Raw genomic sequence first — 57,671 nt, forward strand, 5'->3', positions numbered from 1 at the left:
GTAGTCAATCTACCAATGACGAAGGCACCAAAGCCACTGGCTTTGGGTGGGTAAGCCGGATGAGAGAAGTCATGCCCCCTGCGGCATGACGACGCATCATTATTGGTAATAGTAAGTTAAATTATCGCTATCAAAAACATAATAATATGTCTCAATTTACAATATTTAAGCCACGACTGAGTATTCTAATCCATAAACCGATCTGATTTAAATAAAAAAAAGGTCAGATTCCATTTCAGATTCTGACCTTTTATATATGTTGTGATTATTACGAAATACATTTTATTATGACGGAAAAGATTCCCGTTAATTATAAATGTATTCCGTATAAGAAGTCTGATTACATCATACCTCCCATTCCACCTGGCATTCCACCTGGCATTCCTCCTGGAGCACCACCTTCGTTTTTCTCAGGTTTGTCACTTACTACACACTCTGTAGTTAAGATCATACCAGAGATAGAAGCTGCATTTTCCAAGGCAATTCTAGTTACTTTAGTCGGATCGATAACACCAGCTTTCTTCAAGTCTACATACTCGTCTGTACGGGCATTGTAACCATTAGAACCAGTTGATTCCAATACTTTCTGAAGAACGACTGATCCCTCTACACCTGCATTGTTGGCAATAGCTCTCAAAGGTGCTTCCAATGATTTTCTAACGATTTGGATACCGATGTTTTGGTCTTCGTTGTCACCTACTACATCTTTCAATGCAGAGATGGCTCTTACCAATGCTACACCACCACCAGCAACGATACCTTCTTCTACTGCTGCTCGAGTAGCGTGAAGTGCATCATCCACACGGTCTTTTTTCTCCTTCATTTCCACTTCAGTGGCTGCACCTACATACAATACAGCTACACCACCTGCCAATTTGGCCAATCTTTCTTGAAGTTTTTCTCTATCGTAGTCAGAAGTAGTGGTTTCGATTTGTTGTTTGATCTGGTTGATTCTAGATTGAATCTGATCTGCATCACCTTTACCATTGACAATGATGGTAGTATCTTTGTCTACTTCAATTTTTTCTGCGTTACCTAGGTGTTCCAATTCGGTGTTCTCCAATTTGTACCCTTTTTCTTCGCTGATTACTGTTCCTCCAGTCAATACGGCGATGTCTTCCAACATTGCTTTTCTTCTGTCACCAAAACCAGGAGCTTTAACAGCAACTACTTTCAATTGAGCACGCAATCTGTTTACTACCAATACACCCAATGCTTGGCTATCGATATCTTCAGCAATGATCAACAATGGTCTACCTGCACCAACAGCTTTTTCCAAGATCGGAAGGATCTCTTGCATGTTGGAGATTTTTTTGTCGTGGATCAAGATCAATGGATTCTCGTATCCAGCAATCATGCTCTCAGTGTCGGTTACAAAGTATGGAGACAAATATCCTCTGTCAAACTGCATACCGATAACTTCGTCCACATAAGTCTCTGTTCCTTTAGACTCTTCAACAGTGATTACACCGTCTTTGGTTACTCTTTTCATGGCATCAGCGATCAATTCACCGATTTGGTTGTCGTTGTTGGCAGAGATTGCCGCAACTTGACGTACTTTTTCGAAATCGTTGTCGATGATTTCAGATTGTCCTTTAAGATCTTCGATAATAGCAGCAACTGCTTTGTCGATTCCTCTTTTAAGGTCCATTGGGTTAGCACCAGCCGTTACGTTTTTCATTCCAGCTTGGATCATAGCTTGAGCCAATACGGTAGCTGTAGTCGTACCATCACCAGCAATATCAGCGGTTTTGGAAGCTACTTCTTTTACCATTTGTGCTCCCATGTTCTCTACTGCATCTTCCAATTCAATCTCTCTAGCTACTGTAACACCATCCTTAGTGATGGCAGGTGCGCCAAATGATTTTTGAATTACTACATTTCGACCTTTTGGTCCTAGGGTTACTTTAACTGCATTAGCCAAAGCATCTACTCCAGCCTTAAGTTTATTTCTAGCATCAATATTAAAGCTAATTTCTTTAGCCATTTTTTTAGAATTTTAAGATTTTACAAATTGTATTTAATACTTCTAAATGTTTGGATGTTAATCTTCTAAGATCACGAGAACATCATCTTCTCTCATGATTAGATAGTCAGATCCACCCCAAGAGATCTCCTGTCCAGCGTATTTGCCATACAGAACAATATCTCCTTCTTTAACAGTCATTAAATTACCATCCTTTCCAGGACCTACAGCCACTATCTCACCACGTTGTGGTTTTTCTTTGGCAGTATCGGGAATTATGATTCCTCCTTTGGTTTTTTCATCAGCGGGAGCAGGTTTTACAACTACTCTGTCGTTGATTGGCTTCATCATGTTAGCTATATTTTTTTTGTTAAAAAATAATTTAAATTCAATGATGGTTATTGCACGTTTGATGCCAATTGAGACATATATGTCATTCTGTCAATAGAACGGAAATTTATGCAGGTATCATCAAAAAAAAATGCCTTTACCCAGAGAGCAAAGACATTTTGACATTTATTTTCTATTATCGCCTTCCTTATTCCGAAAGCAATTGGATTCCGGTATCTCCTGTTGTATTACTGATGACAATCGTCGTAAGGATACATAGTACCACCAATACGATGGCCAATCCCCAAGTAGCCTTCTCTACCAAATTGGTACTCTTTGAAGCTCCAAACAATTGGTTGGCTCCTTGACCTCCTAATGTAGAATCAACTCCACCGCCTTTGGGGTTTTGTATCAAGATGACCAACATGAGTAGTACGCTTATGATGGCGATTAGTATTGTTAGTGCAGTTACCATATCTTTAACTTTTTTTGTCTGCTAATTCTTTTAATTTCGCTGCAAAGTAAATACTTTTTTCTGGATATTTCAAACTTAACTTTTCGTACATGGCTTGAGCACGGTCGATAAGTCCCTGCTTAACATATAATTTGGCCAATGTTTCACTCACAACTTCATCGTTGACCTGTACACTTTCCGCTGCAAGTTTCTCCGCTTTAGACAATTTTTTTCTGCTAATCTTGGATTTTTTGACCTTTTTCTTTTTGACCTTCCACTCTTTGGCCGTTTCGGGATTTTCAGATAAAGTCGACAACCAGGTTTTAAAATCGACTACCATATCTTGGTTTGTTTTATCTATTTCTTTTCTTCTCTTTGCTGCAATTTTTTCAAATCTAGTTTTTTTCCTTTTTTCAGGATCCTCTGTATCCTCTGTATCTCCTGTATCTTCTGCATCCTCTGTATCGACCTTGGAATGAAGACTGATTACATTGTCGACCACTGGATTGATTTCAGATTCTTCGGCGTATCCATCTTCGATGTCATCTTCACTACCATCGCTATCCTCATTATCCTCAATTTCTTCAAAATCTCTTGCGCCAATCATCAATGGATTTTCTAAATTTATGTCCTCCTCTGCCATTTTGGATACTTCGCTGTACTGGTCGTCCATTGATTCCGATGATTCATATTGACTCTCGGAGCTTACAGATTCGTCCTCCACAGTTACACTTTCTTCTGGATCGATGTGGTAGTCAAATCCCTCTATGTCATCGGATATTGCGTATTCCCCTGCATATTCGCTGGTGTCTATACTTTCTTTTTCAACCCCATTTCTGTCCTCATTGCTATATAGGTCTGGTTCCGTATCCATATTCCCTTCCTCCGTTAATTCGTTATTCGCTTTAGCCATATATTCAATTCTCAAATCAGGGGCAGTGATTTCATCGCCTTCATTTTCAAATTTTTCCATGTCGTCGGTTTTTTCTATCCCCATATCCTCTATTATATTCCCTGTCAATTCAATGGTGCCAGGTATTAAATGCGCTAAATCATCGATATAAACGGCTTCATCGCTCTCTTCAATGTCAGTCTCATTACGGTCAAATACTGACAATGAAGCAGATTCATCCACGACTGTTGTGTCAGCGGGAACTTCGCTATCGTCGTCGGTTTTGTCCTCAGTCTCGTCTTCAAAACCTGTCCATGTCTCAACTTCGGAAGCCATTATTTCAGGATCAGAAGATTCGGGAAAACCATCTTGATCTTCCATCCCCAAATAATTATTAATGTCTTCTTCCGGATAATGATCAAAATCTTCGCTATTGATCTCATTACTATCTATTGTCGAGTCATCGGTATGGTCTATATTATAATAAGGGGATTCTTCTTCTTCCATTTCTGATGTATTCCCCTCAGTATCTACATTCCCCGCAGTATCCACATTTTCCCCAGTATCCAATTTATCTTCCCCAACCTCGGACATATGATCGTCGACAAAGATGGTCTTATCGGACTCGGTTTCCATTTTATCGGCAATGAATTCTTCAGTGTCATCAATATCTGTGGAGGAGTGATCTGCCGTTTCATTTACCTCTTCGATTCTTTCCACCAGGTTGTCGTCTACGCTGACTTCAGTGACATCAGACATGGATTCTAAATCGAGGGATATGGTTTTGGCATCAGATTCCATAGAGGATTCAGGCTTTGATGGAAAGCTTTCTATAATGGCCAAATATCTATTGAGAATGTTTTTATCATTGGTAGTGCTGATCAAGTGGTGAATCAATTCTTGATCGATATTGCCATAGGTATATTTCTGTTTTAATGCAGCCAGTAACTTTATTTCCGACCATGCAGGACGATCTTCCATGTAGAGCAATAGGTCTTCATAGTCTATCTCTTTTATGCGATCTGGTCGTTCCAAATAATAATAATAAGGTTGAATCATAGCTACCAGTTAGAAAAAGTTTGATTAAAAATATCCTCGCCAATTTGTTCAAAAATTTGATCTACTAACCCATCTTGAACATCTAAAAAGTTTTCACTTCTGTCAAAATTTCTAAAATCGGAAAAAGTTTTTTCCCAATCGTTTTCTTCGTCTCGATGATCCTTATAATTGACTTTAATGGAAATATCCAGTCGACTAAAAGCCGTAGTTTCATCGGGCTGGGGCGCTACGGATACAATGGCAAATCGATTGATTTCACCAGAAAACTCAATATCGGGATTTTCTTCGGAAAATGCCAATCTCGACTCGCGTAATATTTGTTGTTTCAATTGATCGGCAAACTGAACCCCCAATTCTCGAGGAGCTTTTAGGGCGCGATTGCTAATTTTGAAATCGGGAATATAAAATGTATTTACTTCTTGGGGGATACTGACACCCTTGAAAGAATAACAACTGATGAGACAACTATTGAAGACGAAGACCATCATCACAGCAATGAAAGGTAGTGATCTCAATAATTTATTGAGATTTATATTCCCCACAGTATTCGGACGAATAGTCGTCTTGTTTTGGTCTTTGCTTTTATTCCAATTCATATTGTTTGATTTTACGATACAAGGTTCGCTCCGAAATACCGAGTTCTTCTGAAGCATCCTTGCGTTTGCCTTGGTGCTTCTTTAAGGCCTTGCGAATCAATTCTTTCTCCATATGTTCCAACGATAAATTTTCTTCTACAGTTTCTGCAGAATCAAAATAATCGTGATCTTCTTTATGTATGATTATCGGATTTTTGGATTCCCGAGGCGGATATATATCGGCCACTTTGTGTTCGTGTTTCGAAGACAGGGTTTCCCATTGTTCGGTTTTATTTTCATTATGGCCGGCAGGTAATTGCAATATTTTATTTCCTTCGGGAATGTCTAATTTATTTTCCTTGATCAATCCAAATACCAATGATTTCAATTCATTGAGGTCGGATTTCATGTCAAACAACAACTTGTAAAGGATTTCTCTTTCTTGAAATTGATCTCCACCCGATTTTTGAGTAGTTGTCGCCGGAAGAAAACGTTCGTTGAGTTGAGGTAATACCTTCAATAGATCTTCACCATCAACCGTGCGTCGTTCAGACATGATGGATAATTGTTCGGCAATATTTTTGAGTTCTCGAATATTGCCCGGCCATTGATATCTCATCAACAGAGTTCGAGCTTCTGGAGTCAAGGATATCGGGTCTATTCTATACTTCTCGGCAATGTCGAGACTAAATTTTCTAAACAGCATCCAAGTGTCGTCCTTGCGTTCTCTCAAGGCAGGTACCTTGATGGGCACAGTATTGAGACGATAGTAGAGATCTCTCCTAAATTTTCCAGATTCTACATTGGTCAATAAGTCTACATTGGTGGCGGCAATGACCCTGACATCGGTGTGTAGTACTTTTGAAGATCCCACCCTTAAAAATTCACCAGATTCCAACACTCTAAGCAAATAGGATTGTGTGTCAGATGGCATCTCTCCAATTTCATCCAGAAAGATTGTCCCCCCATTGACGGTCTCAAAATACCCCTTTCTATCCGCTGTGGCTCCAGTAAATGAGCCCTTATCATGACCAAATAATTCAGAATTAATTGTTCCTTCGGGAATGGCCCCGCAGTTGATGGCTATGAAAGGATTGTGTTTTCTGGGACTTTGTTGATGAATGATTTTGGATATTACTTCCTTTCCCACACCACTTTCTCCAGTGATGAGTACAGTGAGGTCGGTGTTGGCTACACGCATAGCTTTTTCGAGGGCATCGTTTAATCCCTCGGAATTGCCTATAATACCGTACCTACTTTTTATACCTTGTAATGTGCTCATACTTATGATACTATCTTTCCTATGAGGGTAGCACTTGTGGCTTCTTCTACGAAGACATTGACATAGTCCCCGACTTCAATTCCTTCCATTTTGGGAAAAACTATCATTGTGTTTTGAGAATTTCTTCCTTTGTAATCATCAGCCGATTTTTTGGAAATGCCTTCAATCAATACTCGATAGGTCTTGCCTATATCTTGTTGATTTCGATCGTATGAAATACTGTGTTGTTTGTCAATGATTTCGCTGAGCCTTCTTTTCTTGGCCTCAAGAGGGATGTCATCAGCATACTTTTTGGCGGCTAATGTTCCCGGTCTTTCTGAGTAATAAAACATATAGGATAAGCAGTATTGTGCATAATCCATCATGGTCAAGGTATCTTGATGCTCTTCCTCGGTCTCTGAGCAAAATCCTGTGATCATATCAGAACTGATGGCACAATCCGGAATTATCTCATAGATGCGATCAATCTTATTTTGATACCATTCTCTGTCATATGTTCGATTCATCAATTCCAATATTCGACTGTTGCCCGATTGCAACGGAAGGTGGATATAGTTGCATATGTTTTCGTAATCCCTAATGGCATATAATACTTCATCAGTGATGTCCTTAGGGTGAGACGTACTAAATCGGACCCGTAAATCGGGATGAATGTCGGCTACCATGGTCATCAATTTGGCAAAGGAAACTTCGAATTCTTTATCCGGACTTTCCCATCGGTAACTGTCTACATTTTGTCCCAATAAAGTAACTTCCTTGTATCCGTTTTCAAACAAGTCCCTCGCTTCAGCCACGACGCTGAAAGGATCTCTACTGCGCTCTCGTCCTCTAGTATAGGGCACTACACAGAATGAACACATATTGTTGCAGCCCCTCATGATGGAGATCAATGCAGTGACTCCGTTGGAATTCAGTCGAATTGGTGCGATGTCGGCATAGGTTTCCTCTCTCGATAAAAACACATTGACTCCCTTGTCCCCATCGTCGGCTTGAGCTATTAATGCGGGTAGATCCCTGTAAGCATCTGGTCCGACAACCATATCTACCAATCGCTCTTCTTCCAAGAATTTGGCTTTTAAACGCTCTGCCATACAACCCAATACTCCGACTAAAGTGCCTGGGCGTTGGCGTTTGTGTTTATCAAATATTCTCAGTCTTTTGCGAACCGTATCCTCCGCTTTTTCGCGAATAGAACAGGTGTTGATCAAAAGTAAATCTGCTTCTGATATTTCTTTTGTCGGCCCGTATCCTTGGCCTTGTAATATAGAGGCGACTATTTCGCTGTCGCTAAAATTCATTTGACAGCCATAACTCTCAATATAAAATGATTTCTTAAAATTCTTGTCTGTTCCTATTTCTGGAAAGACCTCACCCTGTCTATCATCCGATAACATTACTCTGGAATTCAATTCTTTTACTTGTTCAGTCATATGAAATGTATACTTTTACAGTCCTAACAATGGTTGTGTTTTGGCCGTACAAAGATAAAATATATTTGTGACATTTTGTCAGATGTAGCCAAAATAAGGATATATCCAAGGGTTATTTCTACCCTGGGCTAATTCTTATAACAATGATTAAAATTATTTTTTTCAACAAAAAACGGTATTGACGATTTTGTGCAATGTTGATTATAGTTAATTATAAATAGATTATGAAAAATTTAGTTCTTTTAGGCAAAAAGTTGGGACATACTTTTTCACCTAGTTATTTCCAGAATAAATTTGAGACAGAAGGTATTCAAGGTTTTGATTATTCCACATTGGAGTTAGATGATATTAAAAAATTACCTCAGGCCTTAGCTGACAATCCCAGTATAATAGGATTTAATGTCACTATCCCCTATAAACAAGCGGTGATTCCATTTTTAGATGAATTGGATGTAACCTCAGAAGCTATTGGCGCTGTCAATACCGTTCAGCGATTCGATGGCAAATTAAAAGGTTACAACACCGACGTCATTGGGTTCGAGCAAACCCTGATGGCGTGGAAACCAACCTGTGTCCAATCCAAAGCCTTGGTACTGGGCACAGGGGGCGCGAGTAAAGCGGTGAAGTACGTGCTAGAAAAACACCAAATTCCCTATTACATGGTCAGTAGTAGCGGGCAAGCTGGAGCTCTATCCTATGAAGAATTGACAGCTGAAGTATTGCGAGATCATCTGTTAATCGTCAATACTACGCCCTTGGGTATGTACCCCAAAGTGGAAACAGCACCTAATTTGAATTATGACTTGTTGACCGAGGACCACTGTCTCTACGATTTGGTATACAATCCAGCAGAGACTACATTTATGATTAAAGGCAGAGAACAAGGTGCTTCTGTCAAGAATGGATACGACATGTTGGTCGCCCAAGCCGAGGCCTCATGGCAAATATGGAATGAAGTTTTGTAAAACACTTTTCAATTAAAAGCATTGTACAATTAGTGTTTTATAGAATGAAATTTTAAAATTAGTTAAAATGAAATTGCAAATTTCTACTGAAAATTTTCCAATAAATAAGAATTACAGATACCTAGCTCATTGTGGTATTTCTCCCCTCTATGCCCCAGCGAAAGACAGAATGGTGGAATTGATGGAAACTCATAGCCAATTTGGGGACCGACTATTTATCGATCATTATACCCAAGAGCTCGACCTGTTTAAGGAATTGTTCTCCAATTTTATCGGTGCTCCATCCGATACCGTGGCTGCTGTTCGCAATACTACTGAAGCCATGTCTATAATTGCCAATGGTTTCCCTTTTGAACCGGGTGATGAAATCATTACTTATGAACACGAATATCCAGCCAATTTCTATCCGTGGAAAAGACTGGAACAAGATGGTGTGGTGGTCAAGCAAGTGAAGAATGTTCAGAATTTTTCCTCAATACCTGATACCATGCCAGGCAGTTGGTCGTGGGATGAGGTGGAGTCTCTGGTGGGGAAAAAAACCAAATTTATTTGTTTAAGCCATGTACAATTTGTCAGTGGCTACAGAGCGGACTTGATGAAGTTGGGAGAATTTTGCAAGGAAAGAAATATCTTTCTTGTGGTTGATGCCGCTCAAAGTTTAGGTGCCCTGCCCTTAGATGTAGAAAAGTACAACATCTCTGCTATGGCGGGATCGGGGTGGAAATGGATGATGGGACCAGTGGGATCAGCCTTTTTCTATATCAGTAAAAAACTAATGCAATACGTTGAACCCAGTGTTGTAGGCGCTGAATCGATGAGACAATCCTTTGATTATTTGGACCATAGTTGGAGCCTCCAACCCACGGCCAAAAAATTTGAATACTCCACATCTTCAATTTATTCAATTGCAGGGCTCAATGTGATTTTAAAAGATATTTATTCGAAATTGGACATGAATGATGTCGCCAAACACAATGAAGAACTACAGAAAATCTTTTTAGATCAACTTAATCATAGAGATTTTAAGCCTTTGATTTGGCCGAATAGGGATTTTTCTTCTATATTGTCGATCTATCACCCCAAACCCGAAGCAGTTGTAGAAGAATTGCGCCAAAAGAATATTATGATTACCACAAGAGGGGGATACATTAGAATAGCACCCCATTTATATAATACTGTAGAAGATATGGAAGCATTGGCCGAGGCCATCAATCAATATAGTGCAACAGTATATTAATTTTAAACAGGCCAATGATTAGAAAGTCAATGTTGAAATATATTAAGGTATCCCTCTGGGGATTAATTTTTCCTTGGATTATGGTGACTTCATGTGCGCCCCAGCCATTTCTGTTGAGCGATCATCAACAGTTTTTGGTTTTTGGTGATGGAGGAGGATTTACTGGACAAATTCGCCAGTATTATATGCTGCCTAGTGGACAAGTGTATTATTCCAACAATATTCATCAGCCACCAGAATATATTAAGAAAGTCTCAAAGGATGTTTTTGCTCAAATAGTATCCAATATCCATGCGTTGAATATGATTAACCATCAGGTAGCTCAACCGGGAAATGTGTTTAAATTGATAGAGTATCATACCGCCCAAGCCACTTATAAATGGTTGTGGCAGAGTAAGGAAGATGCGCCCAATGCGCAGTTGATTTATAATAATTTTAAGCAATTAATCAATGAATAAGATATTTTTACTATTGAGTTTTTTTCTAATAGGCAGCATTAATTTCTCCTATGGGCAATGGAAAACTGTCCTTGAAAATAGACCTGATGCCGATACTGCGCAAGTCGTAGAATTAAAAGTTGATTTTGAGAAATTGCCAGCCTATGTCGAAAACCCAGGACGCCAAGTGGTCAGTCGACAGACAGTGGCTCCAGTATTTCAAGTAAGGAATATGGATAGCGACGATTATATTGTGAAAAAAGTAGGACGGTATGGTCTACCACAATGGACGGAATGGCCAAATTCGATAGAGCTGCGTTCCCAAAATGATATAAATTCACTATGGCAAAGTCTAACGCAAAAAAGTGAGCCCAACCATACATTAGTTGGGGTTGAAGAATCCGGTGTAGAATTGAGGCAGGATGAATCTCATCAAACTTACACACAGTCTTATGCAGGTTACCCCATATACGATTCTCCCGTAAAAATACATAGACTAAAAGATAAGATCTTGGTCAATAGTACAATGTTTCCCGAAATTGAAGTGGATCTTTCAAAGCTCAAAGTGATGGCTATTGAAGAATTGACCTCTAGAATGACCTCCGTTCTGGGGTTAAAAGTATATAAGGATAACGGTGACATGGGATTGTCCACTGGACTTCAATCGGCAGATCTGCAATGGTATTACGATGAAGCTGGACACATTCACTTAGCTTATGTAGTAGATTATATCAAAGACTTACATCATCGATACCACGTCATCGCCGATGCTGAAACAGGTGAGGTTTTAGAGAAAAACAATATTGTATGTCATATCCACAACGATTTCCATGAGATCTCTGCTCACGATAAAGCAGTCGCCAAATCTCAAGTTTCCAAGACTGAAAGTTCGGTTTCTATTCTAGCCAATGAGATCGGATTGGGGACGGACCTCAACGGTGTAACTTATAATTTGCCGGTATGGGAAGAAGATGGTACATATTACTTATTGGATGCCAGTGAATATATGTTCGATGCAGAAAATTCAGATATGCCATCATCCCCTCGAGGTGCTATTATCTCAGTTGATGGAAGAAATAAGAGTTTCGATGATGATGACTTCGGATTGTATTTCTTTTCGAGTAATACCAATACGTTTAATGAACCAGCAGGTGTTTCCGCTCAGGTCAATGCTATACTGAGTTACCGTTATTTTTTGGAAACATTTGGATTTAATTCTATTGATGGCAGTGGAGGAAATATTATTTCCATTGTAGATATTAGAGATGAAGACAATTTGGAAATGGATAATGCATTCTGGAATGGATCATCCATATACTACGGCAATGGCAATACCGATTTTCATTCTCCATTGGCCCGATCATTGGACGTAGGGGCTCATGAATTGACCCATGGAGTAATTCAATCTACAGCTAATTTGAGATATGTAGGAGAATCCGGAGCCTTAAACGAGTCTTTTGCTGATGTATTTGCCGTGTTGATCGATCGAGATGATTATACCTTAGGGGAAGATGTGGTGAATACCTCTTTGTTTAAAACTCAAGCCTTGAGGGATTTGAGTGATCCCAACAATGGGGGAAGTAGATTGGGTGATGGTGGTTGGCAACCCAAGCACGTCAATGAGCAGTATTTCGGAGATTTAGATGAAGGAGGAGTTCACATCAATAGCGGTATTCCCAATCACGCCTTTTATCTTATTGCGGAAAACATAGGGAAAGAGAAAGCAGAGAAAATTTATTTTGAAGTTTTGATCAATTATATGACACCTCGATCGGACTTTAAAGATTTAAGAATTAGTGTCCTTGCCGAGGCAGAAAAGCAATATGGTATTTCGTCATCAGAATACAATGCATGCGTAAATGCTTTTGATGCCGTGGGGATTGTGGTGGAAACCGATCCGGGAAGTGAAACAATAGTAGAGGTTTTAACAGAAAATCCTGGAATCAGTCGAATGCTGGCAGTGGGAGATGCGAAAACAAGCATGATTCTTGCCGATTTAAGTGAGGGAAATGTTTCTCCAATTCAAGGAATAGAGAGTGTGTTTTCGAGACCATCGATTACTGATGATGGAAGTTTTGCCGTTTATGTGGATAATAGTAATCGGATTAAAATAATGGATGTGGATTGGGACAATTTGACCATCTCAATCGATTTCTTGGAATCCAATCCACAAACTATTTGGCGCAACGCCGTAGTGTCTAGGGATGGGAGATTAATTGCCATAACCACTCAGAGTGTGATCGATGCCAATATTTATATATTAGATCGAAAAACAGGGGAGGTAAAGGTTGTTGAATTATACAATCCTACAACTTCTTCAGATTTCTTTACCACCGACAACGTTCAATATGCCGATGCCATGGAGTTTGATCATTCCGGTGAATATCTATTATATGATGCTTTCAATGAAGTAAGCGGTGTCTTTAGTATTGAGAACGCCACTTATTGGGATATTGGATTGATTCAAGTTTTTGATCGAGCATCTGATCAATTAATAGAAGATGGTCGAGTGGAGAAAGTTTTTCAAAATTTGGATCAAGATCTCAGCGTAGGTAATCCCACTTTTGCCAAAAATCATGTCAATGTGATCGCCTTCGATTATGTAGATTTCGAAAACGATGAATATTATATCGGTACGGCCAATATCTCAACTGGTCTGGCCCAGCTTATTTACAAGGGCAATACCATTATGTATCCCACCTACACAAAGGATGATCGATATATTCTGTTTAATGAAATCCAATCTGGTTCTACTACGAAGCTAGATGTACATGGATTTAGAATGTCCGATGACGCCATGAGCCAGACGGTAGCGGATTTCGTACTTTTGGAAGAACATCAATGGGCTGTACCCTTTGCCAATGGAAGTAGATCTCTGATATTGACCAACAATAGTGACTTGCCATGGGGCGACGCAGATGTTGCATTTGAATTGTACCCCAATCCGGCGATAGAGTATATAAATTTGCAATCAAAATTGCCCAGTTTAGAGATCCAATCGGTTGAAATCAGAGATGTGCAAGGACGAATAGTTTATCAACGAGAATGGGAAGTATCGGTGACCAATGCACGATTGAACCTTCCTTCCTTGTCACCGGGGATATATGCCGTACAAATAGTGGATAATAAACAAGTGCAATACCTTAAAAAACTGGTTTTTCACTAAAAAGTTGACGCAATTTGCGGTCGTATTTAAACCATAATTTCGGATATATTGGGATACGGAGGCTCTGAATAATGGTTTTTTGAGGAATGTCATCAATATCAAACCTGTATTCTTTTGAGGTATGATGACCGTATAATTCCAGTGTGATTAAAGATCGAATGAGAATAATCCTTATTCTTGCGAGGTAGGGATTGCCGTCTTCCTCTTTGAATAGCCACCACAGATGGTTGACATCACGGATTTTTTCCCAAAATAGATCGGTAATTTTGGAGAGACTTAAATCCGATGTCATCAGGGTACTGCTGTGGTTTAACCTGTCCTTGAGGGCGTCGTTGATGTCGTTCGTCATTTGCATTAGGCCACCTAAAGCATAGAGGAAATCATGTTCTACAGGGTGGCAGACAGGTAAGATGGCAGATCGGTAAAATAACATGGCATAGCCTCCTTTTTCATAAGTGATTGATAAAATTTCTTCTAATCCAAGGGAGGACTGATTTTGAAGCTTACTTCTTTCTTGTGCGAGAATTAATAGAGGAGTTATTTTTTGTAATAGATCGGGATTGGCCGCTTTACATTGGATGTTGTGAAATAAATATCGACAATACTGAGCCAGCGCGATCTCATCTTTTACAAGGGGAGAAGAATGAAATAGGATTCGATTTATATCTTCAATATTGTAATGGTAATCATCGATTAAGTCATCATATACTCCAGTAATCAGGGCTTGTAGGGTAGCTGTTTCCCGAATAGATGGCAATGGTATGCGGTGAATTGTCGCCAGGCAATGGTGTAAAACATTGGGCACTAGACAACCATAGAAAAGACTGTGTTTTTTGCGGTATAATACCTTTCGGTCTGATGGAGAAGCAATGTTTAAGGTTGCATTTGCTTGCCTTATAGTCGATAATGTATAGTGGTATTGTCGTATACATTGTGGGGCTAGTCCTATGTATGGCTTTATGGTATGGTTGAAAAATGTCATGGTGAAAATGGGGATGGCTGGCCCTAAGTGGTTTTGGAATAAGACGGATCGTTAAAAGTCTCATCGTTGGGTTCCCATAGTTCAATTTTACGCCCCTCTATATCCAAAATATGGACAAATTTGCCGTAGTCAAAGCTCTGAATTTCATCTAATATTGTTACTTTTTCAGCTCGAAGAATGTCCACTAAGGCGGTAAGATCAGCCACTCTATAATTGATCATATAAGATTGATCGGAAGGTTGAAAGTAGGTAGTGTTCTCCGGGAATGGGCTCCATTGTAGATATTGTTTACTTTGCTGATCATGGGAGTCACTGACAAAAAGACTGCCGTAATCATCCATGATGAGTCCGAGGTGTTTTTCGTACCAGGCTTTAACTTTATCTACGTCTTTGCATTTAAAAAAAATGCCACCAATACCGGTTACTCGTTTCATTTACTTATTTTTACGTGTAGCAATTTAGTCATTTTCTTTCATCCAACAAATTTGAATCATGAGTCGCATTAACCTTTTTTTGATTACGTTTGCGAGTATTTTTACTATGACTTGTCAAAATAATGATGAAAATATGTCAATAACTGTAATGCCTTATCCAACTACGGTCAAGCAAGATGTAGTGGACAATTATCACGGTACCGAAGTCGCCGATCCCTATCGATGGCTAGAAGTAGATACGGCCAAAGAGGTGGAAGCTTGGGTGAGAGCCCAGAATGAAGTAACTTTCGATTATTTACATAAAATTCCATTTAGACAACAACTCAGGGATAGATACGAAGAGTTGTATAATTTTACAAAGCTGTCGGCTCCAAGAAGGGTTGGGAAATCCTTGGTATACTACAAGAATGATGGATTGCAGAATCAAGCCGTTATTTACATTGTCGATGAAAATGGTAGGGAAGAGGTATTACTCGATCCCAATACCTATTCGGAGGCTGGAACTACGGCTATCTCAATTGCAGGAATTTCAAAGGACGATAAATATATGGCTTTCTCCATTCAGGAAGCTGGATCAGATTGGCGAACCTTTAAAATTATGGATATTGCCAGTCGTGAGATGTTGGAAGATGAGTTGAATTGGGTGAAATTTTCAGGTGCTGCATGGCATAAGGACGGATTTTTTTACAGTCGATATCCAGAGCCAGAAGCGGGAACGGAGTTGTCCAAAGCCAATAGTTTTCACAGTGTATATTATCATCGCTTAGGCAGTGATCAAAGTGAAGATCAGTTAATCTATAGAGATGAGCAGCAACCGCGAATGTATCACAATACCAGTGTCACCGAGGATGGAGATTATTTGATTTTGTACAAGGCCAGTGGAACAGATGGTTATGAGACTTGGTATAAGCCGCTAAAAGAGGGGATAGCTGCCAATTTTCTTCCTTTATACCAGGGGTTTGAGCAGAAAAATAGTGTGATAGACCATCGGGATGGATATTTCTATGTTTTGACCGATGTCGATGCGCCAAACTATCGATTGGTTAAAGTGCCGGTGTCCAATCCAGGTGTGGATCATTGGAGCGAGGTGATTCCGGAATCGGAGTTTTTATTGGAAAATGTACAGACTGGAGGGGGTAGATTGTATGGTCAATTTTTAGAGAAGGCCACTCATTCTATATACGAATACGATTACGACGGACAGCAATTAAAGCAGATTTCTCTACCGGGTACGGGATCGGTTGGCGGTTTTGGGGGCAAAAAAGAAGATGAGGAATTTTATTATACCTATACTTCTTTTATTTACCCACCTACTATTTTCAAATACGATATGGAGTCTGGTGAGTCTGAGAAGTATTTCGAGAGCGATTTGGCTTTTAATCCCGAGGAATATGAGGAGAAGCAGGTATCATATCCCAGTTTGGATGGGACAATGGTTTCCATGTTTATTGTTCACAAAAAGGGCTTGGCATTGGATGGTCAACGACCTACATATTTATATGGCTACGGCGGATTCAATATTAGTTTAACCCCAAGTTTTTCAGCTTCAAGAATTTTGTTATTGGAAAATGGTGGTGTATTTGCCATGCCCAATCTTAGGGGTGGAGGAGAATATGGTGAAACCTGGCACGAGGCTGGAATGTTGGATAAGAAACAAAATGTATTCGACGATTTCATAGCTGCAGCCGAATATTTAAAGAAAGAAAACTATACTTCGACAGAGAAATTGGCCATCGCTGGAAGATCAAATGGTGGGCTATTGGTTGGGGCCTGTATGACTCAGCATCCGGAAATGTTTCAGGTCGCTTTCCCCGGTGTTGGGGTTTTGGATATGTTGCGATATCATAAATTTACCGTTGGTTGGGGCTGGGTGCCGGAGTATGGCAGCAGCGATGACGCGGAACAGTTTGCTTATTTGTATAAATATTCTCCGTTACACAATCTACAGGAAGGGCAGTCTTATCCTGCCACGATGATTACTACAGCGGATCACGATGACCGAGTAGTTCCGGCTCATAGTTTTAAGTTTGCCGCTCGTTTGCAGGAAGTTCAAGCTGGATCTGCTCCAGTATTAATCCGCATCGACACCGATGCCGGTCATGGGGCGGGCAAGCCGACCTCTATGATATTAGATGAACAGGCGGATTTATGGTCATTCTTTTTCTACCATACGGGAGGGGTGGAAATGGATAATAAATAGTTGATAATGGTCAATTATTAATGGTTGTCCTGTATGTCGACCCAAATGATTAATTGATGATTAACAATTAATAATTGATAATTAATAGCAAATACGCATATGAAAAATAAAATATATCCTTGTTTATGGTTTGACGGACAGGCACTAGAGGCTGCAAAGTTCTATTGTTCTATTTTTAAAGATTCCAAAATAATTGATGAAAATCCAATGGTAGTCCTCTTTGAATTAAATGGTAGCAAGTTTATGGGACTAAACGGTGGCCCCAACTTTAAATTCAATGAAGCTGTTTCGTTGGTTGTGGATTGTGAAAACCAAGCAGATATTGATGACTATTGGTCAAAGCTAACTTCGGATGGTGGGGTAGAGGGCAATTGTGGTTGGCTCAAAGACAAGTATGGGGTTTCTTGGCAAATTGTACCAACGATTCTTTCCAAACTCATGAATGACCCATTGAAATCCCAAAAGGTAATGGAAGTGTTTATGACGATGAAAAAGTTTGATATTCAAGCTCTTGAGAATGCATAGGGGAAGAGGTTTTTTACTCTGCATCGAGGCATCACAACCATTGTATTGATCAGCTTTTATCTTGCGATATACAGTGCAATCACGCTTGGTAGAGGCGCAAAATTTTGCGTCTAAATATAATTTACATAAATCGAAATTTTTATCCATTGATGCCAATAAAGATTAACATGAAGTATTATTAATACCACACCGAAGCCAGTGGCAAAAAACCTGACGATATACAGGGCAGTCACGCCTCGGCACGGTGGCAAAAAATCTATCGAATGAGGTTGCAGTCACGCCTCGGCACGGTGGCCTCGGTTCCTTCATCTAGGCTCACCCACCCGGAGCACAGTGGCTCCGGTTCCTTCATCCAATCCACATTTACTGGATTGGGTTGTCCTCCGGACAACTTCATTCAGTCATCCTTTGGGCAACTACATTCAGTCATCTTCGCCAAATGCCGATTTACGGCATTTGGTTGCCCTAACGGGCAACTAAGCTCAGTCATCCTGAAGGGATGATATGTTATATCAGTGGGTTTCCAACCCACTGATAGGGGATAATCCTCGGTTGATTTGGCGGACTTTTTGCCAAATGAGAATAAGTGAAACATGCTATCAATTGACAATATCACCAACCTTCTATAATATCTGATTGCAAAAAGTGTGACAAATCTCTAGTCATTGCAATCTCAATAAACATGTTGGGATACCAAATGCCTTGGGTTCTCAATTAGCGGTATTGAAAGTCGCAATGCCAACCCACCCGAAACACGGAGGTTTCTACTCCTTCATCAAATGCCCATTAAAGGCATTTGGTAGACTTTCAGACTACTTCATTTAGTCGTGTCTCTATAATAATAAAACGAAAAATTTCAATCAATTATAACTGTAATGCGTATAAATACAATTGAGTATTAGGCCTTTATTATTTTACAGCTATTGAAAACTTTTCTACCACATTCTCTTTAGGTTCTAGCGTTTGTAGATAACCATATATGGCAGCCAAGTCCTCTGATTTCATTCCTGCATACATCGACCAAGGCATTATGGTTTGAAATTCACCTTCTTCAACCTTTTGGGGAAGATAAGTTGAATCTTGAAATATTTTAAATCGGTTAATAAAATCTTTTTCTGACCAACTTTTTATTCCTGTGTCATGTGGTGTAATATTGGAGGATCGAACGATTCCTCCACTTAGAAGCTTAAATTCAAATCCGCCGGCAAAGTCATCGCCAATTATTTTTCCATCTTTTTGATTGGTATGGCAATCATAACATCCGGCTGCAGTAGTCATATACTTGCCATATTCGACAGTATTTTCTTTGGAAGGTATTTTTTCCAGAGTTTCTCCTTTGGTCGGTATGGTGTTTAAAATAAAGTTAAACGGGAAATAAGATACAGAAGGGGAAGGCGTATTTTCTATTGATGGCAATGACCTGATATAGGCAATAATGGAATAAATATCTTCTCTCGCCAATTGACCAAAATTTTTATATGGCATGATTGGAAACAATGCCTTTCCATGCTTATTTACTCCGCTGGTAATCGCTCTAAAGATCTCTCCATCAGTCCAACTACTTAGATTAAATGGTGTAATATTGGGAGATACATAGTTTCCAGGGAAGCCTAGATCTTCATTAAAGATTTCTCCTCCCATTCCATTGCTCCCTTCTTTTAGGGGGCCGCTAAATACATCCCATTCACGAGTAGAGTGACAATCCATACATAAAGTCACATGATTGGCTAAATACTCACCCCTTTCTAATCTCTTATCGGTTATTTCAATTTTAATATCTTCTGGTGGGCCTACGTTGGGAAGTGCTAATTTTACATAACTTAAAACCACACCTAATCCTATTAATAAAATCATTACACTAATTAATAATATTCGTTTAATGTTCATAATTATTGATTTAAGATGAGGGGAAGGAAGAGTTTTTTATATTTAAAAATATAAATTTAATCAAATTTATATAAATATAGTTTTGTTGGTTGGTAATTATTTGTAAAAATTAAAATATTATATTATAAAAATAGGATAGGACTGTAATTGATTTGGATAAGTGATTGTTCACCTCCACCTTGTGACCATCTTAATGGATCCGACCCCAACAACATTCAAATAAATCGATAGTTTACAGTCAATTATAAATGCATTAGGGATATATAGTTAAATATTATGATTATATATAAGTAATTTATAATCAATATGTTATTAAGTGTTTGATATCACAGTAAGTCTGAATGGGCAACGCTTTGCATAAATCTTATTTGACTGTCATGTTAATCTTATGGTTTTTTCCTGTATTGTAGAGTCTGCTATTAGTGCGGCTCGGAGTTAATGATAAAGATTTTGATTTGGCGTTGTTATTGTCCACCTTAGATCTGTATTATTAAATTGTGTTTTTAAAATATATTTTTCTGATTGGCAAAACAGAAACCATGACAAATCAACTTTTGACCAATCATTTTCCTCCGTTGGAGCTCTTTATGATTCATTGCCATCCTTCATTGTGTCCACTGAAAGATCCTTGTGTTCTTAGTGGTGAAATTATTAAATAATCCATCTGATTGTTAAAATGCATACGGTATTTAAAATCAAATGATTACAATTGGTTGTAAATATAGTTCGTATAAGTGAAGTTGTTGATAGAATAATGTCTTATGGTAGTATTATGACAAGTGATACTTATATATGCTACATGGAAAAACAAGATGGGGTCATAAGGATATGCTGGCGTTCATTCTACAAGTCAATTCAAATTTTTTGTTAGATAGTCAATTTTGCTCCACATTTTTACATTGTCCTCGATCTATTTCTTTTTTCATTCTTTTCATTGAACTATTGCAGCTGACCTATGGCTGTGAATAATACGAGAATAATCTAGGGTTTACCTTCCGTCATGCCTATAGCAACCCTGTTTGCTTTTTCTTGTGAAAGCAACATTTAATAGACTATCCATTTTTATAAAAAATACCCAAAATTTTTAATGAAATACTAATCTAAATTTGTTAATAGGTAGCATTAACATGGGGAAGAAGTCAGATGAGACCCTAATTTGTGACAAATTTATTGTAAAATTTTATCAGAACAGATATCGGTTTAAAGAAAAGAAAAAATAGGAATAGACTCTTGAGGCTTAAAATAAATCGTACAGGTATTAGCAGTTTTAAAATCAACCAGGTTATTGCTCTCGCAGTGGTTGTAAATGGAATGGAAAGGACAAAGTCTCTGATTTTGGGTGGGTTTGCTAAATCCCCTCCGAGACTTCCATATAGGTGAAATGATAATAGCTTTTATGCTGACGAAGTTATAGCTGCTTATATTTCAGATGGGCCACTTCCATTCCGATTAGGGCGAAGACCTTCAGTTTTGCATAGTCTTACTTAACCAAGGCTAATATTTATTACCCTCGATTCTAATTAATCCACAAGAAAGCACTCTGGACTATTATTTTTCCGATCTGCTGAGACTTATTTCTTCTAAGCTTTAATTGAATAGAGTATTTAGTGACCTCTATTAATATACATACATTTTTGTATATCTGCTGACTTAGTTAAAAAATTATTTAACTAATTGTGTGTTTATTTTATAATATAATCAATTGTTTTTATTTAAAATTTGGTTTTGTTTTTTCTTGTTGATTTTGTAGATGTTTAATATGAGTATTTTATATTGCGTGGTGTTTTTGATTAATATAATATATTGTAGACTGTTGTAGAAGCGGGGGTGTTGAATTTATTGTTTTGTTTTTGAAAATATGCTTCTGTGTGTAATTGAATTGTTTTATATTTTATAAATTTTGATTATTATAATATTTGAGTATTATTTGTATTTTTACTATTATTTAATGTATTAAATTAATTGATATGAAATCAAACATCAAACATCAAACATCAAACATCAAACATCAAACATCAAACACATTAGTGTTTGTTTGTTAGTGGTGATTTCATTTTTATTTTCAGGATGTAATAAAGATGAATTAGCGATTACTCGATCCGAAACTAGTATGCCTATTCTTGCATTTGAAAATGCTGAATCATTAGAGCGTTTCATAGTCAAAAATCAGGAAGGTACGATATCTGGTAAGGATATTAAATCTGGTTTTGTAAGTGCCCAAGAGCGCTATGATGAAAAACTTGCGGAATTAGAAAAGATAGAATTATCGGGAACAGATGAAGAATATTGGGCATTTATTGAACAAAATGAGGACAAAATCTGGTATTTTGATGAAGAAGATAAAATGCAACCAGTTTACTCCTTTGATGCCTATCCTAATTTTGTGAACGAAAAGGGAATCGTCGAAATTGAGGGGAAAATCATAAAGATATACAAAGATAAATTGTATTCTTTTCCCAAAAGTATGAAAAGTAAAGTGCTTACTATGGATAATACTGAATTAAAATTACATGAGGAGTATTTGGAACAAGATCAAAAGCAGAATAACTTTGAGTTAAGAGGAACATGTACAGAAAGAATTTTTAAGGATGCATTTAATAAAAATGCGGACAGAAGAATAGATTTGTGGATTTATAACGGATATAATCGTTGGGGTAGTGGAATTAGACCATATATTGCTATAAAAACACAAACATTTAAGGAAAAGAAAAGATTGTTTGGAGGGTATAAGTGGGTGAATTACAATAATTTGCATTATCGAAAAGAAACTAAATTAAGATCTAAAGAATTTGCTTATATAGGAATTAATACGATTCTTAAAATTGATGTAAATAATGTAACTGAAAGAACTCATAATGGGGGTACTTTTTTAGAATTATTTTACCCTACACAACCAGGGTATATTAACACTAATGGAAATCATCCGAATAACTATGTCCCAGATATTGCTCATGCCAGTGCGAAAGTTACCTCTCAAGGGGTGATTGGAAATCCTGAAATTTGGGCTCACTTAATTCATAATTGTTATTAATTTATTATTATCGAACCTTATATTAGTTTTCTTTCAATTATAAATTTATTATTATGAGATTTTACATAGGTTTTTTATGTCTGGTAATAGTATGTAGAGTAGAAGCACAATCTCCCTTTGAGTTTACATTGTCATTCAATGCCACCAAGGTGCAAACCGTTCATAAAAATAGTGAAATAAAGCGAGATATTTGGGGCCCTGCAACCAATGCATTTGACAATACTTTGAAGCCCACTTTTGGCTTGACAGCTGGACTTGAAATGTCATTGCTGAGAAAGGAAAATCTGCGGATGCAATCTGGACTTCGATACAATTTAATGGGGAGTAGGGCGGATGTAGAATTACCTAATCTTGATAATTTTGTAATGCATAAATCAGTTTATGCCCACTACCTACAGATACCGCTATCTGTTCAAGTTACCATCTTGGATCCGTTTTATTTTTATGCAGGGGCCTCTTATAATTATGCCTTTAATTTTGGGAAAGATTTTAGTGAGATATACAGTCCTTACTTAAATAGATCTGATGTACGAGTAATGGGAGGTCTGGGCTGGAAACTCATTAAGTTTTCCATTTTTGCTGAATATGAAGAAAGTTTATTTCATTATGGAAAAATACTTAAGGATATCGATAGTTCAGTCGTAGAACCAATCAGTAAAAATCTCCGCATAGGTATTTCAATTCCTTTAGATTCCATAAAATCGAAATAAATTTTATTGAAATGTTGTGAGCGAACTGAAAAACAGTTCGCTCATTTTTTAATTATATGACTATGCGAATTTTTATTGTCCTTTTATATACGATGATGGTAGAGAGTGTAACTGCTCAATCCCTCTTTGAATTTACATTGTCACTCAATGCGACCAAGGTTCAAACTGTTCATAAAAACAGGGAAATTAAGCGAGATATTTGGGGGCCTGCAACTAATGCATTTGACAATACTTTGAAACCCACCTTTGGCTTGACAACTGGACTTGAAGTGTCTTTGTTGAGAAAGGAAAATCTGCGGATACAATCTGGGCTCAGATACAACTTAATGGGGAGTAGAGCGGATGTAGAATTACCTAATCTTGATAATTTTGTAATGCATAAATCAGTTTATGCCCACTACCTACAGATACCGCTATCTGTTCAAGTGACCATCTTGGATCCGTTTTATTTTTATGCGGGTGCCTCTTATAATTATGCCTTTAATTTTGGGAAAGATTTTAGTGAGATCTACAGTCCTTACTTAAATAGATCTGATGTACGAGTAATGGGAGGTCTGGGCTGGAACCTCAATAAGTTTTCCATTTTTGCTGAATATGAAGAAAGTTTATTTCATTATGGAAAAAAACTTAAAGATATCGATAGTTCAGTCGTAGAACCAATCAATAAAAATCTCCGCATAGGTATTTCACTTCCTTTAGATTCCATAAAATCCAAATAAATGAGGATATTTATTATAATACTATGGCTGCTTTTGACCTCCTTTCAGGTAGAAGTGAAAGCACAAAATAGCGCATTAGAGGGAAGGGTCATCGATGCCTTGTCCCAAAATCCACTGTATGGAGCTCATATTTATTTCCCTGATTTGAAAACTGGAACTTCTAGTAATGAGGAAGGACATTTTCAGATGTATATCCCCGCTGGCCAACATCGAATGCGAATATCTTATATTGGGTATGACGATATCGACACCACTATTATTATCGATCAAACAAAATCGGTCACTTTTATGATGCGATCTCGGTTGCTAAAGGAAGTAAAGATAGTGGCGGATAAATTAATCCCTTTTAATAGAAAAGACGCACAAGGGGGCAGTGTTTTGTCTTTGGAAAGAGCGCAGTTTTTACCTTCTTTTACCGGTTATCCGGATCCAGTGAAAGCGAGCCTGTATTTGCCAGGCGTGAGTTCGAGCAGAGACGGCGCGTCGAGAATAGTGATTCGAGGGACGGAATACGATCACCATATACTGGCAGTCGATGGTGTGGCATTGCCAGAATACAGTCATTTATTTGGACTAATGTCGGTGATGAATCCCGATTTGGTCCAAGATGTAAGAGTATTTAAAGGAGCCAAACCAATGGTGTATTCCAATGTGTTGGGAGGAGTGATCGATGTTCGAGTGGCATCGGGAAGTGGAGAAAAAACATCTAATTTTACGCTGGGACTTTTGAATAGCGGTTATCAACAATCGGGGCAATTGGGCAAAGGAAGTTATAATGTAGGTGCTAGAATTAGTTATTTTGACATCATCAACCTTTATCCACTACTAAAAAATATAAGAGAAAAAAGCAATTTTGAAATTAGGTTTGCAGATGCTATCGATGTGGGATTTAAGACTCAGCAACCTTTTCTTTCGGGGCAGCTATCTATGACGGTCTTGGGCGCTTTTAGCAATTTGGGTTCTAAGGGTGAGGATTTAGAAAATTATGGTGGCGGGTATGATTTTGAAAATTATCATTATATCCAAAATAATTGGGTTGGATTGGCCAGTATTAAATCACTACATGAGATCCATTCACATTGGACATGGTCTAATCACTTGTATGTGAATGCCAATAGGCCTCGTTTGTTAGGTGAAGATGAAGGTAGGAACAATGCTAATGACAATCAATTCGATCGATATTTTGACAATTCCGATCAGTATCAATCTCATCGTAACATGGGATACAGGAGCGAATGGATTAGGAGAAATTCCGAAAATCAAAAGTTAAGTCTCGGTGCACAGATAGAATCAGGGCATTTAATTACTTATAAAGAATTTTCAGAAGGATTGATTACTCTACAAGAAAAAAGTTCGACTAGCGCCACATTTGGCCCCTTTGAGAATCAACAATCTTGGACCTCTTTGTACGCAAATTATGGAGGTAGTCAAGAGAAGTGGAATTATGAGGGGGGAATAAAAGCCATGTATTACTTCAATCAAGGTCAAACCATTTTACTACCCAAAGTCTCATTGTCTTATCTTTTAAGTGGACATAGCAATTTGTATTTTAATTATGAGGCCAGTAGTCAAAACAAACACATACCCTATGGCGATCATTTGTTACTAGAATATCCGCAATAGATATTTGTGGAAAAAGAAGAAAAAATAAGTCAATCCCAGCGTTTTAATTTGGGGTATAATAATAATCTAGTGTCCGGTTGGGAGGGTAATGTGGAAGCTTTTTACCAGTCATTTACGAATCTGAGTTATTATTCAATTATCGACAATAGTGATCAATACTATTCTTTGGAGGCATCGGGTGGCGAGGGGTATAATTATGGGATGGAATTGTCTCTATCCAAAGCATGGAGGAATAAAAGCAATCTCCAGTTGGGCTATACTTGGATTAAGTCAGAAAGACAATATGAAAATATCAATAATGGCAACAGTTTTAGAGCGGATTATGGAAGAGAACATGAATTGAAAATTCAATTTATTTTTCCCTACAAAAAACTATTGATCGGCAGTCAGTGGACCATGGCTAGTGGATTTCCTTTTACTATACCTAATGCAGTAGTTCACAGTAATCTATTGCGTAACTATAATTATATATCAGGGAAGAACAATTTCTCTTTACCGTTATACCATCGATTGGATCTTTCTATTAGTAGGACTTTGGAAAGTAAAAAAGGCAGGAAATCAATCTTTAGTTTCAATCTTTTTAATGCTTATAATCGATTCAATGCTGACCATATTATACCTGATTTTCCCTCTAAGAAAATAAAGAAGATTTCCAATTTTGGAGTGGTGCCTAGTTTTTATTATAAATTATATATCAAGTAAATTAATATGAGAATATTCATTAGGTCGTTGTTTGCCATCAGTTGGTTTTGGATTGGTGGCTGTCAAACTGAGTTAAACACAAATATTGATCTTCCCGCTGGTGAAAAAGAACCTGTGATACACGTAATTATTGAGAATACACGAATTCGAGGGGAGGTGGTTGCCGCCAGTACTAATTTTGAAAATATTGAAATTAAAATAGTTGATGGTGAAGAGGTTAGAACCTATGTATTGAATAGCATAGGGGGAGTTGAAATAGAGATTTGGGATAATAGTGGTAATAGTCAAAAATTTGTCGCCGATTCAATGGGAGTATTTGAGGGTGAAATACAAATAGATGAAAATGAATCGTATCAATTGAGGTGTGATTACAAAGGCGAGATATTTGTTTCGAATTGGATATCTCCTTTGCCTAAGACAATAGATACCGAGGTTCAGAAGCTGGTGCTCGACGGTTATAATTTATTCGCTGGATTTAAAAGCTCTCTTTCGCGAGGATATTTTAGTTTTGGACCTAAGACTTATTTTGAAGGTAGCATAACAGATAGCATTCAGCCTATTGGATTGGCATATAACAACTGGATAGAGTTTGAAGGCGGTCTCATTGAATTTCCTGGGATGGAAATATCAAAATATCAAGAATTTGATAGTGTTGTGTTGGAGGTCGTTTATGCCGATTCAGAGTATCAACGTTTTTTTGAAAATTTGGGAAGAAATGTCATAGGAGAAAGCTATACTTCGTATGAGCCAGCCTATTCCAATATTGGTATGGGCAATGGATTGTTTTGTTTTGCCTATCGCGACACTTTTAATATGAAATTCTAGCATGGATGAATATCATATGCATTTAAAATGAATTAATGAGGTTACTTTAACCAACAACTTCGCTTAGTTAGCCTGTCAGTAAACTGCCACCTCTTCTGAATAGGGAATTAGGCTATCGATGTTGTTTAGCTTAATCTACTGTCTGTTTTTTGGGGATAAGATCAACCTGTAATACCAATTTTCTCATTTTCTTATATTCTTAAATTAAGAAACCATTTGGCTGCAAATATATGTGCAGCTTTTCGGTTTCGAAATTTTATTCTTAAATTTTTTTTGAGGTCTGGTTACAATTCTCTGTCTTGGTGGGGCATCTTTACTATCAATAAATCGAAACATAACCGATAATCATGAAGGAATTTGATATAAACTCCCTCTGATAGTCTTTGATTAGGGGTATGTGTGGATTTTCAATCCTATGTATTAAAAATTATGTCAATGTCTTTTCATACACATAATCGTCCATTACAAAACCATTTCCGATGTCGATTACTTCTTCCGCTATTTTCTTAAATCCAGATTTTTCATAAAATGTAATAGCTGGATTAAATTTATTGACATTCAGTGTCAATTGTTTACAATTTTCTGAAATTGCTTGATTTTCAGCGAACCATATTAACTTCTGTCCAAGTCCTTGATTTTGGGCTGAAGGCAGGATATATATTTTGTGAATTTTGGCCAAGATTGGGCTGGGGTAGTGACAGGCCAACTCCAAATAGCCCAAAGCGCGATGCTTATCTTCAATGAGGTAAAAATCTTGATTTTGAATTTTCATTCTACGACATAATTCTTCTTCACTGTACATTAGATCCAACATGTAGTCGATTTGATCTATAGAGAGAATATTCTTAAAGGTCGATGGCCATATTTTGTAAGCCATTTCTCTTATAATGCCGACATCTTCTCGATTGGCCTTTCGAATTGCAAAATGATTATTCATCAATTTTTGAGTTGTAAAATAAAAAAAGCCCTCGGTTTAGGAGAGCTTTTTAAATAATTCTCTAAAGAGAAGAATATGGATTGAATTTCAAGTTCGATCGAGGATTAATATCCTGAATTTCCTCTTGAAAAACCACCACGGCCTCCGCCGCCACCGCGATTGCGGTTGAAACCTCCACGTGCTCCTCCGCCACCACCGCGATTCTCTCTCGGTTTTGCTTCTTTAACTACAATGGTACTACCGTCTAATTCAGAATTGTCCAAAGCTGCAATTGCTTCTTTGGCTTCTTCTTCCTCATACATTTCTACGAATCCGAAACATTTGGAATTACCCGTTTCTCGATCCATAATTACTTTGGCTGATTTAATTTCACCAAATTGACTGAAAGCCTGCTCTAATTCGTAATCAGATGTGTTGCGACTAAGTTTTGCTACAAAAATGTTCATTATAAAAATATTAAAATAAAAAAAAATACAAAATACGTATAATTAGGTTGATAGTCTCATAGCAAAGTTCTCGCGCAATCCGTCTAAAATTACTACTAATATCAAACTAACACAAAGATATTCTAATTGTCAACAATTATGTGTTAATTTTTAAAAATAAAATTAACAATAAAAGTTCCAACTTCTGAACATTTTTTTGCAGAATCTGGATTTATATCCACTGTCGCATAATTATTTTGCAAACAATTGTCTATGGCTCTTTTTATTTCTTGAGCTTCATCGTATAATCCCCAGTGTTCCAACATCATCGCAGCAGATAATATGGCCGCCATTGGATTGGCTATATCCTTTCCCTTGGCTTGAGGGTAGGATCCGTGAATGGGCTCAAACATAGAATGGCCATTACCCACTGATGCACTGGGCAATAATCCCAATGAACCACTAATGGTAGACGCTTCGTCTGAAATAATATCCCCAAACATATTCGATGTCAAGACTACATCGAATTGGGCAGGGTTTAAGATGACTTGCATAGCTGCATTGTCTACAAATAAATAATCCAATGTCACATCGGGATAGTCAGATGCCATCTTTTGAACTACCTTTCTCCACAACCTCGAAGATGCCAATACATTGGCTTTGTCTATTAGGGTCAATTTCTTTTTTCGATTTTGGGCTGCCTCAAATGCCAATTTGGCAATGCGCTCAATCTCAAAATCGTGGTAGGACATCAAATCCGAAGCAGTACCGCTACCGTCGTCTTCTTTCTTTTCTCCAAAATATATACCCCCAGTCAACTCTCGGTATATTATAAAATCGGCACCTTTAATTCGCTCTTCTCTCAATGGAGATAAATGCAATATCGAATCAAATGCCATGACGGGACGCAAATTGGCAAATAATTGCAATTCCTTTCGCAGTTTTAACAATCCCTGTTCCGGTCTTACTTTGGCATCGGGATTGTTGTCGTATTTAGGATCTCCTATCGCTCCGAAAAGTACGGCATCGGATTCTTTACAGGTCTTAAGAGTGGCCTCCGGTAGAGGATCTCCGTGAAGATCTATGGCCATGGCTCCCGTGTCGGCTTCATGATATATAAACTCATGATTATACTTCTTAGCAATCGCATCCAAGACCTTTCTCGCCTCTCGAATAACTTCAGGTCCTATTCCGTCTCCAGCCAGTACGGCAATATTTTTTTTCATCGTTGTTTTTTTATTTCAGGGATTATTTTCTGATGGTTTTATGAACATAACTTCGATTGCTCTCAAAGTCTTTGATCTTATCTTCCAAACTCAATAAATAGTCGATATCGTCGTATCCGTTGAGAAGACACATTTTCTTATAATCGTCAATTTCAAATTTTTCTCGGTGTCCATCTGGCAGTAATTGCACGTATTGTTCCTCTAGGTTGACTTCTATCTCTGTATTGGGATCAGTACTTAATCGATCGAGAATTAAGTCTAAATATTCAGGACTTACCTGAAGGGGAAGCAATCCGTTGTTTAGGGCATTCCCTTTGAATATGTCGGCGAAATAACTGGATATTACCACTCGAAACCCATATCCAAACAAGGCCCAAGCTGCGTGTTCTCTACTTGAACCACAACCAAAGTTTTTTCCCGCTACCAAAATCGATCCACTGTATATTGGATTGTTTAGGATAAATGAGGAATTGGGTTTATCGTTTTTATCGTATCTCCAATCGTAAAATAAATTGTCGCCAAATCCTTTTTTGTCGATAGCTTTTAAAAATCGAGCCGGAATGATTTGATCTGTATCGATATCCTCCATCGGCATGGGCACTGCCGTATCTTTTAATAACACTAATTTTTCCATACTTTAGTTTTCTCTTGGGTCTACAATTTTACCGTGAATAGCTGCTGCTGCCGCTGTTAATGGGCTGGCTAAGATGGTTCTCGCCCCCGGGCCTTGTCGGCCTTCAAAGTTTCTGTTGGAAGTGGATACACAATATTCTCCCATTGGGATTTTATCCTCATTCATTCCCAAACACGCAGAACAACCTGCCTCTCTAAATTCAAATCCCGCTTCTGTAAATATTTTATCTAATCCCTCAGCTATGGCTTGCTTACTCACTTGTTGGGATCCCGGTACTATCATCGCTCGTACTCCTTCTTTAACTTTTTTACCCTGGACATACTTTGCCGCTATTCGCAAGTCTTCCATTCGCGAATTGGTACAACTCCCTATAAATACATTCTGAATCGCTAAGCCCTGTATCGGTTGATCGGCTTGCAATCCCATATATTCCAAGGACTTGGAAAAAGACTCCTGTTTAGAGGAAGACAATCCACTAGGTATATTTTCGGTTACTTTTAACCCCATACCAGGATTTGTACCATAGGTTACCATGGGCTCAATGTCGGATGCTTGGAAGGTATACTCCAAATCGAATTCGGCGTCGCTATCCGTTTTCAATGTTTTCCAGTAGGCTAGGGCTTCAGTCCACTCCTGACCACTAGGGGCATAATCTCTTCCCTGGATATAGTCAAATGTTTTTTGGTCAGGGGCAATTAAACCGCCTCGAGCTCCCATCTCGATACTCATATTACATATGGTCATTCTAGCTTCCATAGATAATGATTCGATGGCCTCACCGGCATATTCTATAAAGTATCCCGTACCGCCACCAGCCGTCAGTTTGGCTAGGAGATACAGAATGATATCTTTGGACAATACACCTTCAGACAATTGTCCTTCGATGTTAATGCGCATTTTTTTCGGTTTGCTAACCAATAGGGTTTGGGTGGCAAAAACTTGCTCTACCTGACTGGTCCCAATTCCAAAAGCAATGGTTCCAAATGCCCCGTGAGTAGAGGTATGACTATCCCCACAAACTATGGTCATGCCGGGTTGAGTAATTCCTAATTCTGGTCCGATAACGTGGACTATCCCTTGGTTTTCATGACCCAATCCAAAAAGATTGACATCGAATTCAGCACAATTCTTTGTCAGGGTCTCTACTTGAATTCTACTCAACGGCTCTTCGATCGGTAGATGTTGATTGATGGTCGGTACGTTGTGATCGGCCGTCGCTACGGTTTGATCTTTTCTAAACAAACCAATTCCGCGGTCTCTAAGACCTGCAAATGCCTGTGGACTCGTCACTTCATGAATAAAATGACGGTCTATATACAATACTTCTTGTGATGCGTTTACCGCGTGAACCACGTGTGCATCCCAAATCTTGTCAAATAGTGTTTTTCCCATAATTATTTTGCGTAATCTGCGTAAATACTGTCTTTATTTTCAGCAAGAAACATAAGTTCAGTCTCTCCTATCTCTTTCTTAACGTCTGCAAGCTCTAAAAATTTGGCATAAAGTGCATCTAATTCCAATTTGGTCACTTCACAGCCCAATTCTTTCAATCGATAGGCTAGTGCAGCTCGACCACTTCGAGCAGTTAAAACGATGGAAGATTTGTCTACGCCAACTTCAGCTGGATCAATGATTTCATAGGTCGATCGTTCCTTAATTACTCCGTCTTGGTGAATACCAGATGAGTGAGCAAAAGCGTTGGATCCTACGATAGCCTTATTGGGTTGAATGATCATACCCATTTCATGAGATACCATTTGACTGGTAGTATGCAACAATTGGGTTCGAATATTGGTCTCAAATCCCAATTCTGGATGTTGTTTCAACGTCATTACACATTCTTCGAGAGAAGTATTCCCCGCTCTTTCTCCAATGCCGTTGATGGTACACTCTATTTGTCGAGCTCCATTGATAACACCAAATATACTGTTGGCAGTAGCCAGACCTAAATCGTTGTGACAGTGTGTGGAAATAACTACGTGTTCCAGTCCTGTTAGATTGGCAGCCAAATAGGCTATTTTTTCACCGTATTCTTGGGGAAGACAATACCCAGTAGTATCTGGAATATTGAGGACGGTAGCACCTGCATCGATGGCTACTTGACAAGCCCGAGCTAAAAATTCATTTCTCGTTCTTCCGGCATCTTCCGCATAAAACTCAATGTCTTCAACAAATTTTTTAGCATAGGAAATGGATTGTTTGATCCGTTCTAGAATTTTATCCTCAGTACTTTTAAATTTATATTTGATGTGGTTTTCAGAAGTTCCGATACCAGTGTGTATTCTTGGTCGAACGGCTTCTTTTAGCGCTTCAGCGGCCACTTCAATATCTTTTTCTACAGCGCGCGACAACCCGCAAACCGTACTGTCTTTTATAGTTCTGGCTATGGCTCGAACCGATTCAAAATCCCCTGGTGAGGAAATAGGGAATCCCGCCTCGATGATATCGACGCCCAATGACTCCAGTTGTTTAGCCAATACTATTTTTTGATCTTGGTTCAATTTACAGCCAGGCACTTGCTCTCCGTCCCTTAATGTGGTATCGAAAATATGTATTTTCGTCATATTGATTTAACTTTTGTATATTTTACATTACTAAAATAGGTAAAGCCTTATATTTGTTCACACTAATTGAAATAAAGCCTTACAAGAGATAAGTCAACAAAATTACACATAATAATCTGAATTTCAATTTTTAATGAAATTTATTAATACAACACCCAGTTCCAAATCAGATGCATTGCTTCAATTGATAAAGTCAATGTCTAAAGCCGAAAAACGCGCTTTTTCGATATATGTTCAGCGCGGAAGTAACTCGGCGGACAATACTTTTTATTACAATGTGTTTATGGAAATCAATAAACGCAAACGTTTTGACGATGATCAATTGGTCAAGCAAATTCCCGGTTTGAAGAGAAGTCAATTGCCCAATATTCGAGCCAATTTATACAATCAAATTTTAAGCTGCCTTAGAAATTTGTATTCCAAAAAAGAAGTGTTTGGTCTGTTGGAAGGCTTTGATTTTGCCAGAATCCTCTACGACAAAGGCCTGTATATTCAGAGTCTAGATCAATTGCAAAAGGTGAAGCTCAGAGCCATTGATTTGCAAGAGTTTTTCATCATCAGCGATATCATTCAATTTGAAAAGTTTATTGAAAGTCAATACATTACTAGTAGTGTAGGGGATAGGGCTTCCAATCTGTCCATGGAGTCAGAACTCTATTTTCAAAAAACATATCATATCAATGTATTGTCGAATAAGGCCTTGCACCTCTACGATTGGTATTTGAAATACGGCTATATTAAGAATATTGAAGAAAAGGAATTGGTACAGAGGTTTTTTTATAGAGACTTTATCGACCTCGATGTCACTACAGCTTCCTTCTATGAGTTGATATTTTATCATCAATGCTATATGTGGTATTACTATATCATTCAGGATTTTCAAAATTATTACCGGCACTGTCTCAAATTCGTAGATGCGTTTGACTCATTCCCTCAAATGAAATCCATTAAATTGCCGATCTACATGAAGGCCATGCACAACCTTTGCAATGCCCTGTTTTTTTTGGATAGTTACGATCGGTACAACGCCAGGTTTAAAAAATTTGAAGAGATTAAACCGATGATAAAATCAGATAAGGCCAATTTGGAAGGCTTGTATTATCTGTATTTTTATTTGCATAAAATAGATTTACACATCCTCGAAGGGACCTTTCAAAAATCTTGGCGCTGGTTGGACGATTTAATCGAAATGGTCACATTAAATCCCTACAATTGGGATGTACATCGATTAATGGTGTTTTATTACAAGATCGCCTGTCTCTTCTTTGGCGGAGGGGACTACAATCGCACTATTGATTTTCTAAATCTCATTATCAATCACAAATCATACGATGTAAGAGTAGATATTCAAAGCTATGCTCGTATCCTAAACTTAATTGCTCATTACGAACTCGGAAATCAACGATTGTTGCAATATCAGGTTAAATCAGTATATCGATTCTTGGGTAAAATGGAAGAATTGCAGAAAGTACATCAGTTTATATTTTCCTTCTTAAGAAAACTACCCACGATGAAGTTAATGGAAGTAAAAGACCACTTTAAGCAATTGAAAACCGACCTTCAAAATTTGGAAAATGACCCTATTGAGAATCGATTTTTCTTGTATCTAGATATTATTTCTTGGTTGGAGAGTAAGATTCAGAATAGGAGTGTGGAATCTATTATTCACGAAAAATTTAATCAGAAAATTCACTGATATTTTTCTCGCTCAAGATGGAAGACATGAATTTTATCAAATACTCTAGGTATGTTGTCGATTGGTTTTATAAATATAGAACCATATCCTTTTTTACATGTATTGATTTGGAATAGACCTTATTTTTCTGGCGTTGATGTTTGGGCTATATATACAATGACGATTCCCATAATGGCCATAAACAACTTTACTCCGAAGGCGATATACCCACCCCAATTTTCAATAAAGCTCAAAAATGAAAATCTAACTCCTATTAATGATAGAAAAATAGACATCATTCCCAATAAAAACAGGATGAAACCTGCAAGGGTAAGTAAATCTGACTTGTTGATTTTCAATATATCGCTTAGTTGGTTTTTATAAATTTAATCAATCCCGTTCGGCTTTGATCGCTGATTGAAACAAAATACATGCCAGCGGAAAGTGAAGGATTTACAGTGCACTTAACGATGTTCATACCTTGTTCTACTTCTACGATTTGATCGCTAATGACCTTGCCATAAGTATCGATAATCTTAAGATTGACTGGGCCATTTATTCTTGAAAATAGAGATATGTCCATTTCATTCACCACTGGATTGGGAAAGACCATACCGGACAAATGTGTATCGATGATTTCTCCTTTAAAACATCGGGGTTCGCTTTTAAACACATTCTCCTGAATAAATGAAATATTGGTGTTATTGGTCAAGATGTCGACCATTTTTGTATTTCTAATCAAATTCTTTTCAGTTTCTGACAGGGTTTCATCATTCTCAAAGTAATATCGATCGCCATTTCGTATTCTAGAAAATTGATCTCGAATTAATATGTTTAGGGTTTCACCGAGCATCGACTTGGGAAAGTGATCCTCAGCAATTATACCTACCCATGGATCAATATTGTAGATGTTGCTGTAGAGTTCTTTTAACTTATTTTGGATAGTGATATTGGAGGTGATTTCAGAAAAACTTTCGATAGGAGCTAATCCCAATTCCATTCTCATGGTATTGTAGTCGGGTAAACCTCTTTCTCGAGCCCTCATAATATCCATGGCAATCCAGTCGGTTTTAATTTCAATGTTGTCCGATCTGAGTTCAAAATTGCGAATTCCATCCACTACTTCATAATCCATATTCAGTTGTCGTTCACTGGCCAAGCCTTTCATCAAAGGATCGATATCAATCTGCAACAAAGACAGGGGATCGTGAAGTAAATCATTGAAGGCAATACTGCCAAATCGATCGGTCTCGCATCTGTCGTCCATTAAGGATATCCTTTCGTTTTGGAGGGTATTCCATATTTTAAAACCAGCGGCACAAAATTCATTTGAAACATCGGGGTCAATGTTGGGATTATAGCCTTGGTATTCTTCCAAATAAATACCAATAGATGGCAACCATTCATTGTATGTGATATTCTGAATCATACCAGAAACCAAACTCCTAGCTTTTTGATAAATCTGTTCGTCAGTTAGACCTGGACTTTCTAAGGCGATTACATCGCATAATCTATTGTGTTCTCGCAAAAACAAAGTGACCATGGAGGCTATCACTAAATTTTGATTGATTCTAGGATCGCCAGAAACAAAGTATCGATAGAGGCCTGGATCCATCAATTCCATAGCTGGTGCTTGGGCATCGGTTATTCCATTGAGGTTTCCAGAAATGGTATTAAAAGGCAAGAAATTACCTTCAGATACTTTTAATTTACCCCCTTCCAAACTTCTTAAATACAGGGCTGTTTTTTCGTCGGTTCCGTACAAGACTGAGGCATCTATCCACGCTGTGCTATAGTTGGTCACATTTCTAGGATTGTCGATGTCAGTGCCCGATCCAGCTCTTGTTTCGAATCTATCAATAACAATTTCCTCTCGACCCGTACAATTGGGATCGAAGAAAGGATCGCATTGAGGAATCTTAATCTTTATTTGATCAGAGGTTGAAGATTTAAAATGAGTGATTTCGTGTTCCAAAAATTTGCCAAAAGCCCACACGAGATTACTTAAATTATGTACATCTGGTGTATTGTCAACAGCAGCAAACATTTCATTGGAAATGATTCTCGCATTGGGTCGATTGATGCCGCCAGGACTGTTGATGCCGTCGCTGTACTGCAAACTGGTCAACACTTTGACCGCATGTAAACTAGCCCCATATTCTGGAAAGTCAATATTGTTCCCACTACCGTCGTAGGATCGGTAGGTTTGGGCAAATATTGAACTTGTGGCTAATAAAGCAAATAGTATAATAAGTCGGGTTCTTGGAATGTTCATTGGTCTACAACTTTATTCTCGCTTTATCTCATCAGCTAAATTAAGAATATTTTTCAATAATTCTGTAAAAAGGACGTTGGGAATCCATAAATCGCTTGTTTTTTTACTTAAAGATGGATTACTTCATCGTAAGCAGCCGCTGTAGCTTCCATCACAGCCTCACTCATAGTCGGATGTGGATGGATGGATTTTATAATTTCGTGACCGGTAGTTTCCAATTTTCTGGCGACAACCGCTTCTGCGATGATTTCCGTTACATTGGCACCTATCATATGACATCCTAACCATTCTCCGTATTTGGCATCGAAGATTACTTTGACAAATCCTTCTGGTGATCCAGCAGCTTTAGCCTTTCCAGACGCTCCAAATGGGAATTTGCCAACCTTGATGTCATACCCTGCTTCTTTAGCTTGACTTTCAGTCAATCCTACAGAAGCTACCTCAGGTGCACAATAGGTACAAGATGGTATGTTGTTGTAATTAATGGGGATAGGGGATTGACCGGCTATCTTTTCAACACATAAGATTCCTTCTGCGCTCGCTACATGGGCCAATGCTGGTCCTGGGATAACATCGCCAATAGCATATATACCGTCTACATTGGTTCGGTAAAATTCATCTACCACTATCATGTTTCTATCAGTCTTAATGCCCAATCCTTCTAGTCCAATGTTTTCTGTATTGGGAGCAATTCCAATGGCACTCAATACCACATCGCAATCCAATGTCTCTTTTTTACCTTTTTTGACATCTTCTATCTCAACCAATAGAGATTTACCGTCTCTTCTAACCGCATTTACTTTGGTTGAAGATTTTACAGTAATTCCTGATTTCTTAAAGACTTTGTTCAATTCTTTGGAAACCTCGGCATCCTCTCTCGGAAGAAGACCTTGATCTAAAAACTCCACAACGGTTACTTCTGTCCCTATGGAATTGTAAAAATATGCAAATTCTACTCCGATGGCACCTGCACCCATTACTACCATTTTCTTGGGTTGCGATTTTAAGTTCATTGCTTCTCGGTAACCTATGACGTCTTTGTGATCGATGGGGATATTGGGCAATTCTTTGCTTCGCCCACCGGTGGCTATGATTATATTTTTGGCTTGGTAGGATTTTTTCTGTCCGTCTTTTTCGACTTCTACCGTTTTACCCGGTTTTAGAAAACCATTGCCTTGCAATATATCAATCTTATTCTTTTTAAATAAAAACGATATCCCCTTACTCATACCGTTGGCTACATCTCGACTTCTGCTTATAATTTTGTCGAAATCCGGTTGAGAACCTTCTACACTGATACCATAATCCTCTGCATGTTGAAGATAGTTAAATACTTGGGCACTCTTCAGCAATGCTTTTGTAGGAATGCAACCCCAGTTTAAGCATATTCCTCCCAATGCATCTCTTTCCACTACGGCTACATTCATTCCCAATTGAGCAGCACGAATTGCCGCTACGTAACCGCCGGGTCCACTTCCTAAAACAATCAGATCGTAGGTCATATATTTGTGATTTTTCGTATTTACATAATTCTGGCAAATATATACTTTTACTAGTATGAATAGAAATTTTAGCACAGTATTAATGCAATTTTTTACTGAATAGCACAAGTATATATATTGATTTTATCATATATGAATTGATGATAAACTGTTTTTATTTTTGCCACAATATATTACCCTGGCATTAAATTTTACACTGTCTTGTATTTATCTCGTCAATATTTTAAGGATGGATTCTTTCATTTACTTTCGTCAATTTTTCTTTTGGGATTATTTTTTTATCTGAATTAATTATTTGTTATTCCCTGTCTTTGTTTAAAAATATAGAATGGTATTTTTTATTATATTGCGTCGCAGTGAGTTTAACCTAATCTCTGATTTTTATGAAAATTGCCGTATTTCCTGGTTCTTTTGATCCGATAACCAAAGGTCATGTCGATATTGTTATGAGAGCTTTGCCTTTATTCGATAAAATAATAGTGGCTATAGGTATCAATAGTCAAAAGACTTATTTGTATTCACTAGAACAAAGGATGGCTTGGTTGACAGAAGTGTTTCAAGATAAAGAAAATGTAGAAATTGATTATTTTGAAGGACTAACTGCTCATTTTTGCAATAAAATAGGTGCACAATACCTGATTCGTGGTTTGAGAAGTGCAGCTGATTTCGATTATGAAAAAACAATTTCACAATTAAATAATATAGTAGGAAAAGACCTTGAAACTGTATTTTTAATTAGCCAACCTCAGTATTCTCATATTTCTTCTACCATTGTTCGAGAATTAATTATTGGTGAAGGTGATGCTTCTCCTTTTATACCCGATGTAGTGTCTAATGATTTGTCAAAATAATTGAAAAATTATTATTTTTTTCGAGAGGGTAAGAAGCGTTTTTGCGTTGATATCGTTTTAAAATTATATTTAATAGCTAAATACCCCTTTTGTTATTGAAGAATGTTGTCAATATTTTACAATAAATAAATTTTAGTTAAGCTTTTCCCCATATAATTATAATCGTATTTGGTTTTAGTGCTAGGATAGAGTACAGATCAATGACTAGATTGATACAATTGTATTTAGTGATCTATACAGCATGGTTTGTATTGGCCCCATCGATTAGAATCATATTTTAATTAATTGTGTTTTGTATACTGAATTTATACTCATGAAAAGATTGTTATTTCACTTGTCCATGGTTGGGGCTATTTTATTCCTCAGTCGTCAAACAACCATTGCTCAAACAGCTACCGTCAGCGGTTATATTGAAGAGACAGGTTCCGGAGAGAAAATTATCGGTGCCAATATCTTAGAAATGAATTCTCTAAAAGGAACGGTATCTAACATCTATGGCTTTTATAGCCTTTCACTGCCTGTGGGACAACAGCGATTGATCTTTAGTTATGTAGGTTATCAGTCGGACACCATAGTCTTGAATGTAAGCAGAGATACTTCAATAAATTTGAGAATGAGTGATGCTGTTCAATTGGCTGCCTTGGAAGTCAAGGCCGATCGAGCACGGCGAATCGAGGAAGAAAGTCAGATGAGTAAGAATGATATTCCAGTCGATCAAATTAAAAAATTACCGGCCTTTCTAGGGGAAACCGATGTGCTTAAGACCTTGCAGCTCTTGCCCGGGGTCCAGAGTGGGAGTGAAGGTACATCAGGTATCTTTGTCAGAGGAGGGAGTATCGATCAAAATCTAATTTTGGTGGATGGAGTTCCCATATATAATCCTACACATGTATTGGGAATATTCAGTTCCTTCAACGCCGATGCAATTAAAAGTGTCAGTATTACCAAAGGTGGATTCCCCGCGAGGTATGGAGGCAGGCTGTCATCAGTGGTGGAAGTCAACACCAAGGACGGTCATATGAATGAGTATCATGGAGCTGGTCAGATCGGGTTGATGTCGTCAAAATTATTGGTGGAAGGACCTATAGTGCCAGAAAAAAGTTCTTTTGTAATCTCTGGCCGAAGGTCATATATTGATGTGATTGCCCGTCCTATCGCCAAAATAAGCCAAAAAGGACTGGATGAAAAAGTGTTACCTACGGCGTTTTTTTACGATTTCAATGGCAAATTGAATTATCGCTTCAATGAAGATCACCGCTTGATTTTGAGTACTTATTTGGGCTCTGATAAATACGGAATAAATTATCAATTTAATCGAGCCGATGCAAGCTATCAAGAAGATACCAATGCCGCTATTAAATGGGGGAATTTTGTGGGTTCGTTAAATTGGAATCACAAGTGGAATCCCAGAACCTTCGCCAATACTACATTGACGTATTCTAAGTATCAATTAGACAACAATATTGAATACAATTATAAGGACGAGACGGGTTCGGAGGAATTTCATTCTTTATATTTTTCTGGCATAACCGACTTTGGATTGAAGTACAGCGTGGATTATTTGCCCAATTCGATTCATTCTATTAAGGCGGGCAGTAATTGGACCCATCATACTTACGAACCTGGGGCTCTGACCTATGAGTTGAATTACGACGATGAAAATGAAATCTCTGATTTTCCACAAGATTCCGAAAAGTCGATTGAAGCAGCGTATTTTATCGAAGATGATATCAATTGGGGGCGATTGCGGATGAATATTGGACTTCACTACTCACAGTTTTTTACCAATGATCAATTTTATCATTCCCTGCAGCCGAGATGGAGTATGAGTTATTTGCTGCCAGATCGTTGGGCGGTGAAGGCCTCCTATGCTTCTATGGCTCAATATGTAAACCTGCTGTCCAATGAGGCGTTGAGTTTGCCTACCGATTTATGGGTGCCCAGTACCGAGAATATCGTTCCGCAAAAGAGTTGGCAAGTGGCGCTTGGTGTGGCCAAGACGGTGTGGAATGACTATGAATTTTCAATAGAAGGCTACTACAAAGAAATGGACAATGTGTTGTCTTATCGACCTGGAGTGAGTTTTATCCTCGGAGCCGATACCGATTGGGAGGATAAAATAACCCAAGGTAGGGGCAATTCCTATGGATTGGAAATGTTATTCCAGAAAAAATTTGGAAAAACGACGGGATGGATTGCTTATACCCTGTCTTGGAACAATAGGCAGTTTGATGAGATCAATCGGGGGCGATGGTATCCCTATAAGTTTGATCGCAGACACGACATTAGTGTGGTTCTTTCCCATGAGATTTCTAAAAAGTGGAGTATGTCCACAGCTTGGATCTATGGAACTGGGAATGCCTACAGTGTGCCGGAGGCCAGTTATCGTTTTCCAAATCGATATTATTTCGGAAGTTATACCTACTCCTTTTACAACGCAAAAAACAATTATAGGATGTCGGATTACCATCGTTTAGACATTTCATTTAAAAGAGAGAAAGTCAAGAAAAGAATGACTACGTCTTGGACTTTTGGAGCATATAATACTTATTTCAGGAAAAATCCATTCTTTATCCAACAGGATTTCGATGGCAAATTAAAGGAGATTACCATTCTACCTATTATTCCTTATTTCACTTGGGGTTTTAAATTTTAATTGACTATGAATTATATATATACATTTTTTATCGCAGTTGTAGTTGTTTCTTGTGATGGGGCATTTACAAAGGAAATCGATTTGGATATTTCTAATTTCGAGTCCAAAGGTGTATTGGTCGGATTGTTTGCCAATTACGAAGATGTGGATACATTATTTACCAATTATTGGTATTGGTCTCCAGCCGATAGCACGGAAAGATTAAAGAAAAATAGAGTTTACATCACGCAAAGTTCTCCCGCGGGGCAACCAGTATATTTTGATTTTTATGAAGCCGATGTCAATTTGATAACTCCTACAGAAATCGTGGCTTTGCCATTTTCTGCCTCTGAGGGTTCTTTTAGTGATGTAAAATTTCACCATTCAGATGAAATTTTTGAGAGTGGAGTAGAATATGAGATCAAAGCCAATTACTTGCCGACATCAGGTTCTACAGGGTGGAGTGAGATTAGTGCCAAAGATGTAATGCCAGCCCAAATTGATTTTGAAATTGAAGACTTAAATATTCACTTCCCTGATGGCAATAGATTTGAATTTGGAGGGAGTATGAGATTGGCCATAGAGGACGAAACAGATCGCGATAATTATTATCAGGTAGATGTAGTGGCTATAGTCACTGATCTGGAAGGTAATACAGATATTGTGTCTAGTTATTTGGAGATTAAAGGGGTGTCCAGTGGGTTTTTAGAAGAGGATGTTGATGTATCCAATTTCGATGATACGCACTTGAGTGAAGATGGTAAAATAAGAGTGGATTTTGACTTTAATTCCGTTTCTAGTTTTTATGAAGAGCCTGGGGTTGAGGTTCATTTATTTTGTCGTTTAAGCAATTTGTCTCAAAATTATGCGAAGTATAAGCAGAGTGCAGAGCAGTTTAGAAACAATGACGGCAATCCATTTGCAGAACCTGTGGAGATTTATTCTAATGTAGAAGATGGATATGGAATATTTGCATTTACGGCCAATTCCTATAGAGAGAAAATCATAGTCCACTAATGATTTAAATGGATTTGAAATACTGTGATTTGCAGCGATTTTTATTTGCTAAGGTATTTTTTCTCCGCCCCTAGCTAGTGGACTACATAGGAAAGCCCTGAAAGGGCGACATATGTTAGGGCGGGACGAAGTCCTGTCGTAGTTATGTTACATCGAAATTAAGTCCTGAAGGGACGACATTACTTTAATTTTCTCACTGACAACATACGGGGTATTCACGTGGCGACGCAATTTTGGTAATACTGCAAAACCGAATAGATCTATAGTGGTAGAATACTTCGCTCTGCATTATTAGATTATCAAAACTCTTTTTTAAGTGTATTTTATTGATATTGTCTGAATAACCAGAAAATGGATAGGGCAATTATTGTGACAAATCTCTAGTCATTGCAATTTCAATAAACATGTTGGGATACCCAATGTTTTGCGTCTCAATTGGCGGTATTGAAAGTCGCAAAATCTTGGGACTCTACGACAATAATTCAAAAGGTAACCGACAATTATAAACGCATTTGGTATTATTAGTTCGGTTATCAATGCATTTCGTAAATGGTATAAGACGACAAGTAAATTCGGAAATAAAATTGTGAAAAACGCTGAACTTGTCACAATACTTGCTAATATTCACAGGAACTGGGATTGGATTTAATATAATGAGGACGGTAGTTTTTGGCATTTTCATCCATGCATCCTTCTAAATTCAACAATTCTACTTTTCTGAAATCAATAGGCTGACCTTCGCTCTGCAATGCGATAAAGCCGGTTTTTAAAGCTTGTCTATCGATCTTTATTTTGGGATCGTATCTTTTGACTACCCCTCCTCCTATGGTTGGATGGCTGTATTGCAGCACTGTATCCCCATTGACTATGTGGGTAATCAGAGAATCTCCTAATATGACGGCCTCAGCTCGAACCCATTGATCACCGTAATAAGTATCCGATGTGGAATTGATGCAATGTCTAGGATCAACCTTGCCCTCGAATTCTACATTGGTGCCCGGAGAACACATATTTCCCGTAGGTCTGGACTTTCCCGGCTCAATACCAGCCAAAAATTGCATTTCTACCGATATGGGCCAATCTTGTTCCTTGAGCATGGTTCTAGGATCTTGTGAATGAAACATGACTCCACTATTTTTTAGGGTGTAACTCGGTGCTCCTGGATGTAATTCACCGACGAATCGATATTCCACAACCAAATGATAGTAGGAGTAGGGCGTGTCATAGTACAAATGACCAAATCGATCGTTAAATGGACCTTCGTATTGATCGTACCGCACTTGAATCACACTATCTCTTACACGAAATGTCTCTCCGTGATTGTCTCCGACATCGTAATGATGGATTTTTACTGTCCAATGATCTAAGTTTTTACCATTAAATAAGGATTGCCATTCACCGTTAGAATTTGAGCTCAACTGCCTGGAAGTACTGCAGGAAGAAAGTATGATTAATAATGCCATTATACCAAAGAAACCTTGGTGGGATATCGATACCATATTCTTTTTTATTTTAGATTTAATTGATTAAAAGTAATAAATTTTTCGGTCTACGATAATTCGGTCTACTTATTAATAATTGCATTTATATTTGACGGTTGTATAGTTATCCGGTTAGATCATTCCCCACAAAGAAGACAAAGGCTTTTACTGTGGACACAAAGTGATAGTAGTATGTTAAATAGGACAACTTCATTCGTTCACCTCCAAGGGAGGGAGGATTAGCCAAAAAGTGTGTTAGATCGTGGCGGGCAATTATTAATGGTTAATTATCAATGTATAATTGTTAATTTTTGATTATCGATGGTGAATTGCACATGTGTCTAAAATACAAGCGTGGCCGCTTAGATGATTCACCAAAAAGAAGACAAAGGCTTTCACTATGGTCACAAAGTGATGGTAGTATGTTGCATAGTATAACTTCATTCGTTCACCTCCAAGGGAGGGGGATTAGCCAAAAAATGTGATCAATCGGGATTTGGTCGATGGTAATTCGTACGACATTCCGTCTTTTGATGTATTTCGTATTTATCTTATTTACAGATTGAATTTTATTCCTTGCGCCAACGGAAGTTTTTTACTCCAATTGGATGTGCAAGTTTGTCTTCTCATGTAGGCCTTCCAAGAATCTGAACCGCTCTCTCGACCACCGCCAGTTTCTTTTTCTCCACCAAAAGCTCCACCGATTTCCGCTCCCGATGTACCGATGTTGACATTGGCTATTCCACAATCCGACCCTCTGTGAGAAAGAAATGTTTCAGCTTCTCTCATATTGAGTGTGAAAATAGCAGATGATAGACCTTGTTTTACTTCATTTTGAATCTCAATGGCCTCTTCTAAGCTGTGATAAGTCAAGAGATATAAGATAGGGGCAAAGGTCTCTTCTTGAACTATAGGTGCGTGAGAAGGAATCTGAATCAATGTCGGTCTCACATAGCAACCAGAATGGTATTCATGACCAGAAAGGACTTCATTGCCAGTCAATACCTTGCCTTTTTGTAATTGTGCTTGGTGGATGGCAGATTTGTATTTTTCCACAGCGTGAACATCGATTAATGGCCCCATATGGTTGTTGATATCTAAAGGAGAACCTATTTTTATCTGATGATAAGCAGTGATCAGCTTTTCAACCACAGTGGGGTAAATGTCCTTGTGGATGATGAGTCTGCGTGTCGATGTGCACCTTTGACCAGAAGTTCCAACAGCGCCGAAGACTATGGCGGGGATGGCCAATTGGAGATCGGCATCTGGTGTAATAATAATGGCGTTGTTTCCACCCAATTCCAACAGTGATTTACCTAGTCTGGCAGCTACTGATTGAGCGACTTGCTTGCCCATAACAGTAGAACCCGTTGCAGAAATAAGGTCGATGGCTGGATTGCTGGCCAGAGCGGCTCCGATCCTTCGATCACCGATAATAAGATTGATTAGACCTTCTGGTAAATCGTTGTCTTCCAATACTTCTTGTATAATGTGTTGACAGGCCAATGCCGAAAATGGTGTCTTTTCAGAGGGCTTCCAAATACATACGTTGCCGCAAACTAAGGAAATCATGGCATTCCAAGCCCAAACAGCAACGGGAAAATTAAATGCCGAAATAATACCGACTAAACCCAGAGGATGCCATTGTTCATACATGCGATGATCGGCACGCTCAGAATGCATGGTTAGTCCATACAACTGTCGAGATAGCCCGACAGCAAAATCGCATATATCGATGACTTCTTGAACTTCACCCCAACTCTCTTGTAGACTTTTGCCCATTTCATAACTAATCAAATAGCCGAGATCTTCTTTGTGATTTCGAAAGGCATTGCCAATTTGCCTGACTATATCCCCTCGTTCGGGAGCTGGTTTGTCCATCCATATTTTGGAAGCTATTCGAGCCGATTGAATGACTTTGTTGAGATCGATTGAAGTAGCCACCTTCACTTCTCCCAGTTTGCCTCCGTCTACAGGTGATACAATGGCGCGAGAATCCCCTTCACCTCGCCAACCCTTGCGGCCTGTAGATACACTGGCATATGGTGATCTTAATGAGAATCGATGCAATGGATTAACCGTTTTCATAGGTTACGTTTTCTTTTTTATTTGTGTTAAATATGTACTTTCAAATATTTTGTCGGCATTTTGGGTTTCGAATCCTTCTCGTCGGTGATGGCGCTCTATGTGGTCGGGTTTTATATTTCTAAACTCAGGTAAAATCTCTCGGTAAGCAAACTCCACATAGCTCCCCGGTACCAATTTGGTTTCTCCATCTTTGAACCTTGCTTCAACCATCCCAGCTAGGGTACTGCTCTGAGCCAATAGTCCATCTCCACTGACTTTAATTTTGCCTCCAGCACTGTTGAGCTGAATGCCGAGATCTTCAACGAATTGGTTAAAGGTTTCTAATTTATGGAATGGCGAGGGTAAGTTGTGTACAGCTATGGTGAAGTGATTGAGATAATATCTGTTATATATAACCCATGCAGCATATTCACTTTCTGTGGCTAAATTATCATAGTCAGACAAACTGGGTACTTCCCAAAGTGATTTGTGTAGCCAATGGCTGATGGCAGTCTCATCGTCTAGAGAAAAAAGATCTAATGAGTCGGTCTTTATATTCTTGGTATATTTCTCAATAATGTGTTGACTGGGAAGAGACATTTCTTTCACTCGAAGTTCGCTAATAAATATCCTCGGCCACCGCGGCACGGGGGGAGAATACCAATAGGCATTTAAATGTTTGTGGTCGAAATAATAGTAGTCTTTTTTTTCATAGCCATAGTGGAGAAATATTTTTTCCATCGAGGCAATTCCCAGGTGGGGTAGGCCTAAGCTGCGAAATGCAATATGATCGTTTTCAATATCGCTTCCAGAATTTATCATTCCTTTGGCCACCATGGCATCGATAATGGTATTTACCTGGGGAACTCTATCCCGATATTGATTCAATAAACTATTGAGAATAGTTTCAAACTTCGATTTTTTACTGTGCGAGATATTTTCCATAATCTGTGTTCAAAAATTCATTAAAATCTATATCCTCTTGTTTGATATATCCCTGCTGTGGTAACAATCCATCGGCAACCATCGATACTACGGCTGCAACCGAAGCCGCAGTAGTCCATGAAATGGCTCGCCACTGTTTTCCTTTGATTAGGCGAGGATAAAATGCCTTGTAGTATTCGTCACGCAACAACTGATTGTCCTTCCAACCCTCTACTACAGCATATACATAGACAACATCCTCTTTTACTGGAGGTTTTGCCTGCGACAATATTTTTTCAAGTTGATGTTTATCTTCTTTCATGATCAACTCATACATGAGAAATCTCATGAGTTTGCCGTGTCCGGGATATCTTATGGTCTTGTAATTTAAGGTGTCGACCCTGCCGGCAAAGGTCTCGCACATGGTTCCCAATCCACCAGATGTAGAGAAAGCTTCCAATTCTCTACCTTCAATATTGATATATTCTATACCATCCAATGAAGGCACCTTTTTGCGCTCTCCATTGTGAATGATTTCGGCATCGTTGAGGTATTCGTTGATGACTCCGGCCGGTGACCATGTAAAAGAATAGGCCAATTGACCATTGGGGTAGCGAGGTAGGGCACCGACTCGCAATTCGATATCTCGCAAACGGTCGAATCCATTGGCTAAATGGCCGCCTAAAATGGCTATAAATCCAGGGGCGAGTCCACATTGCGGTATTACACTTGCTTGAGCGTCATTGGCCATTTGTCTCAGGAGTTGACTACTTTTTAAATCTTCGGTTAAATCGAAATAATGAATGTTGTGTCCCAATGCTTTTTCTGCAATTTTCTTATTGAGGTAATAGGGCAATGCCGAGACAACAGCATCGAAACTGGGCAATAGTGTAGTCAAAAGATGATCGGAGGTAACATCTCCCTTAAGTATTTCAAATCCGTAATCCAAGGTGTAGTGAGGACTGGTTTTGTCCAATCCAGTAACTTCAAATCGCTGACTCAATAATTCTGCGACCAAGGTGCCTACCTTTCCCAATCCTATGACTAGTATTTTTTTCATATGTCAAATTAACTTAAGTAATAAATATACTAAATTATAATGACTTGTTGAGATGGTTTAATGAATTATTATTTTTATTTTATGTGGAAATGCAGTGTATTTTACTTGTTGTGAATAGTCTTTAATGCAGACTAGCTTTTCCTCACTCAACTTCTATTTATTTCAGAATTTTAGACTTTGAAATTTTTCTTTTACTAAATTCTTATGGCTAGTGGATGGCCTTGACTCCATAGGAGTTTAGTTGATTGTCCATAAATTCGAGACTCAAGAGAAATTAAATATTTTGTCCTATTTCCATTGAAAATATCCGTTAATCCTATATGAGGCATTTGTAGAAAAAATATTCCATATTTTCCTCCATTAGGAGACGATGGCATCTTCCCTATGTCAATAAATATGAAGTTACTCAACGGTTATTATCCGTTATTAACGGTTAACTTTATTTTGGTGGTTTAAAGTGTTGTTAATCAATTTAATGAGATGTTGTGTGTTAATCAAATATACATTAGTTAAGGAAAGAATATTCCATATTTCCGGTTCATGGGTGATAATGGCATCTTATCCATTACAATAATGCATGAAGTTACTCAACGGTTAATATCCGTTATTAACGGTTAACTTTATTATGGTAGTTTAAGGTGTTGTTAATCAGAATTATGTGGCGTTGTATGGTAATCCAATATTTACTGTTGAAGGTTAGAATATTCCACATTTCCCTTCATGAAATAATACGGTAAACTTCCAATATAAAGAGATATGAAATTCCTCAACGCTTATTATCCGTTGTTAACGCTTAGGATTAATTAGATAGCATAAGGTTTTATTAATCAACAATTTATGGTCTTTTCTATTCTGCGCTTTGTAACATTAAGGGCGTCTAATGCTCGGCATCGAAATAGATTTTGTAAAACTTTCTCCCATCTTCATCCTTGCCTTTTTCTATGAGGCGACGATCGCCATGTACATAAATGTGGAAGTTTTTATCCAATTTTATGATACTCTTAAACACTTTATTTTGTTGTTTAACCGCTGCATTGGAGATGGGAAAACTATCTTCCAACTGAATATTGTTTTCTTCTTGGTATTCACTGACATATTCTTCAAAGGCCTGTTGGACCTGGGGCTCTTGAAACATTTTTTCCTGATATTCGGTCTGACTAAAATCTTCTGACTTTTGGAAAAATTCCTTGGAGCGATGCATTATGGCTGCTTCTTCACTCTTGTCAATTTCTTCCAGTGGCTTAAGTCGTTCATCGACAAAGGATTTTGTGATTTGAATCATTTGTTTGGTTTGGAAAAAATCATTGGTTTTGGGAGTAAGTCCTAGAAAGTGTTCCTTCCAATACAAAGCTTCTTGACCCCGATTGGATCGATCCAATGACAGTACCTTGAATCCGTGTTCTTCGTCAGTATTGAATATAAGGGCAGCCTTGTCAATTTTGTTGAGGGCAATGCCCATGTCTTGATTGATATCTGCTGTTTTTTGATCCCAGTTCATAGTGAGAAACAAATCTTTGTTTTCAGATTTAAAGATAGCAATGGCATCTATTAATTCGTCATCTACCAGAACATCGTGTAAGTAAGCTATCAAAAGATCACCTGATTTAATGTTGGGGTGGGCAGATTTTTCATATAGATAACTGGCTATAGATATCGATGTTTCATGGAGTAAGTCGGGATCTTGAAATATCTTTTTTGCATATTGAAATACGGGGTTGAGTTGGACTTCTCCATTGTTAAAAGTGAATTGGTGAAATTCTGGCGTCTTCCAAGAATTAATAAAATAGGTCAATAAGGCCTGCATGAGATCGGCATCATCGATGTAAATGCTGGATTCAGAATATTGAGCCAATTCGTTGTCGGCTTTATTGCCTATGTAGTGGATGGACAGTTGTGGAACCGTTGCTTCGCTGTAAAATATCATTTTGTGAGATCTTTCATGGTCAATTGAATTCTTTTTCTTTCAAGGTCAATGCTCTGCACACCTACCTCTACTTTTTGTCCCAGGTGAAGTACTTCTGCTGGATCTTTGATAAATCGATTGGTGATTTGAGATACGTGAACAAGGCCATTTTCTTTAATCCCAATATCGACAAATGCCCCAAATTTGGTGAGATTGGTCACGATACCAGGCAATACCAAGCCTTCGTACAAATCATTGATCTGACGGATACTTTGGGAAAAAGAGAATACTTCCGCCTTCCCTCTGGGATCCAAACCCGGTTTTTTTAATTCCTGAGCTATGTCCTTCAGTGTGGGCATGCCCAATTCGGGGCTTTGATATTTTTTCCAATCAATCTGCTGAATGATGGCTTCATTGCCTACAATATTGTCTATAGAGGTTTGATGAGATTGGGCAATTTGTTTTATGAAATCATATCTTTCGGGGTGAATAGCACTGTCGTCCAGCGGTTGACTACCATTTTTTATTCGAAGAAATCCTGCGGCTTGTTCATATGCTTTAGCACCTAATCCCTTTACTTTTTTGAGTTCTTTTCGATTGGTGAAATCTCCATTTTCATCCCGGTAAGCCACTATGTTTTTTGCCAATACTGGTCCTATCCCCGATACATAGGATAGTAGGGGGGCGCTGGCGGTATTGACATTGATGCCCACTTGATTGACACAGGATATCACTTGATGGTCTAGTGCTTCGCGCAAGGCTACTTGATGTACATCGTGTTGATATTGACCGACGCCTATGGATTTGGCATCTATTTTTACCAATTCAGCCAATGGATCCATCAGTCTCCGTCCAATGGAAATAGCTCCTCGAACGGTAAGATCTAGGTCGGGAAACTCTTCTCGGGCAATTTCGGAAGCAGAATAAATCGACGCTCCTGCTTCGCTAATGAGGTAAACTTCAGGACGATGTTTTAGTTGGGCGATGGCATGGTTGACAAAATCTTCCGTTTCTCGGCCAGCCGTCCCATTGCCAATGGCTATAGCTTCGACACCGTGCCTCTCTATCAAAGTAATGATGGTCTTCTCCGCATTGGCCTTTTGCATTTGAGGCGGATGGGGAAAAATAGTTTGATATTCCCCAAATTGGCCATTTTTATTGAGTACGGCAACCTTACATCCCGTTCTAAAACCGGGGTCGATGGCCAATGTAGCTCTTTGTCCCAATGGGGGTTCCAGCAACAATTGCCTTAGATTATTGGAAAATACTTCGATGGCTTCTAGATCTGCCTTGGACTTTGAAATTTTGGCAAACTCATTTTCAAGAGATGGGGATAGAAGTCTGGACCATGCATCTTTGCCTGCTTCTATGATTTGCTCAGCAGTGGGATGATGTTTTTTTACAAATTTACGCTCAATAATGTCCAGGGCTTCATCGGTATCTATATTTATCTGAACCCGCAGTAAACCCTCTGATTCACCCCGTCTTATGGCCAGTAATCGATGTGATGGAATCCTCTGAAGACTTTCCGAAAACTCCCAGTAGTCCTTGTATTGTTGGGCTTCTGTTTTTTTACTGGCAATTACCTTGGACGAAATCACAGCACTGCGTTCATACCTTCTACGCAACCTGTTTCTCACTTGTAAGTCCTCATTCATCCATTCGGCGATAATGTGGCGAGCTCCCTCCAATGCAGATTCTACATCGACTACATTGTCGTTGAGGTATTGAGCGGCTCTCTGCTCCAATGATGTTCCCCCTTGTTGACTTAAAATGAATTTGGCTAAGCCTTCAAGACCATTGGATCGCGCCGTGTCTGCTTTGGTTTTTCGTTTTCGCTTATAGGGTAGATACAGGTCTTCAAGATGTTGTGCATCCCAACAGTCATTTATTTTTTCGGCCAATTCAGCCGTCCATTTTCCCTGTTCTTCGATTGATTTTTGGATGCTTTCTTTTCGTTGAATAAGGGTCTTTATTTCATTTTGAGATTTTTCTATTGCCCTGATTTCTGTTTCATCTAGGCTGTGAGTCAGCTCTTTGCGATAGCGTGCGATAAAAGGGATGGTGGCTCCGCTGTTCAACAATTGCAAGGTGGCCCGTATGGACTGATTTTTAAGTCCAGTGTGTTTTTCTATCCACGAAATAATAGTTCTTTCCATAATGAGACAAATCTAAGGAAATAAATGTTTACTGCATATTCCTGTCTAAAGATGACTGTAGGACTCCATATGGAATTTTGCAATGATAGGGTGAAATTTTTTGTTTAGAAATACATTTGGAATGTAGTGACTCCTCTTTCCGAACTCAGACTGTACCGGACTTGATGGTTGGATAAAATTTCCCGCACCATGGTTAATCCAATTCCCTGGCCATGGGTTTTGTTGCTGAAAAAAGGCTTAAAAAGTTCTTGTTTTACTTCATCAGTAATTCCCATCCCCGTGTCGATTATTTCGATTCCGCTCGGTTGATTTTTTACAACCATATCAATTTGTCCATCTCCTTCTATGGCCTCAGCAGCATTGAGGATTACATTGATGAGGACTTGTTCTAACTGGGATCTATCTGCCCATACCAACACGGGCTGAGAGGAGAGATGAAGTTTGAAGTCTATGTCGGGACGATTTATTTTTAAGCGCATTAAAAGGAACATATCATTGCATATATCATTGAGGTTTATTTCTCGCAATGTAGGTTCAGGGATTTTTACAAGGTTGGCAAAATTTGACATAAAAATATTGAGTCTTTCATTGCGATTCAATACCATGGGCAAATAGGTGGACACATCCTCACGACTATGTCCTGCTAATAGTGACTCCATTATCGAATTGACTGCACCTACGGTATTGTTGACCTCGTGGGCCATCATTCTAATGATTTTACTGTATATCTGTTTTTCTGTACGAATAATCTCATTGCTCACTTCTTCGATAAGGATAAATTTTCTGGGAAATCCGCGGTGCATAAATCGGTTGGAGATACACCTCATATATCGGCCATCGGAAGTGCGCAGCTGATGGGGTTGATTGAAGGGGAGGGTGATCAATCCTTCGACGTAATCAGAAGGCAAACTCGATAAATGAAGTCCGATGGATGATTGGTTGAGATCAAGAAGTTGACTGGCCATGGGATTGAATTCACTGATCTTGTCTTCAAAGTCTAAAATAAGTATGCCAATGGGCAAGGCTTCCATCAACTGCTGGAGAAAGTAGTGCTGTTCTTGTTGAAAGGTTCGTTCTTGTCTAATGCGGTCAATGATTTCGTTATAAATCTCAATAAAGCCGTTTATTTCTTTAGAATTGGTGTAAACGAGTTTGTTGTTGAAGTCGTGATCATTTAGGGCGTCCCTTCCCAATGTCAAACTTTTAAGGGGGCGAAATATAGAATTGTATATATTGATGGCTATCACAATAAGGAGAAGTAATACAAATTCGCCTATGAAAAAATAGAATAAGGCTTCTTGAAATACCCAATACAGCAATCCGGTAATGGAGGCGATAAGAAAACCAACAAATAGACCGTACTGCCACTTAAGATTCATATTGCAATTGGTGTTTTTGGAGCCGTCGATAGAGAGCAGATCTTGTGATGCCTAGGGAGCGAGCAACCCGACTTATATTGCCGTTGTGAAAATTTAGACTTTGTTGAATCATGGTTTTTTCCATCTCGTCTAAAGTCATGTCAGTCAGATGGAAAGGACTAGATCCCTGAAGTTTAATCGATTCAAAGTGGGGTTGAAAATCCCTGATCGTCAATCGGCCATGGTTAGCCAGCAAGCCAGTTCGCTCTACTATATTTTTGAGTTGTCTGATATTGCCTGGATATTGTTGTTTGGATAGCCATATTAAGGTGTCTTCATCCACGGGTTCTAGTGCTTTGCCGTAGCTGCGTTCCAATCCATTGACAAAGGATTGTACTAAAATGGGAATATCTTGTCTGCGCTGGTGAAGATTGGGCAATTGGATCTGCAGAAGATTTAGTCGATAGTAGAGATCTTCGCGGAATTTTTGTTGTGTCACTGCTTGTTGTAGAGGTCTATGGGTAGCCGAGATCACTCTAACATTGCTCTTGGTGGTAGATGATGAACCAATGGCTTCAAAGGTTTTTTCCTGTAGTACACGCAGTAATTTTACTTGAGCATCTTTTTCCAAATCGCCAATTTCATCTAAAAAAATGGTGCCTTTTTGGGCGAGTTGGAAGCGTCCTTTTCGATCGGTATAGGCTCCTGTGAAGGCACCTTTTTTATGTCCGAACATTTCACTTTCAAAGAGGTCGCTCGGTATACTGCCCAGATTGACCTTGACAAAGGGGTGATCTCTTCGATGACTGTTGTCGTGGATGGCTTCTGCCACCAATTCTTTGCCCGTTCCACTTTCTCCGGTAATGAGGACTGTAGCATCTGTTGGGGCAATTTTTTGAATGGTTTTTTTAACTTGTTGAATGGCTTCTGAATTGCCGATAATGGCATCTAGGGCTTCGACATCTTGAGCAGAACCATTGATGTCTGAACATAGTTTTAATTGGGTTGTTACCGCTGCCAATATGGTGGCGTTGTCCCAAGGTTTGGTGATAAAGTCTACTGCACCCAGTTTCATGCCTTCAACTGCAATCTCTAGGCTTCCCCAAGCAGTAATCAATACGACAGGAGTGGTAATATTTTGAGCTTTGATTTGCCCCAGAATTTCCAAACCTTGTCTGCCCGATGTGGCAATGGTAAAATTGAGATCTAATAGGATAAGGTTGGGTTCGAAAGACCTGATATATTCCAATGCGTTTAAAGGATTGAAGATGCCTTGAACTTCATATCCTTGTTTGCTCAATAACAATTTGAGGGAGTGGAACAAGGTCTTGTCGTCATCGATAATTAAAATCTTGTCTGGCATTTAATTCTTCTGTGAAAATGGTTATGTTAATTTATTTTTTGGCCACAACTGTACTAAATTAATAAAATAATTGTGGTAATTCGGTTCTGAATTAGCTATTCTTCATGTAGTGCTGTGGCCGCTTCCACTTGAGCCGCATGGTGACTGGGAAAAAAGCTGCATATTGCTACAATTCCGTATATTAAAACCAAGGAAGTTAAGATGGCCCAGCCATATACCATACTGTCGGTTAGCAGTACATCCAGAAGCGGGAGTTGGATCGCAAAGATCATTCCGATAGACAATGCCATTGTGGTAATAACCATCATTTCCCCCATGAATTGTAGCCTTATATATTTGGCAGAAGCTCCCAATGCTTTTCGAAGACCTATTTCCGGTCGTCTTCTGCTAATATTGTACCTCAAGATACCGAATAGGCCCATGGCAATGTTGATGACTAAGAATAGGGAAATACAAAACAAACTGATGATGGGTATCCATCCGCTTTTGGATTTATGGCGCCTAGCCATATCTATATTCTTGATCTTGAAGTCGAAATTTTTAGTGACTTTGGCTACTACATCATAGATGGATTTGAGGGCTGTTTTGGCACTGCCTGGTTGAATAGCAATCGTGAGGGCGGATAAATTCTCCCATTGGGTCGATAGCGGCAATAGGGCAACAGGAATTTCCTCTTCAAATTTTCCCTGAAATTTAAAATGATCCAAGATGCCTACGATTTTAACATTGTTATCTTGCATTTGAAAGCTGAATCCCAAGGCTGTTGTGTCCTTTAGAAATTGATCGACAAATTTTTGAGACACCACTATGGGGGTGTATTTGTCGATAAGATCTTCAGTATTAAAAAATTTGCCTTCTTTGAAATGTGGCTGCCATACCTCGTCGTAGTTTTCGTCACATAGGATGTAGTCGGTCTTGTAGGCAAAACCATTTTCGTCACCATCTCCATTGCCAGTAATCCATCGGCTGTCTCCATAAGGCGTTACTTCTGAGCTGTAACTGGCATTTTTCACCTCGGGAAGTGCGAGAATTTCAGCCTTCAACCTTTCCTTGGTTCGATGGTGGACAATAGAGTCGTTTTCTAATTCCTGCATAGACAGGGATACTACGTAAATGTTTTCGGTCTGAAAACCATCCTCCACTTGTAGTTTTTTAATTTGTTTGAACGCAAAGGTGAATACACCGCAGACTACCAGAAAAGAAAGTGCCAATTCTAGGATTAGAAAAGTGTTTTTGCGTCTTTGATTCCATATGATTTTAAAAAAATGACTGATCATATTCTACTGGTTTTAATGGTTGATGCGATTTGTTTTTTCGACATACGCCATGCGGGAATAATGCCGGAACATAAGCCAAAGAATAAAGTGATAATGATGCTGGTGAAAAATATTTTAGAGTTAAATTGAAGATGACTGTTCTCTATTATTTTCGCTTCATTGAGTCCATTGATAATGAGAAGGGTCATTATAAACCCAATGATACCGCCCAAAAAAGTCAATATCATATTTTCAAAAATGAATTGAAAGAGTAAGTCTTTGGATTGAGCCCCAAAGGCTTTGCGCAATCCTATTTCTGAAGAACGTTCATAGATTCTGGTCATATTGAGGTTGATAAGATTGATGGTAGGAATAAGGAGAAATAATCCAAGGATGGTAAATATGATCCATAGAAATTTTTGACCAGATCTATTGTTATTGCTTTTGAATAATGGTTGAGCATATAGGTCGACTAAGTTGCTGGCATGGATGGTTAAAATATCGAAATCGTCCTTCATTTCAATATTATTCTCTATTTGCTTCAATTCATTGATTACCACATTTTCTGATTGTCCTTTTTTGTTTAAGATGACGGCATTGCAACCACCAAAGTATCCTAAATCATGGTCTTTGAATTTGTCTGGGAAAAGGGATATGGGCATAAAAATATCAGGGCTAACCACAAAATTGGAAGTATTGGGCTTTGCTACCACGCCTACGACGGTATACTTTTCATAACCCCAGGTTATTTCCCTATTTAGATAGCTGTCCGAATGACCAAAGTATTGTTCTGCTGCCACCTCTGTCATGACCATGCTGCGAGCTTGGTTGTCGACCGTCGATTCATCAAATCCATGGCCTTCAATAAATTCAAAATCGAAGATTAACCAAAAATTGGCATCGACCATGGATGCGTTCAATTCCAGCC

The 57,671-nt window shown here is 38.5% G+C and carries 45 protein-coding genes (1 of these 45 running past the window's edge); 16 read left to right on the top strand and 29 right to left on the bottom strand.

What is annotated here, in order from left to right; genetic code table 11:
* Positions 1-340: 340 nt before the first annotated feature.
* The 7 genes from groL to miaB form a co-directional block, all read right to left on the bottom strand.
* Entirely contained in the window at positions 341-1,987 is a 1,647-nt protein-coding gene (gene groL / locus LVD51_RS14175; RefSeq protein WP_236972052.1) for a chaperonin GroEL, read from the bottom strand.
* Positions 1,988-2,044: 57 nt separating this feature from the next.
* Complete coding sequence (locus LVD51_RS14180; protein ID WP_236972105.1) at positions 2,045-2,314, bottom strand: co-chaperone GroES; 270 nt, start codon at positions 2,312-2,314, stop codon at positions 2,045-2,047.
* Between the two features lie 190 nt (positions 2,315-2,504).
* Positions 2,505-2,771: a preprotein translocase subunit SecG gene (gene secG / locus LVD51_RS14185; protein WP_236972053.1), complete on the bottom strand. Its 267-nt coding sequence runs from the start codon at positions 2,769-2,771 to the stop codon at positions 2,505-2,507.
* Between the two features lie 4 nt (positions 2,772-2,775).
* A complete protein-coding gene (locus LVD51_RS14190; RefSeq protein WP_236972054.1) occupies positions 2,776-4,701 on the bottom strand; it encodes a hypothetical protein in 1,926 nt (641 codons plus the stop codon).
* A 2-nt stretch (positions 4,702-4,703) separates the two neighbouring features.
* The gene (lptE, locus tag LVD51_RS14195) at positions 4,704-5,297 is read right to left on the bottom strand and encodes an LPS assembly lipoprotein LptE (protein WP_236972055.1); all 594 of its coding nucleotides are present in this window, start codon (positions 5,295-5,297) and stop codon (positions 4,704-4,706) included.
* Complete coding sequence (locus tag LVD51_RS14200; RefSeq protein WP_236972056.1) at positions 5,284-6,558, bottom strand: sigma-54 interaction domain-containing protein; 1,275 nt, start codon at positions 6,556-6,558, stop codon at positions 5,284-5,286. The genes lptE and LVD51_RS14200 overlap by 14 nt, the downstream gene beginning before the upstream one ends.
* Before the next feature lie 2 nt (positions 6,559-6,560).
* Positions 6,561-7,988, bottom strand: a complete 1,428-nt coding sequence (gene miaB, locus LVD51_RS14205; RefSeq protein ID WP_236972057.1) for a tRNA (N6-isopentenyl adenosine(37)-C2)-methylthiotransferase MiaB — start codon at positions 7,986-7,988, stop codon at positions 6,561-6,563.
* 224 nt (positions 7,989-8,212) lie between these two features.
* Here miaB and LVD51_RS14210 point away from each other — a divergent pair, with 224 nt between their 5' ends.
* From LVD51_RS14210 to LVD51_RS14225, 4 genes are all read left to right on the top strand, one after another.
* Positions 8,213-8,953 (top strand): shikimate dehydrogenase family protein, encoded by a 741-nt coding sequence (locus LVD51_RS14210; protein WP_236972058.1) that lies wholly within the window; start codon positions 8,213-8,215, stop codon positions 8,951-8,953.
* Positions 8,954-9,020: 67 nt separating this feature from the next.
* On the top strand, positions 9,021-10,190 hold the full coding sequence (locus tag LVD51_RS14215) for an aminotransferase class V-fold PLP-dependent enzyme (protein WP_236972059.1): 1,170 nt from the start codon (positions 9,021-9,023) through the stop codon (positions 10,188-10,190).
* 14 nt (positions 10,191-10,204) lie between these two features.
* The gene (locus tag LVD51_RS14220) at positions 10,205-10,648 is read left to right on the top strand and encodes a hypothetical protein (RefSeq protein ID WP_236972060.1); all 444 of its coding nucleotides are present in this window, start codon (positions 10,205-10,207) and stop codon (positions 10,646-10,648) included.
* Entirely contained in the window at positions 10,641-13,793 is a 3,153-nt protein-coding gene (locus LVD51_RS14225) for a M4 family metallopeptidase (RefSeq protein ID WP_236972061.1), read from the top strand. Before LVD51_RS14220 ends, LVD51_RS14225 begins: the two co-directional genes overlap by 8 nt.
* Here LVD51_RS14225 and LVD51_RS14230 read toward each other — a convergent pair.
* Together LVD51_RS14230 and LVD51_RS14235 are read right to left on the bottom strand one after the other, a co-directional pair.
* Positions 13,771-14,775, bottom strand: coding sequence for a hypothetical protein (locus tag LVD51_RS14230; RefSeq protein ID WP_236972062.1), 1,005 nt, complete (start codon positions 14,773-14,775; stop codon positions 13,771-13,773). The genes LVD51_RS14225 and LVD51_RS14230 overlap by 23 nt on opposite strands.
* 23 nt (positions 14,776-14,798) lie before the next feature.
* Positions 14,799-15,209 carry a VOC family protein gene (locus LVD51_RS14235; RefSeq protein ID WP_236972063.1) on the bottom strand — a complete coding sequence of 137 codons (411 nt, stop codon included), beginning with the start codon at positions 15,207-15,209 and terminating at the stop codon, positions 14,799-14,801.
* A 133-nt stretch (positions 15,210-15,342) separates the two neighbouring features.
* Here LVD51_RS14235 and LVD51_RS14240 point away from each other — a divergent pair, with 133 nt between their 5' ends.
* Positions 15,343-17,409, top strand: coding sequence for a prolyl oligopeptidase family serine peptidase (locus tag LVD51_RS14240; RefSeq protein WP_236972064.1), 2,067 nt, complete (start codon positions 15,343-15,345; stop codon positions 17,407-17,409).
* 99 nt (positions 17,410-17,508) lie between these two features.
* Positions 17,509-17,934 carry a VOC family protein gene (locus LVD51_RS14245; RefSeq protein ID WP_236972065.1) on the top strand — a complete coding sequence of 142 codons (426 nt, stop codon included), beginning with the start codon at positions 17,509-17,511 and terminating at the stop codon, positions 17,932-17,934.
* 909 nt (positions 17,935-18,843) lie between these two features.
* On the opposite strand, the gene LVD51_RS14250 is transcribed toward LVD51_RS14245, so the two are convergent.
* Complete coding sequence (locus LVD51_RS14250) at positions 18,844-19,821, bottom strand: c-type cytochrome (protein ID WP_236972066.1); 978 nt, start codon at positions 19,819-19,821, stop codon at positions 18,844-18,846.
* Between the two features lie 2,035 nt (positions 19,822-21,856).
* On the opposite strand from LVD51_RS14250, the gene LVD51_RS14255 reads away from it, so the two are divergent.
* The 6 genes from LVD51_RS14255 to LVD51_RS14280 all read left to right on the top strand — a co-directional run bounded on the left by LVD51_RS14255 (position 21,857) and on the right by LVD51_RS14280 (position 27,431).
* On the top strand, positions 21,857-22,852 hold the full coding sequence (locus tag LVD51_RS14255; RefSeq protein WP_236972067.1) for a hypothetical protein: 996 nt from the start codon (positions 21,857-21,859) through the stop codon (positions 22,850-22,852).
* Between the two features lie 53 nt (positions 22,853-22,905).
* On the top strand, positions 22,906-23,562 hold the full coding sequence (locus LVD51_RS14260; protein WP_236972068.1) for an outer membrane beta-barrel protein: 657 nt from the start codon (positions 22,906-22,908) through the stop codon (positions 23,560-23,562).
* Between the two features lie 62 nt (positions 23,563-23,624).
* Positions 23,625-24,281 (top strand): outer membrane beta-barrel protein, encoded by a 657-nt coding sequence (locus LVD51_RS14265; RefSeq protein WP_236972069.1) that lies wholly within the window; start codon positions 23,625-23,627, stop codon positions 24,279-24,281.
* Entirely contained in the window at positions 24,282-25,904 is a 1,623-nt protein-coding gene (locus LVD51_RS14270; RefSeq protein WP_236972070.1) for a carboxypeptidase-like regulatory domain-containing protein, read from the top strand.
* 6 nt (positions 25,905-25,910) lie between these two features.
* Complete coding sequence (locus LVD51_RS14275) at positions 25,911-26,606, top strand: TonB-dependent receptor (protein WP_236972071.1); 696 nt, start codon at positions 25,911-25,913, stop codon at positions 26,604-26,606.
* 6 nt (positions 26,607-26,612) lie between these two features.
* Positions 26,613-27,431 (top strand): hypothetical protein, encoded by an 819-nt coding sequence (locus LVD51_RS14280; protein WP_236972072.1) that lies wholly within the window; start codon positions 26,613-26,615, stop codon positions 27,429-27,431.
* Between the two features lie 427 nt (positions 27,432-27,858).
* Here the strand turns inward: LVD51_RS14280 and LVD51_RS14285 are convergent, their stop codons facing one another.
* The 6 genes from LVD51_RS14285 to LVD51_RS14310 all read right to left on the bottom strand — a co-directional run bounded on the left by LVD51_RS14285 (position 27,859) and on the right by LVD51_RS14310 (position 33,223).
* A complete protein-coding gene (locus LVD51_RS14285) occupies positions 27,859-28,368 on the bottom strand; it encodes a GNAT family N-acetyltransferase (protein ID WP_236972073.1) in 510 nt (169 codons plus the stop codon).
* Positions 28,369-28,472: 104 nt separating this feature from the next.
* A complete protein-coding gene (locus tag LVD51_RS14290; RefSeq protein ID WP_236972074.1) occupies positions 28,473-28,814 on the bottom strand; it encodes an RNA recognition motif domain-containing protein in 342 nt (113 codons plus the stop codon).
* A gap of 143 nt (positions 28,815-28,957) precedes the next feature.
* Positions 28,958-30,019, bottom strand: a complete 1,062-nt coding sequence (gene leuB, locus LVD51_RS14295; protein WP_236972075.1) for a 3-isopropylmalate dehydrogenase — start codon at positions 30,017-30,019, stop codon at positions 28,958-28,960.
* 22 nt (positions 30,020-30,041) lie between these two features.
* Positions 30,042-30,653, bottom strand: coding sequence for a 3-isopropylmalate dehydratase small subunit (gene leuD, locus LVD51_RS14300; protein ID WP_262912792.1), 612 nt, complete (start codon positions 30,651-30,653; stop codon positions 30,042-30,044).
* 3 nt (positions 30,654-30,656) lie between these two features.
* A complete protein-coding gene (leuC, locus tag LVD51_RS14305) occupies positions 30,657-32,045 on the bottom strand; it encodes a 3-isopropylmalate dehydratase large subunit (RefSeq protein ID WP_236972076.1) in 1,389 nt (462 codons plus the stop codon).
* A gap of 2 nt (positions 32,046-32,047) precedes the next feature.
* The gene (locus tag LVD51_RS14310; protein WP_394803176.1) at positions 32,048-33,223 is read right to left on the bottom strand and encodes a 2-isopropylmalate synthase; all 1,176 of its coding nucleotides are present in this window, start codon (positions 33,221-33,223) and stop codon (positions 32,048-32,050) included.
* 127 nt (positions 33,224-33,350) lie between these two features.
* Between LVD51_RS14310 and LVD51_RS14315 the strand changes: the two genes are divergently transcribed.
* A complete protein-coding gene (locus LVD51_RS14315) occupies positions 33,351-34,913 on the top strand; it encodes a hypothetical protein (protein WP_236972078.1) in 1,563 nt (520 codons plus the stop codon).
* Positions 34,914-35,032: 119 nt separating this feature from the next.
* Here LVD51_RS14315 and LVD51_RS14320 read toward each other — a convergent pair whose 3' ends face one another.
* From LVD51_RS14320 to lpdA, 3 genes are all read right to left on the bottom strand, one after another.
* Entirely contained in the window at positions 35,033-35,251 is a 219-nt protein-coding gene (locus LVD51_RS14320) for a hypothetical protein (protein ID WP_236972079.1), read from the bottom strand.
* Between the two features lie 8 nt (positions 35,252-35,259).
* Positions 35,260-37,167: a peroxidase family protein gene (locus tag LVD51_RS14325; RefSeq protein ID WP_236972080.1), complete on the bottom strand. Its 1,908-nt coding sequence runs from the start codon at positions 37,165-37,167 to the stop codon at positions 35,260-35,262.
* Between the two features lie 107 nt (positions 37,168-37,274).
* Positions 37,275-38,669 carry a dihydrolipoyl dehydrogenase gene (gene lpdA, locus LVD51_RS14330; protein WP_236972081.1) on the bottom strand — a complete coding sequence of 465 codons (1,395 nt, stop codon included), beginning with the start codon at positions 38,667-38,669 and terminating at the stop codon, positions 37,275-37,277.
* A gap of 383 nt (positions 38,670-39,052) precedes the next feature.
* Here lpdA and coaD point away from each other — a divergent pair, with 383 nt between their 5' ends.
* The 3 genes from coaD to LVD51_RS14345 all read left to right on the top strand — a co-directional run bounded on the left by coaD (position 39,053) and on the right by LVD51_RS14345 (position 43,172).
* A complete protein-coding gene (gene coaD / locus LVD51_RS14335) occupies positions 39,053-39,520 on the top strand; it encodes a pantetheine-phosphate adenylyltransferase (RefSeq protein ID WP_236972082.1) in 468 nt (155 codons plus the stop codon).
* Between the two features lie 313 nt (positions 39,521-39,833).
* The gene (locus LVD51_RS14340) at positions 39,834-42,176 is read left to right on the top strand and encodes a TonB-dependent receptor (protein ID WP_236972083.1); all 2,343 of its coding nucleotides are present in this window, start codon (positions 39,834-39,836) and stop codon (positions 42,174-42,176) included.
* 6 nt (positions 42,177-42,182) lie between these two features.
* Entirely contained in the window at positions 42,183-43,172 is a 990-nt protein-coding gene (locus tag LVD51_RS14345; RefSeq protein WP_236972084.1) for a DUF4249 family protein, read from the top strand.
* Between the two features lie 617 nt (positions 43,173-43,789).
* Here the strand turns inward: LVD51_RS14345 and LVD51_RS14350 are convergent.
* The 10 genes from LVD51_RS14350 to LVD51_RS14395 form a co-directional block, all read right to left on the bottom strand.
* Entirely contained in the window at positions 43,790-44,671 is an 882-nt protein-coding gene (locus LVD51_RS14350) for a 3-keto-disaccharide hydrolase (protein ID WP_236972085.1), read from the bottom strand.
* A gap of 537 nt (positions 44,672-45,208) precedes the next feature.
* On the bottom strand, positions 45,209-46,741 hold the full coding sequence (gene amaB / locus LVD51_RS14355; protein WP_236972086.1) for an L-piperidine-6-carboxylate dehydrogenase: 1,533 nt from the start codon (positions 46,739-46,741) through the stop codon (positions 45,209-45,211).
* Positions 46,742-46,744: 3 nt separating this feature from the next.
* Positions 46,745-47,665 (bottom strand): DUF1338 domain-containing protein, encoded by a 921-nt coding sequence (locus tag LVD51_RS14360; protein ID WP_236972087.1) that lies wholly within the window; start codon positions 47,663-47,665, stop codon positions 46,745-46,747.
* On the bottom strand, positions 47,643-48,704 hold the full coding sequence (locus LVD51_RS14365; RefSeq protein WP_236972088.1) for a saccharopine dehydrogenase C-terminal domain-containing protein: 1,062 nt from the start codon (positions 48,702-48,704) through the stop codon (positions 47,643-47,645). Before LVD51_RS14365 ends, LVD51_RS14360 begins: the two co-directional genes overlap by 23 nt.
* Before the next feature lie 877 nt (positions 48,705-49,581).
* Positions 49,582-50,628: a nucleoid-associated protein gene (locus tag LVD51_RS14370; RefSeq protein ID WP_236972089.1), complete on the bottom strand. Its 1,047-nt coding sequence runs from the start codon at positions 50,626-50,628 to the stop codon at positions 49,582-49,584.
* Positions 50,625-52,766, bottom strand: a complete 2,142-nt coding sequence (locus LVD51_RS14375; protein WP_236972090.1) for a Tex family protein — start codon at positions 52,764-52,766, stop codon at positions 50,625-50,627. The genes LVD51_RS14370 and LVD51_RS14375 overlap by 4 nt, the downstream gene beginning before the upstream one ends.
* Positions 52,767-52,870: 104 nt before the next feature.
* A complete protein-coding gene (locus LVD51_RS14380; RefSeq protein ID WP_236972091.1) occupies positions 52,871-54,145 on the bottom strand; it encodes a sensor histidine kinase in 1,275 nt (424 codons plus the stop codon).
* On the bottom strand, positions 54,135-55,487 hold the full coding sequence (locus LVD51_RS14385) for a sigma-54-dependent transcriptional regulator (RefSeq protein WP_236972092.1): 1,353 nt from the start codon (positions 55,485-55,487) through the stop codon (positions 54,135-54,137). Before LVD51_RS14385 ends, LVD51_RS14380 begins: the two co-directional genes overlap by 11 nt.
* Before the next feature lie 95 nt (positions 55,488-55,582).
* Entirely contained in the window at positions 55,583-56,764 is a 1,182-nt protein-coding gene (locus LVD51_RS14390; protein ID WP_236972093.1) for an ABC transporter permease, read from the bottom strand.
* A protein-coding gene (locus LVD51_RS14395) for an ABC transporter permease (protein ID WP_236972094.1) crosses the window boundary here: on the bottom strand, positions 56,761-57,671 show its 3' portion. The gene runs 427 nt beyond the window's last position; only the last 911 of its 1,338 coding nucleotides appear in the window; its start codon lies off the right edge, out of view; the stop codon is at positions 56,761-56,763. Before LVD51_RS14395 ends, LVD51_RS14390 begins: the two co-directional genes overlap by 4 nt.

The sequence above is a fragment of the Membranihabitans marinus genome, from assembly GCF_021729155.1.
Lineage (GTDB): Bacteria > Bacteroidota > Bacteroidia > Chitinophagales > Saprospiraceae > Membranihabitans > Membranihabitans marinus.

Excerpts from the sequence above, each read along its gene's own strand:
- groL (WP_236972052.1), bottom strand. The coding sequence starts at position 1,987 with ATGGCTAAAGAAATTAGCTTTAATATTGATGCTAGAAATAAACTTAAG.
- LVD51_RS14180 (WP_236972105.1), bottom strand. The coding sequence starts at position 2,314 with ATGAAGCCAATCAACGACAGAGTAGTTGTAAAACCTGCTCCCGCTGAT.
- secG (WP_236972053.1), bottom strand. The coding sequence starts at position 2,771 with ATGGTAACTGCACTAACAATACTAATCGCCATCATAAGCGTACTACTC.
- LVD51_RS14190 (WP_236972054.1), bottom strand. The coding sequence starts at position 4,701 with ATGATTCAACCTTATTATTATTATTTGGAACGACCAGATCGCATAAAA.
- lptE (WP_236972055.1), bottom strand. The coding sequence starts at position 5,297 with ATGAATTGGAATAAAAGCAAAGACCAAAACAAGACGACTATTCGTCCG.
- LVD51_RS14200 (WP_236972056.1), bottom strand. The coding sequence starts at position 6,558 with ATGAGCACATTACAAGGTATAAAAAGTAGGTACGGTATTATAGGCAAT.
- miaB (WP_236972057.1), bottom strand. The coding sequence starts at position 7,988 with ATGACTGAACAAGTAAAAGAATTGAATTCCAGAGTAATGTTATCGGAT.
- LVD51_RS14210 (WP_236972058.1), top strand. The coding sequence starts at position 8,213 with ATGAAAAATTTAGTTCTTTTAGGCAAAAAGTTGGGACATACTTTTTCA.
- LVD51_RS14215 (WP_236972059.1), top strand. The coding sequence starts at position 9,021 with ATGAAATTGCAAATTTCTACTGAAAATTTTCCAATAAATAAGAATTAC.
- LVD51_RS14220 (WP_236972060.1), top strand. The coding sequence starts at position 10,205 with ATGATTAGAAAGTCAATGTTGAAATATATTAAGGTATCCCTCTGGGGA.
- LVD51_RS14225 (WP_236972061.1), top strand. The coding sequence starts at position 10,641 with ATGAATAAGATATTTTTACTATTGAGTTTTTTTCTAATAGGCAGCATT.
- LVD51_RS14230 (WP_236972062.1), bottom strand. The coding sequence starts at position 14,775 with ATGACATTTTTCAACCATACCATAAAGCCATACATAGGACTAGCCCCA.
- LVD51_RS14235 (WP_236972063.1), bottom strand. The coding sequence starts at position 15,209 with ATGAAACGAGTAACCGGTATTGGTGGCATTTTTTTTAAATGCAAAGAC.
- LVD51_RS14240 (WP_236972064.1), top strand. The coding sequence starts at position 15,343 with ATGTCAATAACTGTAATGCCTTATCCAACTACGGTCAAGCAAGATGTA.
- LVD51_RS14245 (WP_236972065.1), top strand. The coding sequence starts at position 17,509 with ATGAAAAATAAAATATATCCTTGTTTATGGTTTGACGGACAGGCACTA.
- LVD51_RS14250 (WP_236972066.1), bottom strand. The coding sequence starts at position 19,821 with ATGAACATTAAACGAATATTATTAATTAGTGTAATGATTTTATTAATA.
- LVD51_RS14260 (WP_236972068.1), top strand. The coding sequence starts at position 22,906 with ATGAGATTTTACATAGGTTTTTTATGTCTGGTAATAGTATGTAGAGTA.
- LVD51_RS14265 (WP_236972069.1), top strand. The coding sequence starts at position 23,625 with ATGCGAATTTTTATTGTCCTTTTATATACGATGATGGTAGAGAGTGTA.
- LVD51_RS14270 (WP_236972070.1), top strand. The coding sequence starts at position 24,282 with ATGAGGATATTTATTATAATACTATGGCTGCTTTTGACCTCCTTTCAG.
- LVD51_RS14280 (WP_236972072.1), top strand. The coding sequence starts at position 26,613 with ATGAGAATATTCATTAGGTCGTTGTTTGCCATCAGTTGGTTTTGGATT.
- LVD51_RS14285 (WP_236972073.1), bottom strand. The coding sequence starts at position 28,368 with ATGAATAATCATTTTGCAATTCGAAAGGCCAATCGAGAAGATGTCGGC.
- LVD51_RS14290 (WP_236972074.1), bottom strand. The coding sequence starts at position 28,814 with ATGAACATTTTTGTAGCAAAACTTAGTCGCAACACATCTGATTACGAA.
- leuB (WP_236972075.1), bottom strand. The coding sequence starts at position 30,019 with ATGAAAAAAAATATTGCCGTACTGGCTGGAGACGGAATAGGACCTGAA.
- leuD (WP_262912792.1), bottom strand. The coding sequence starts at position 30,653 with ATGGAAAAATTAGTGTTATTAAAAGATACGGCAGTGCCCATGCCGATG.
- leuC (WP_236972076.1), bottom strand. The coding sequence starts at position 32,045 with ATGGGAAAAACACTATTTGACAAGATTTGGGATGCACACGTGGTTCAC.
- LVD51_RS14315 (WP_236972078.1), top strand. The coding sequence starts at position 33,351 with ATGAAATTTATTAATACAACACCCAGTTCCAAATCAGATGCATTGCTT.
- LVD51_RS14325 (WP_236972080.1), bottom strand. The coding sequence starts at position 37,167 with ATGAACATTCCAAGAACCCGACTTATTATACTATTTGCTTTATTAGCC.
- lpdA (WP_236972081.1), bottom strand. The coding sequence starts at position 38,669 with ATGACCTACGATCTGATTGTTTTAGGAAGTGGACCCGGCGGTTACGTA.
- coaD (WP_236972082.1), top strand. The coding sequence starts at position 39,053 with ATGAAAATTGCCGTATTTCCTGGTTCTTTTGATCCGATAACCAAAGGT.
- LVD51_RS14340 (WP_236972083.1), top strand. The coding sequence starts at position 39,834 with ATGAAAAGATTGTTATTTCACTTGTCCATGGTTGGGGCTATTTTATTC.
- LVD51_RS14345 (WP_236972084.1), top strand. The coding sequence starts at position 42,183 with ATGAATTATATATATACATTTTTTATCGCAGTTGTAGTTGTTTCTTGT.
- LVD51_RS14350 (WP_236972085.1), bottom strand. The coding sequence starts at position 44,671 with ATGGTATCGATATCCCACCAAGGTTTCTTTGGTATAATGGCATTATTA.
- amaB (WP_236972086.1), bottom strand. The coding sequence starts at position 46,741 with ATGAAAACGGTTAATCCATTGCATCGATTCTCATTAAGATCACCATAT.
- LVD51_RS14360 (WP_236972087.1), bottom strand. The coding sequence starts at position 47,665 with ATGGAAAATATCTCGCACAGTAAAAAATCGAAGTTTGAAACTATTCTC.
- LVD51_RS14365 (WP_236972088.1), bottom strand. The coding sequence starts at position 48,704 with ATGAAAAAAATACTAGTCATAGGATTGGGAAAGGTAGGCACCTTGGTC.
- LVD51_RS14370 (WP_236972089.1), bottom strand. The coding sequence starts at position 50,628 with ATGATATTTTACAGCGAAGCAACGGTTCCACAACTGTCCATCCACTAC.
- LVD51_RS14375 (WP_236972090.1), bottom strand. The coding sequence starts at position 52,766 with ATGGAAAGAACTATTATTTCGTGGATAGAAAAACACACTGGACTTAAA.
- LVD51_RS14380 (WP_236972091.1), bottom strand. The coding sequence starts at position 54,145 with ATGAATCTTAAGTGGCAGTACGGTCTATTTGTTGGTTTTCTTATCGCC.
- LVD51_RS14385 (WP_236972092.1), bottom strand. The coding sequence starts at position 55,487 with ATGCCAGACAAGATTTTAATTATCGATGACGACAAGACCTTGTTCCAC.
- LVD51_RS14390 (WP_236972093.1), bottom strand. The coding sequence starts at position 56,764 with ATGATCAGTCATTTTTTTAAAATCATATGGAATCAAAGACGCAAAAAC.